The organism is Pantoea sp. Cr_R13 (genome assembly GCF_029222565.1).
In the GTDB taxonomy this organism is placed as follows: Bacteria; Pseudomonadota; Gammaproteobacteria; order Enterobacterales; family Enterobacteriaceae; genus Pantoea; species Pantoea eucalypti.
Genome location: NZ_JARHXL010000003.1, coordinates 229,295 through 286,223 on the forward strand (window position 1 = coordinate 229,295; position 56,929 = coordinate 286,223).

At 55.2% G+C, this 56,929-nt stretch carries 56 protein-coding genes (1 of these 56 only partly in view); 33 read left to right on the forward strand and 23 right to left on the reverse strand.

The features are described from left to right. A protein-coding gene (gene hutH, locus P2R09_RS02190; protein ID WP_275767262.1) for a histidine ammonia-lyase crosses the window boundary here: on the forward strand, nt 1–1,014 show its 3' portion. 492 nt of this gene lie to the left of the window's left edge; 1,014 of the gene's 1,506 nt are visible here — the last part of the coding sequence; its start codon lies beyond the left edge, outside the window; the stop codon is at nt 1,012–1,014. Nucleotides 1,015–1,017: 3 nt separating this feature from the next. Here hutH and P2R09_RS02195 read toward each other — a convergent pair whose 3' ends face one another. Further along, a complete protein-coding gene (locus P2R09_RS02195) occupies nt 1,018–1,650 on the reverse strand; it encodes a flavin reductase family protein (protein ID WP_275766717.1) in 633 nt (210 codons plus the stop codon). A 141-nt stretch (nt 1,651–1,791) separates the two neighbouring features. Here P2R09_RS02195 and rlmF point away from each other — a divergent pair, with 141 nt between their 5' ends. Beyond that, nucleotides 1,792–2,724, forward strand: coding sequence for a 23S rRNA (adenine(1618)-N(6))-methyltransferase RlmF (rlmF, locus tag P2R09_RS02200; protein WP_275766720.1), 933 nt, complete (start codon nt 1,792–1,794; stop codon nt 2,722–2,724). A gap of 75 nt (nt 2,725–2,799) precedes the next feature. On the opposite strand, the gene glnQ is transcribed toward rlmF, so the two are convergent. From glnQ to rhtA, 5 genes are all read right to left on the reverse strand, one after another. Further along, the gene (gene glnQ, locus P2R09_RS02205; RefSeq protein WP_003851741.1) at nt 2,800–3,522 is read right to left on the reverse strand and encodes a glutamine ABC transporter ATP-binding protein GlnQ; all 723 of its coding nucleotides are present in this window, start codon (nt 3,520–3,522) and stop codon (nt 2,800–2,802) included. Continuing rightward, entirely contained in the window at nt 3,519–4,178 is a 660-nt protein-coding gene (gene glnP / locus P2R09_RS02210) for a glutamine ABC transporter permease GlnP (RefSeq protein ID WP_003851740.1), read from the reverse strand. Before glnP ends, glnQ begins: the two co-directional genes overlap by 4 nt. A gap of 78 nt (nt 4,179–4,256) precedes the next feature. Then, a complete protein-coding gene (glnH, locus tag P2R09_RS02215) occupies nt 4,257–5,003 on the reverse strand; it encodes a glutamine ABC transporter substrate-binding protein GlnH (protein WP_275767264.1) in 747 nt (248 codons plus the stop codon). Nucleotides 5,004–5,323: 320 nt separating this feature from the next. Further along, complete coding sequence (gene dps, locus P2R09_RS02220) at nt 5,324–5,827, reverse strand: DNA starvation/stationary phase protection protein Dps (RefSeq protein WP_003851735.1); 504 nt, start codon at nt 5,825–5,827, stop codon at nt 5,324–5,326. 324 nt (nt 5,828–6,151) lie between these two features. After that, complete coding sequence (gene rhtA / locus P2R09_RS02225) at nt 6,152–7,066, reverse strand: threonine/homoserine exporter RhtA (protein WP_003851733.1); 915 nt, start codon at nt 7,064–7,066, stop codon at nt 6,152–6,154. Nucleotides 7,067–7,434: 368 nt separating this feature from the next. On the opposite strand from rhtA, the gene ompX reads away from it, so the two are divergent. After that, complete coding sequence (gene ompX / locus P2R09_RS02230; protein WP_008925816.1) at nt 7,435–7,947, forward strand: outer membrane protein OmpX; 513 nt, start codon at nt 7,435–7,437, stop codon at nt 7,945–7,947. A gap of 236 nt (nt 7,948–8,183) precedes the next feature. On the opposite strand, the gene P2R09_RS02235 is transcribed toward ompX, so the two are convergent. Then, nucleotides 8,184–8,375, reverse strand: coding sequence for a hypothetical protein (locus P2R09_RS02235; RefSeq protein WP_275766729.1), 192 nt, complete (start codon nt 8,373–8,375; stop codon nt 8,184–8,186). A 252-nt stretch (nt 8,376–8,627) separates the two neighbouring features. Between P2R09_RS02235 and mntR the strand changes: the two genes are divergently transcribed. The 7 genes from mntR to P2R09_RS02270 all read left to right on the forward strand — a co-directional run bounded on the left by mntR (nt 8,628) and on the right by P2R09_RS02270 (nt 17,638). Further along, nucleotides 8,628–9,086, forward strand: a complete 459-nt coding sequence (gene mntR, locus P2R09_RS02240; RefSeq protein WP_003850512.1) for a manganese-binding transcriptional regulator MntR — start codon at nt 8,628–8,630, stop codon at nt 9,084–9,086. Nucleotides 9,087–9,106: 20 nt separating this feature from the next. Beyond that, entirely contained in the window at nt 9,107–10,216 is a 1,110-nt protein-coding gene (locus P2R09_RS02245; protein WP_275766732.1) for an SLC13 family permease, read from the forward strand. Nucleotides 10,217–10,365: 149 nt separating this feature from the next. Further along, nucleotides 10,366–11,511: an HlyD family secretion protein gene (locus P2R09_RS02250; protein WP_003850510.1), complete on the forward strand. Its 1,146-nt coding sequence runs from the start codon at nt 10,366–10,368 to the stop codon at nt 11,509–11,511. Next, nucleotides 11,508–13,076 (forward strand): DHA2 family efflux MFS transporter permease subunit, encoded by a 1,569-nt coding sequence (locus P2R09_RS02255; protein ID WP_003850509.1) that lies wholly within the window; start codon nt 11,508–11,510, stop codon nt 13,074–13,076. Before P2R09_RS02250 ends, P2R09_RS02255 begins: the two co-directional genes overlap by 4 nt. Before the next feature lies 1 nt (nt 13,077). After that, nucleotides 13,078–14,607, forward strand: coding sequence for an efflux transporter outer membrane subunit (locus tag P2R09_RS02260; protein ID WP_275766737.1), 1,530 nt, complete (start codon nt 13,078–13,080; stop codon nt 14,605–14,607). A gap of 858 nt (nt 14,608–15,465) precedes the next feature. Then, a complete protein-coding gene (locus tag P2R09_RS02265; protein ID WP_003850507.1) occupies nt 15,466–15,867 on the forward strand; it encodes an H-NS family nucleoid-associated regulatory protein in 402 nt (133 codons plus the stop codon). Between the two features lie 178 nt (nt 15,868–16,045). Then, nucleotides 16,046–17,638 carry an ABC-F family ATPase gene (locus tag P2R09_RS02270; RefSeq protein ID WP_275766740.1) on the forward strand — a complete coding sequence of 531 codons (1,593 nt, stop codon included), beginning with the start codon at nt 16,046–16,048 and terminating at the stop codon, nt 17,636–17,638. Between the two features lie 953 nt (nt 17,639–18,591). Here the strand turns inward: P2R09_RS02270 and moeB are convergent. After that, complete coding sequence (gene moeB / locus P2R09_RS02275) at nt 18,592–19,344, reverse strand: molybdopterin-synthase adenylyltransferase MoeB (protein ID WP_275766742.1); 753 nt, start codon at nt 19,342–19,344, stop codon at nt 18,592–18,594. Continuing rightward, nucleotides 19,345–20,580, reverse strand: coding sequence for a molybdopterin molybdotransferase MoeA (gene moeA / locus P2R09_RS02280; RefSeq protein ID WP_275766745.1), 1,236 nt, complete (start codon nt 20,578–20,580; stop codon nt 19,345–19,347). Nucleotides 20,581–20,836: 256 nt separating this feature from the next. Here moeA and P2R09_RS02285 point away from each other — a divergent pair, with 256 nt between their 5' ends. The 8 genes from P2R09_RS02285 to P2R09_RS02320 all read left to right on the forward strand — a co-directional run bounded on the left by P2R09_RS02285 (nt 20,837) and on the right by P2R09_RS02320 (nt 29,865). Continuing rightward, nucleotides 20,837–21,796, forward strand: a complete 960-nt coding sequence (locus P2R09_RS02285; RefSeq protein WP_275766747.1) for an isoaspartyl peptidase/L-asparaginase — start codon at nt 20,837–20,839, stop codon at nt 21,794–21,796. A 9-nt stretch (nt 21,797–21,805) separates the two neighbouring features. Next, nucleotides 21,806–23,662 carry a dipeptide ABC transporter ATP-binding protein gene (locus P2R09_RS02290; RefSeq protein WP_275766749.1) on the forward strand — a complete coding sequence of 619 codons (1,857 nt, stop codon included), beginning with the start codon at nt 21,806–21,808 and terminating at the stop codon, nt 23,660–23,662. A 54-nt stretch (nt 23,663–23,716) separates the two neighbouring features. Beyond that, nucleotides 23,717–25,252 (forward strand): glutathione ABC transporter substrate-binding protein GsiB, encoded by a 1,536-nt coding sequence (gsiB, locus tag P2R09_RS02295; RefSeq protein WP_275766751.1) that lies wholly within the window; start codon nt 23,717–23,719, stop codon nt 25,250–25,252. 46 nt (nt 25,253–25,298) lie between these two features. Further along, nucleotides 25,299–26,228 (forward strand): glutathione ABC transporter permease GsiC, encoded by a 930-nt coding sequence (gene gsiC, locus P2R09_RS02300; RefSeq protein ID WP_140033575.1) that lies wholly within the window; start codon nt 25,299–25,301, stop codon nt 26,226–26,228. Then, complete coding sequence (gene gsiD, locus P2R09_RS02305; RefSeq protein ID WP_275766754.1) at nt 26,225–27,130, forward strand: glutathione ABC transporter permease GsiD; 906 nt, start codon at nt 26,225–26,227, stop codon at nt 27,128–27,130. Before gsiC ends, gsiD begins: the two co-directional genes overlap by 4 nt. Further along, entirely contained in the window at nt 27,127–27,576 is a 450-nt protein-coding gene (locus P2R09_RS02310) for a DUF4385 domain-containing protein (protein ID WP_003852318.1), read from the forward strand. The genes gsiD and P2R09_RS02310 overlap by 4 nt, the downstream gene beginning before the upstream one ends. A 398-nt stretch (nt 27,577–27,974) precedes the next feature. After that, nucleotides 27,975–28,610: a carbonic anhydrase gene (locus P2R09_RS02315; RefSeq protein ID WP_003852320.1), complete on the forward strand. Its 636-nt coding sequence runs from the start codon at nt 27,975–27,977 to the stop codon at nt 28,608–28,610. Between the two features lie 118 nt (nt 28,611–28,728). Next, the gene (locus tag P2R09_RS02320; protein ID WP_275766759.1) at nt 28,729–29,865 is read left to right on the forward strand and encodes a PQQ-dependent sugar dehydrogenase; all 1,137 of its coding nucleotides are present in this window, start codon (nt 28,729–28,731) and stop codon (nt 29,863–29,865) included. A gap of 147 nt (nt 29,866–30,012) precedes the next feature. Here the strand turns inward: P2R09_RS02320 and P2R09_RS02325 are convergent, their stop codons facing one another. After that, nucleotides 30,013–30,669 carry an HAD family hydrolase gene (locus P2R09_RS02325; protein ID WP_275766762.1) on the reverse strand — a complete coding sequence of 219 codons (657 nt, stop codon included), beginning with the start codon at nt 30,667–30,669 and terminating at the stop codon, nt 30,013–30,015. A 272-nt stretch (nt 30,670–30,941) separates the two neighbouring features. Between P2R09_RS02325 and P2R09_RS02330 the strand changes: the two genes are divergently transcribed. Beyond that, nucleotides 30,942–32,144, forward strand: coding sequence for a serine hydrolase (locus tag P2R09_RS02330; protein WP_039659304.1), 1,203 nt, complete (start codon nt 30,942–30,944; stop codon nt 32,142–32,144). A gap of 416 nt (nt 32,145–32,560) precedes the next feature. On the opposite strand, the gene ybjG is transcribed toward P2R09_RS02330, so the two are convergent. After that, entirely contained in the window at nt 32,561–33,166 is a 606-nt protein-coding gene (ybjG, locus tag P2R09_RS02335; RefSeq protein ID WP_039661079.1) for an undecaprenyl-diphosphate phosphatase, read from the reverse strand. A gap of 303 nt (nt 33,167–33,469) precedes the next feature. Continuing rightward, entirely contained in the window at nt 33,470–35,158 is a 1,689-nt protein-coding gene (locus P2R09_RS02340) for an aspartate:alanine antiporter (protein ID WP_090962679.1), read from the reverse strand. 258 nt (nt 35,159–35,416) lie between these two features. Between P2R09_RS02340 and ybjM the strand changes: the two genes are divergently transcribed. Then, entirely contained in the window at nt 35,417–35,782 is a 366-nt protein-coding gene (gene ybjM / locus P2R09_RS02345) for an inner membrane protein YbjM (RefSeq protein ID WP_275766767.1), read from the forward strand. 88 nt (nt 35,783–35,870) lie between these two features. Here ybjM and P2R09_RS02350 read toward each other — a convergent pair whose 3' ends face one another. Then, nucleotides 35,871–36,134 (reverse strand): GrxA family glutaredoxin, encoded by a 264-nt coding sequence (locus P2R09_RS02350; RefSeq protein ID WP_003849263.1) that lies wholly within the window; start codon nt 36,132–36,134, stop codon nt 35,871–35,873. A 255-nt stretch (nt 36,135–36,389) separates the two neighbouring features. Here P2R09_RS02350 and P2R09_RS02355 point away from each other — a divergent pair, with 255 nt between their 5' ends. The 10 genes from P2R09_RS02355 to rlmC all read left to right on the forward strand — a co-directional run bounded on the left by P2R09_RS02355 (nt 36,390) and on the right by rlmC (nt 45,150). After that, nucleotides 36,390–36,641 (forward strand): DUF1418 family protein, encoded by a 252-nt coding sequence (locus P2R09_RS02355; protein WP_275766770.1) that lies wholly within the window; start codon nt 36,390–36,392, stop codon nt 36,639–36,641. Between the two features lie 16 nt (nt 36,642–36,657). Then, nucleotides 36,658–37,380 carry an oxygen-insensitive NADPH nitroreductase gene (nfsA, locus tag P2R09_RS02360; RefSeq protein WP_275766772.1) on the forward strand — a complete coding sequence of 241 codons (723 nt, stop codon included), beginning with the start codon at nt 36,658–36,660 and terminating at the stop codon, nt 37,378–37,380. Between the two features lie 20 nt (nt 37,381–37,400). Continuing rightward, nucleotides 37,401–38,303, forward strand: coding sequence for a 30S ribosomal protein S6--L-glutamate ligase (gene rimK / locus P2R09_RS02365; protein WP_275766774.1), 903 nt, complete (start codon nt 37,401–37,403; stop codon nt 38,301–38,303). An 87-nt stretch (nt 38,304–38,390) separates the two neighbouring features. Then, a complete protein-coding gene (locus tag P2R09_RS02370) occupies nt 38,391–38,870 on the forward strand; it encodes a YbjN domain-containing protein (protein WP_003849273.1) in 480 nt (159 codons plus the stop codon). A gap of 384 nt (nt 38,871–39,254) precedes the next feature. Further along, on the forward strand, nt 39,255–40,364 hold the full coding sequence (potF, locus tag P2R09_RS02375; RefSeq protein ID WP_003849278.1) for a spermidine/putrescine ABC transporter substrate-binding protein PotF: 1,110 nt from the start codon (nt 39,255–39,257) through the stop codon (nt 40,362–40,364). Nucleotides 40,365–40,487: 123 nt separating this feature from the next. Continuing rightward, the gene (gene potG / locus P2R09_RS02380; RefSeq protein WP_275766778.1) at nt 40,488–41,621 is read left to right on the forward strand and encodes a putrescine ABC transporter ATP-binding subunit PotG; all 1,134 of its coding nucleotides are present in this window, start codon (nt 40,488–40,490) and stop codon (nt 41,619–41,621) included. Nucleotides 41,622–41,630: 9 nt separating this feature from the next. Then, nucleotides 41,631–42,593, forward strand: a complete 963-nt coding sequence (gene potH / locus P2R09_RS02385) for a putrescine ABC transporter permease PotH (RefSeq protein ID WP_003849283.1) — start codon at nt 41,631–41,633, stop codon at nt 42,591–42,593. Continuing rightward, entirely contained in the window at nt 42,590–43,435 is an 846-nt protein-coding gene (gene potI, locus P2R09_RS02390; RefSeq protein WP_275766781.1) for a putrescine ABC transporter permease PotI, read from the forward strand. The genes potH and potI overlap by 4 nt, the downstream gene beginning before the upstream one ends. A gap of 75 nt (nt 43,436–43,510) precedes the next feature. Beyond that, complete coding sequence (locus P2R09_RS02395) at nt 43,511–43,978, forward strand: YbjO family protein (RefSeq protein ID WP_275766784.1); 468 nt, start codon at nt 43,511–43,513, stop codon at nt 43,976–43,978. A gap of 41 nt (nt 43,979–44,019) precedes the next feature. Then, entirely contained in the window at nt 44,020–45,150 is a 1,131-nt protein-coding gene (rlmC, locus tag P2R09_RS02400; protein ID WP_275766786.1) for a 23S rRNA (uracil(747)-C(5))-methyltransferase RlmC, read from the forward strand. Between the two features lie 20 nt (nt 45,151–45,170). Here rlmC and artJ (P2R09_RS02405) read toward each other — a convergent pair whose 3' ends face one another. The 6 genes from artJ (P2R09_RS02405) to P2R09_RS02430 form a co-directional block, all read right to left on the reverse strand. Further along, nucleotides 45,171–45,902, reverse strand: coding sequence for an arginine ABC transporter substrate-binding protein (gene artJ, locus P2R09_RS02405; protein WP_275766789.1), 732 nt, complete (start codon nt 45,900–45,902; stop codon nt 45,171–45,173). 115 nt (nt 45,903–46,017) lie between these two features. Continuing rightward, complete coding sequence (gene artM / locus P2R09_RS02410) at nt 46,018–46,686, reverse strand: arginine ABC transporter permease ArtM (RefSeq protein ID WP_275766792.1); 669 nt, start codon at nt 46,684–46,686, stop codon at nt 46,018–46,020. After that, complete coding sequence (artQ, locus tag P2R09_RS02415) at nt 46,686–47,402, reverse strand: arginine ABC transporter permease ArtQ (RefSeq protein ID WP_003849293.1); 717 nt, start codon at nt 47,400–47,402, stop codon at nt 46,686–46,688. Before artQ ends, artM begins: the two co-directional genes overlap by 1 nt. 6 nt (nt 47,403–47,408) lie before the next feature. Then, a complete protein-coding gene (gene artJ, locus P2R09_RS02420; protein ID WP_275766795.1) occupies nt 47,409–48,140 on the reverse strand; it encodes an arginine ABC transporter substrate-binding protein in 732 nt (243 codons plus the stop codon). A gap of 15 nt (nt 48,141–48,155) precedes the next feature. Further along, nucleotides 48,156–48,884 (reverse strand): arginine ABC transporter ATP-binding protein ArtP, encoded by a 729-nt coding sequence (gene artP / locus P2R09_RS02425; RefSeq protein ID WP_275766798.1) that lies wholly within the window; start codon nt 48,882–48,884, stop codon nt 48,156–48,158. Nucleotides 48,885–49,094: 210 nt separating this feature from the next. After that, nucleotides 49,095–49,649 (reverse strand): lipoprotein, encoded by a 555-nt coding sequence (locus P2R09_RS02430; protein ID WP_275766800.1) that lies wholly within the window; start codon nt 49,647–49,649, stop codon nt 49,095–49,097. A gap of 105 nt (nt 49,650–49,754) precedes the next feature. Here P2R09_RS02430 and P2R09_RS02435 point away from each other — a divergent pair, with 105 nt between their 5' ends. Together P2R09_RS02435 and P2R09_RS02440 are read left to right on the forward strand one after the other, a co-directional pair. Further along, nucleotides 49,755–50,075 (forward strand): heavy metal-binding domain-containing protein, encoded by a 321-nt coding sequence (locus tag P2R09_RS02435; RefSeq protein ID WP_003849304.1) that lies wholly within the window; start codon nt 49,755–49,757, stop codon nt 50,073–50,075. Further along, nucleotides 50,072–50,896, forward strand: a complete 825-nt coding sequence (locus tag P2R09_RS02440; protein WP_275766804.1) for an N-acetylmuramoyl-L-alanine amidase — start codon at nt 50,072–50,074, stop codon at nt 50,894–50,896. Before P2R09_RS02435 ends, P2R09_RS02440 begins: the two co-directional genes overlap by 4 nt. A gap of 4 nt (nt 50,897–50,900) precedes the next feature. Here the strand turns inward: P2R09_RS02440 and ltaE are convergent, their stop codons facing one another. From ltaE to P2R09_RS02455, 3 genes are all read right to left on the reverse strand, one after another. Continuing rightward, entirely contained in the window at nt 50,901–51,902 is a 1,002-nt protein-coding gene (gene ltaE / locus P2R09_RS02445) for a low-specificity L-threonine aldolase (protein WP_275766806.1), read from the reverse strand. A gap of 71 nt (nt 51,903–51,973) precedes the next feature. Continuing rightward, nucleotides 51,974–53,695 (reverse strand): ubiquinone-dependent pyruvate dehydrogenase, encoded by a 1,722-nt coding sequence (gene poxB / locus P2R09_RS02450; protein ID WP_140033571.1) that lies wholly within the window; start codon nt 53,693–53,695, stop codon nt 51,974–51,976. Nucleotides 53,696–53,825: 130 nt separating this feature from the next. Beyond that, a complete protein-coding gene (locus P2R09_RS02455; RefSeq protein ID WP_275766810.1) occupies nt 53,826–54,725 on the reverse strand; it encodes a lysine exporter LysO family protein in 900 nt (299 codons plus the stop codon). A 128-nt stretch (nt 54,726–54,853) separates the two neighbouring features. Between P2R09_RS02455 and P2R09_RS02460 the strand changes: the two genes are divergently transcribed. Next, entirely contained in the window at nt 54,854–56,491 is a 1,638-nt protein-coding gene (locus P2R09_RS02460; protein WP_275766812.1) for an ATP-dependent endonuclease, read from the forward strand. A gap of 86 nt (nt 56,492–56,577) precedes the next feature. Here P2R09_RS02460 and cspD read toward each other — a convergent pair whose 3' ends face one another. Beyond that, a complete protein-coding gene (gene cspD, locus P2R09_RS02465) occupies nt 56,578–56,802 on the reverse strand; it encodes a cold shock-like protein CspD (protein WP_003849316.1) in 225 nt (74 codons plus the stop codon). Nucleotides 56,803–56,929 lie beyond the last annotated feature (127 nt).

Consider the following 56,929-nt stretch of genomic DNA (forward strand, 5'->3'; position numbering starts at 1 on the left):
GGTGAAATCATGCCCGCGCAGCAGGCGCTGGCCCAGGCGGGCTTAGCGCCTTACCGGCCAGGTGCCAAAGAGGGACTGAGCCTGGTCAACGGCACGCCTTGCATGACCGGCTTAGCCTGCCTGGCGCTGGACGATGCTGAGCGTCTGCTGGACTGGGCGGATGTGACAGGCGCAATGAGTTTTGAAGCGCTGCGCGGTCAGCTGGCGGCGTTTGATCCAGAGGTGCTGGCACTCAAGGCCAGCCCGGGAATACAGCGCAGTGGTGAACGTCTGCGCCAGTTGCTGAGTGACAGCCCGCTGCTGAACGCGAGCGTCGGCATCCGCACTCAGGATGCGATGAGTCTGCGGTCGATGCCGCAGGTGCACGGCGCCTGCCGCGATCAGTTTGATCACGCCGCACGTCAGGTAGAGACTGAACTCAACGCCTGTACCGACAATCCGCTGATTCTGGGCACGCCGCAGGAGTGGCGCGTGGTGTCACAGTCACATCCGCACGGTGAATCGGTGGCGATGGCCTGTGACCTGCTGGCGATTGCGCTGGCGGAACTGGGGAGTATTGCCGAACGACGGCTGGATCGGCTGGTAAACCCGCTGGTCAGTGGCCTGCCGCCGTTTCTGGTGGCTGAGCCTGGCGTCAATTCCGGCATGATGATTGCGCAGTACGTCGCGGCCTCGCTCTGCGCGGAAAACCGTCAGCTGGCGCAGCCTGCGGTACTCGACAACTATGTCACCTCAGGATTACAGGAGGATCACATCAGTCTTGGCACCGGTTCGGCGTTAAAGCTGCTGAAGCTGGTCAGCAACGTCGATCACATCATCGCGATTGAATATCTGCTGGCGGCGCAGGCGCTGGAGTTTCACGGTGAATCACAGCTGGCAGCCGGTACGCGGCGCGCCTGGCAGCATCTGCGGCAGGAGGTTGAGCGCTGGCAGCAGGATCGCTGGCTGGCGCCCGACATCGCCCGTGCGGTGGCGCAGATAAGGGCGCACCGGACCGATGCGCTTGTGGAGTGAGGATTATTTGCGGCGTGCGTCCGGACGGACCAGGTCAAAGCGTTGTGTTTCGCTGATGCCGTAATAGGCGCTGGGACCACCTGCGCGCAGAATCGGCTCGGCTTTCGCGGTCTGATAAATGCCCGCTTCCAGCAGCGATTCATCGATGTGGATCGCGACCGCTTCACCCAGCACCAGCCAGCTGTCGACCAGATTGCCACTGGCATCCTGCAACTGAATCAGCTGGGTCAGACGACACTCAAAGTTGACCGGGCTTTCCGCCACCAGACTTGCACCAACCTGTGATGCCGCCAGCGGGGTTAATCCGGCAAAAGCGAACTCATCCTGATCGGCAGGCAGTGAAGCGGAACTTTCGTTCATCGCTTCGGCCAGCGGGCGGGTAGCCAGGTTCCAGACAAACTCTTTGGTGTCCGCAATGTTCTGCACGCTGTCTTTCCAGCCGCTACTGGCGAAACCGATAATTGGCGGATGATAGTTGAAGCAGTTAAAGAAGCTGTAAGGGGCCAGATTGCGCTGGCCGCTGGCGCTGACAGAGCTAATCCAGCCGATTGGTCGTGGTCCGATAATGGCGTTGAGCGGATCGTGGGGCAGACCGTGACCAGCACGGGGTTCATAGGAATAGCGTTTCCGGGTCATAACGTCTCCAGCAGGTGATTTTATTTATCTTAGCCCGACAGCATCACCCGACGGAATCGGAAAGCGGTAAGCGGATGGTGCGGGTTTATTTTCCGCCGCCTACAGCGTATTGTACGCGCGCCTGAATAATTGAGAGAACGTATGAAAAAGTCAGCCAGCACGTCGCCCTTCCACGCCCGCAATCGCCATCAGGGCGAATACGATTTTGCCGCGTTAACCGCTGCTCATCCGCCGCTGAAGGCTAAAGTCCGGCCTAATGGTTATGGCGTGAAGTCCGTGGATTTTGCGGACCCGGAGGCGGTGATGCTGCTGAACCAGGCGCTGATCAAACTCTTTTACGACATCGACTGGCAGCTTTCTCCCGGCTCACTCTGCCCGCCAGTACCGGGACGCGCCGATTATCTGCACTACCTGGCCGACCTGCTGGCGCTGGATAACAACGGCGTTATCCCGATGGCGGACATTCTTGATGTTGGCTGCGGCGCAAACTGCATCTATCCACTGATTGGTGCGGCAGAATATGGCTGGCGCTTTACCGGCACCGAAATTGATGAAGCCGCCATCAAAGCCGCTAACCGCATCGTTGCGGCCAACCCACGCCTGACGCGCCAGATCCGTCTGCGTCGTCAGAAAAACAACGATGCGGTGCTGGCGGGTGTGGTCAGCAAAACGGAATTCTTCAGCGCGGTGATGTGTAATCCGCCGTTCCACGCGTCGCCAGATGAGGCAGTGGCCGGTTCGCAGCGCAAGGTCCGCAATCTCGGACTGGACAAGAGTGCGCCACTTAACTTTGGCGGTCAGCACAATGAGCTGTGGTATCCCGGTGGCGAAAAGGCGTTTATCGGCAAGATGATCGCCGAGAGCGTGGCGCTGGGGCGTCAGATCGGCTGGTTTACCTCGCTGGTGTCGCGCAAAGAGAACTTGCCGGCACTGGAAAAACAGCTGCAGGCGCTCGACGTTGCTGAAGTGCGGGTGGTGAACATGGCCCAGGGTCAGAAACAGAGCCGCTTTCTGGCGTGGAGTTTTATGCATGCGGCCCAGCGCAGCAAACTGCTGAGTCGTCTGGGAAGTTAGGGTTTTCCCGGTGCAGGCACGCTATTACTGCGGCCCGGGGCATAAAAAAACGGGCCGCTAAGCGGCCCGTTTTGATCAGGAGACGTGCTGCAGGAATTCGCGCAGACGGTCACTGGGTGGATTGCTGATCAGGCTGTCAGGATCGCCATCTTCTGCAATCCGGCCTTTATCAATAAAGATCAGGCGCGATGCGACCTTCTGTGCAAAGCCCACTTCATGCGTCACAATCACCATCGTCATGCCTTCTTCCGCCAGATCCTGCATCACTTTAAGGACTTCATGACGCAGTTCCGGGTCCAGCGCTGAGGTTGGCTCATCGAACAGCATCATCTTTGGCTTAACCGCCAGCGCACGGGCAATCGCCACGCGCTGCTGCTGGCCGCCGGACAGCTCAGACGGAAAATGATGTGCACGCTCTGCCAGGCCCACTTTGCCCAGCAACTCACGCGCCAGCTGGCGTGCCGCTTCTTTACTGGCGCCACGCACCCGGATAGGACCAAAGGCAACGTTGTCCAGCGCACTCATCTGTGGGAACAGATGAAACTGCTGGAATACCATGCCCGCTTCCTGACGAATCAGGCGGTCATCAACTTTCGGGTCATTCACGCGCAGGCCATCAACAATCAGCTCGCCGCTGGTGATCTCTTCCAGCTTGTTAATGCAGCGTAAGAGGGTGGATTTACCGGAACCGGATGGGCCGATAATCACCACCACTTCGCCCTGGTTAATCTTCAGATCAATATTGTGCAGCACCTGGGTCTGGCCAAAATGCTTGGAGACATCTTTAAATTCAATCACAGGATTTTCACCCTTTTCTCAATGCGGCGCAGCACAAAGCTCAGCACCAGCGTAATCACCAGATAGATGATCGCGACGGCGCTCCAGATTTCCAGAGCGCGGAAGTTACCGGCAATAATCTCCTGACCCTGACGCGTCAGTTCAGCCACACCAATAACGATAAACAGCGAGGTATCTTTGATGCTGACAATCCACTGGTTGCCCAGCGGTGGCAGCATACGGCGCAGCGCCAGCGGCATAATCACGTAGCGCAGCGTCTCACGGCTCGACAGGCCAAGCGCCAGTCCGGCTTCGCGGAAGCCCTTATTAATCGACAGCACGGCACCACGCGTAATCTCCGCGATATAAGCGCCAGAGTTAATCATGATGGTCACTACCGCTGCGCTGAAGGGATCAATGCGCAGGTCGGGGAACGCCATCGGCAGAGCAAAGTAGATGAACATCACCTGCACCACGATAGGGGTGCCGCGGATAATTTCGATAAACACCAGTGCGATGTTATTAGTGATCCAGCCGCCATAAGCGCGGGCAAAACCGGCAATCAGCCCGATAAAAAGGCCGCCAACCAGTCCAATAACAGAGATTATTAAAGTCAGTTTAGCGCCTTCAAGCAGCGCTGGCATGGCGGGCCAGATGACGCTCCAGTCAAACTCCATGGTGTCACTCCAGATATGTTGCGATGGAAAAAAGCAGGGAAAAAGTTTCCCTGCTGAAATCAGATAACGGGCAAATTATTATTTAGGTTCGGTGCCGAACCATTTTTTATAGAGCGTGTTATAGGTGCCGTTCTCTTTCAGGGTTTTCAGTGCGCCGTTTACTTTTTCACGTAAATCGTCGCTGCCTTTCGGGAAGGCGATACCATACTGCTGCGCTTCGATCGAATCGCCTACCGCTTTAAAGCGGCCTTTACCGGCGGTGTGGATGAAGTAAAGAATGTTTGGCGTGTCATGCAGCACGGCGTCCGCACGGTTGGTGCCCAGCTCCATGTAGGCGCTGTCGATGTTCGGGAACTGACGCAGGTCTTTAGATTTGATGTGGGCTTTTGCGTATTCAACAGAGCCGGTGCCGCTTTTCACAGCAACCACTTTACCGTTCAGATCGCTGATGCCTTTGATGTCGTTTTCATTGTTACGCACCATTACCTGCAAACCGCTTTTGTAATAGCCATCAGAAAACTCGATCGCTTTTTTACGTTCTTCGGTAATGGTGATGCCTGCGAGGGCCAGATCGACATTGCGCGTTTGCAGTGCAGGGATGATGCCGCTGAAGTCCATTGGCTTCAGGGTGTAATCCAGCTTCAGCTCTTTCGCAATGGCATCCCACAGATCCACATCAAAGCCGACATATTTGTCACCCTGTTTGAATTCGAACGGAACAAAGGCGGTATCGGTAGCGACAACCAGCTTCTTATCTGCTGCAGTGGAAGAGAGGGAGAGGGCCAGCGCCAGCGCGGCCACAGAAACTTTTAACAGTGACTTCATCATTTTTCCTTTTTTTTACTACCAGGCGGCAGGGCCTGCGTTTGCGGCTTGTCATATGAAATAATTATGCCAACTTTGCAAATTTCGCGAAATCAGAGAGTTAAATAACATAGCTGACACGATTTTGCAGTTAATTCTGCCTTTGCACCATTTTAGTGCTCAGTTTTGGTGCAGGTGGCTGTTTTGGTGCAAGCGGTAGTGTGCCTCAGATGTTAAGGCTGTGAAGCGAAGGAAGGAAGAACTGTTAACAGGGTCATAAAAATGCGGTAACGCAGACGTAAAAAAGGCGGGTTTCCCCGCCTGATTGACTGCATTGAGTTTTATTCAATGTTGGCTTCGATGAACCACAGGAATTTGTCCAGGTCACGTGATGCCGCAGTAAAGATGTCAGCGGTATCTTCATCTTTCACTTCAGTAATGGCTTTACGGGTATCATTAGCCACGACGCTGTAACGGTCTGCCAGCGCTTTCAGGTGATCCTGAACGCTGTGAATATTCAGCGGATAGCTTTTTAGCGGCGTCGTATCGTTAACAACCTGCGTGGTGCCAAGTGCAACGCCGCCCAGCTGTACCACACGCTCAGCAATGGTGTCCTGATGCTCGGTGATTGCAGTACGGAAGCCGTCCAGCATTTCATGTACACCGATGAAGTTAGCACCGCGCATGTTCCAGTGCGCCTGCTTAGTAATCAATGACAGGTCAATAAACTCGACTACCAGACGGTTCAACACCGCGATGGTGGCTTTCTTCTCATCTTCGGCCACGTCATTACGGGTATAAATCAGGTCAGCAGATTTAGTTTTAACCAGTTTAGCGGTACTCATCGTTTCAGTCCTCTCTTTGATGGTTGTCCTAATCAAGTACCGGATAAGTATAGCAGCGCTTTTCAGCTTTGCAGAAACGACTTTATCGATAGATGAGATAGTGCAGGTCTTTATTAAAAGCGGGAAGGCACAGACGAAGTTAATGCAATGTTAAAATAAAAAAAACTGGATTTAATCAATTAAATCAATGCGTTAATTTTACATGTAAATAACAGGTAAGCGTCTGTTTCAAAATAGTCAGAGCATGGACAGGGGATGGTTAAGAATAATTCTCATGATGAGCATGATTGTTATTTAGCCCACCACAAAGGCAGGCTAAGGCGTTTATTTCTGACCAGAATCTGATAATTCCACGCTGCTTAACTGGCTCTTTTTCGGTCGCATGGTTAGCGTTGACCCTGCCGAAGCGATGATGATCGCCAGTAGCGCCAGCCACTGTAGCCCGGTCAGCGTTTCACCCAAAAACAGCATGCCGGAAAAAGCGGCCATGGCGGGTTCCAGACTCATCAGCGTGCCGAAAATGCGCGCCGGTAAGCGGGTAAGGGCGATCATCTCCAGTGAGTAGGGTATCGCGCTGGAGAGCAGGGCAACCAGCAATGCGATCGGCATTACGGCCCATGTCCAGATGCCACTTTCTGCAAACGTCAGCCCCAGCGGCACAAAAATCACCGAAGCAATCAGCGAACCAATAGCCACTGTCGCAGGACCATGTTCTGCGCCTGCCCGCTGCCCCGCCAGGATATAGATTGCCCAGCAGGCACCCGCACTCACGGCCAGTGCTGCGCCCAATGGATCAATCGCGGTCATCCCTGTCCCAAACGGCAGCAGGAACCACAAACCAATTACCGCCAGCAGCACCCAGACAAAATCCAGTGGTCTGCGCGATCCAAACAGCGCCAGCGCCAGTGGGCCGGTAAACTCCAGTCCCACCGCCACGCCCAGCGGCACAGTTCGAATCGCCAGATAGAATGTGAAGTTCATGGTGCCCAACGCCAGACCATACATCAGCAAAGGCAGACGTTGTTCCCGGCTAAAGCGTAAACGCCAGGGTTTAAAAATGACACAGAGTATCAGGGTGCCAAAGCCCAGACGCAGCGCGGTGATTCCCGTTGCACCAACAGAAGGGAACAGGCTTTTTGCCAGAGAAGCACCGCCCTGCAGCGACAGCATCGCAATCAGCAGTACGGCAATTGGCAACACGATTGGCGCAAGATTTTTAGAAGCGGGAGAGGCAGACATCCTGTGTACTTTTCCTGGTCATCAACGTAACGAGTGGGCCAGTGTAAAGGAAATGTCAGGCAAAAAATCATGAGTCAGCGTTTTTAATTTGCCTTAACTGCGCAAATTTTGGCCAAAATCAGTGCCATTTTGGTAAAGAAATGTCAGGTTTTTTTAGGAATTAACTTAAAGGGCAAATTGAGCACAAAAAGATTATTGCAGGAAGATGACGGATTTTATAAGAAAAATGAATGACATAGTATGTCGCATTAACGTCCTGTTACACCAAACTTTCTGTTAGACAACAAAATCCGGGCAGAGTTTCTCGCTATTTTTTGTTATATTTTCAGCGTTGTCAGGAGAGAAGTATTTTCACATTTGAGGTGGTTATGAAAAAAATTGCATGTCTTTCAGCATTAGCCTGTGTACTGGCAGTATCTGCAGGTTCAGCAATGGCACAGAGCACCGTAACTGGTGGTTATGCTCAGAGCGATTATCAGGGCGTAGCGAACAAAGCTAACGGCTTCAACCTGAAATACCGCTACGAAGACGGTTCTAACCCACTGGGTTGGATCGGTTCATTCACCTACACTGAAAAAGATCGTACCGAAGATGGCGTTTACAACAAAGGCCAGTACTACGGTGTGACCGGTGGTCCAGCTTTCCGTCTGAACGACTGGGCAAGCATCTATGGTGTTGTAGGTATCGGCTATGGTAAATACCAGGGCAACGAAACTGCATCACGTGATAAAACTGACACCAGCGACGTAGGCTTCTCTTACGGCGCAGGCATGCAGTTTAACCCAATGCAGGACATCGCACTTGACGTTGGTTACGAGCAGAGCCGTATCCGTAGCGTTGACGTCGGTACCTGGATTGCTGGCGTAGGTTACAGCTTCTAAGTTTAGCTTAGCTGACCTGCAAAAAAACGGCCTCTTGTGGGCCGTTTTTTATTGTGCTGATTTTACCTGCTACCCCGACTTACCTGTCGGTATCCCGTCTCATTCTCTGGCAGACGCTGATTTGCAGGCATGCCCCTTCCAGCCTCAGGGCAGTTTCTTATGAGGGGAAATAACAAAGAGAACAAACAGAGGGACGTTAGCCTTTCAACCGCAGGCAAAAAGGCTCTGAATCGGTATTAGCCGCGCCAGATAAGATTCGGACAGCGAGGTTCGGCAGGCTTATGGCCCAGCAGTTTTTCAATCAGCATCAGACGCAGTGTGAAAGGGGAACGCGTCAGCAGGCACAGCCAGGATTTAAACTCCGTGGTTGTTTTCTTCTCTGTCTGGAAGCATTTGCTGCAATCAAAGCAACATTTCAGAGTGCTCATAGAATTACCTCCCAATCCTGGTCGACGCGGTAATCAGCAGCGTGGGGTGAGAGCGTCATCATCACCAGAGCAACAGAAGATCATCAGGGATCATGCGTTGGCTGCTTACATTATCAACAAATATAGCACTGGCTATATCGTTTAGCCAAGGCTAATGACGAAAAATTTGAGCTTCTTTGTGGCTGGTTTACAATGAGCGCAGCTAAATCCGTACAGCAGCGTCAGTACGGGAATTAATAATGAGGAAGCTGAATGAGTCGTCGTGCTAAAAGCGTGGTTTCTGCGCCGAAAGGACCACTGAAAGATATTGAAGAGCATGTCGAAGGTTTTCGGCAGGTGCGTGAAGCGCATCGTCGGGAGTTAATTGATGACTACGTTGAGTTAATCTCTGATTTAATTGGTGAATTTGGCGAAGCTCGTCAGGTCGATATGGCGGCCCGTCTGGGCGTTTCGCAACCGACAGTGGCTAAAATGCTGAAACGACTTGGCAGTGCCGGGCTGGTGGAGCAGGTCCCTTATCGCGGTGTCTTCCTGACCAGCGAAGGGGAGAAGCTGGCAGAGGAGAGCCGCGCCCGTCATCATATTGTTGAAAGTTTTCTGCTGGCGTTAGGGATCAGTCCCGAAACGGCCCGACGCGATTCAGAAGGTATTGAACATCACGTCAGTGATGAAACTCTGGCTGTATTTAAGAAGTTCTCCGAAACCCGTTAACGCTAAGGCGTACCCTCACCATGCCACAACTGCTTCGATCTTTTTTGCATGACTCAATTTTGCATTTATTAATCGTGATTGGTGTAGTTCTGGCATTCCTGGCGGATTTCCGCTGGGCCGATCTGCCCGGAGCCGTAGACTGGCATACCATTATCACACTCACCGGGTTATTGATTCTGACCAAAGGGCTGGAAACCAGCGGCTACTTTGACGTGCTGGGAGGACGCCTGATTGCGCGTTTCCGGCACGAACGTGCGCTGGCGCTATTTATGGTGCTGGCTGCCGCGTTGCTCTCCACGTTTTTAACCAACGATGTCGCGCTGTTTATTCTGGTGCCGCTGACATTAACGCTGCGGAAGTTCTCTCATTTACCTATCTCGCGACTGATCATTTTCGAGGCGCTGGCAGTGAATGCCGGGTCGCTGCTGACGCCGGTCGGCAATCCGCAAAACATTCTGCTGTGGAGTCACGGCAAGCTCAGCGTTATTGCATTCATTGTGCAGATGCTGCCGCTGGCCGCCTGGCTGCTGCTGAGCCTGGTCGTGCTGACCTGGTTTAGCTTTTCAAAGCGGACGATTGATAAACATGACAACCCGGAGCAGCCGGAGTGGCAGAAGCCGCTGTTTATTGTCAGCGTGGTGTTATACCTGCTGTTTATCGCCGGTCTGGAGCTGGAAATCACCGGCTGGATACTGCTGGTTATCCTCGCCACCTTTATGATAATGGCGCGTCCGGTGCTGCAACGTATCGACTGGAGCCTGCTGGCGGTGTTTATCGCCATGTTTATTGACGTCTTCCTGCTGACACGTCTGCCGGTGATGCAGGCTCACTTTGATGCGGTGGCGCATTTCGGCCAGGGGCAGCTCTATCTGCTGGCGATTGGTCTGTCACAGGTGATCAGCAATGTCCCGGCGACGATTCTGCTGCTGCAAAAAGTCCCGCCAACCGATGTGCTCGCCTGGGCGGTTAACATCGGTGGATTTGGTCTGCTGCCAGGTTCACTGGCTAACCTGATTGCTCTGCGTATGGCGAAAGATCGTGCCGTATGGTGGCAATTTCATCTATTTTCCCTTCCTTTGCTGGCCTGGTCAATGGCCAGCGGCTGGCTACTGCTGCGGTTGCTCAATTAGGCCCGATACATCCTGCTATCGCTGTCAGGTGGCAGGATGTGCGGCATTCCTCAAGTTTCGTAAAGTTGCACTGGATTTTGTCAATTTCCGATATAAGGTTAACAGGACCTTTATGCCCGGAATCAGGGCCTTAGCCAGTGATGGGAACTATGAGCGAGAACAATCAACGCGATCCACATCAGCAGGACGCAGAAAACACGACGGATCAAAACCGTCAGTCAGAGGAAAATCAGGACAACGACCAGCAGCCTGAGCGTAAACGCCCCGGTAAAAAGCCGCTGATTATTCTGGCGGTGGTGGTGGTGATTATGCTGATTGTCGGTCTCTGGTTCTGGTTATCTACCCGCAATATCGAAACCACCGACGACGCCTTTACCGAAGGCGATGCCGTTACTATTGCGCCTAAAGCGTCCGGCTATGTCGTGAAGTTGCTGGTTAAAGATAACCAGCGGGTGAAGAAGGGCGATCTGCTGGTGGAGATTGATCCCAGCGACAACCGTGCCCAGCGTGAACAGGCTAACGCGCAGCTCGGGTTAGCCGTTGCACAACTGCATCAGGCGCAGGCCCAGCTGGCGCTGTCAAAAGTACAGTATCCGGCTCAGCGCGATCAGGCTCTGGCCGATCAGGCGAAAGCAGAAGCCAATATGCTGAATGCGCAGGCGGATTATCGTCGCCAGCGTGGCGTCGATCCACGTGCGACCAGCCAGCGTAATATCGACAGCGCGTCTGCGCAGCTACGTTCGGCGCAGGCACAGTTACAGAGTGCGAAAGCCCAGGTTGAAGTCGCTTCACAGGTTGCCCTGCAGATTCGTCAGCAGGAGACCAATGTTGAAGCGCGCCAGCAACAGGTTGAGCAGGCGAAAGCACAGTTAAGCACGGCCGATCTTAATCTCTCCTATACCCAGGTTCGCGCGCCTTATGACGGGTTTATCACCAAGCGTAACGTTCAGCTGGGCACGCTGGTGCAGGCCGGTTCCTCTCTGTTCTCGCTGGTTTCGCCTGACATCTGGGTTACTGCGAACTTCAAAGAGTCTCAGCTGGAACGCATGAATCCTGGCGATAAAGTGAAAATCAGCGTTGATGCCTGGCCGGACATGAAGCTGGAAGGACACGTCGACAGCATTCAGATGGGCTCCGGCTCACGCTTCTCGACCTTCCCGTCAGAAAACGCCACCGGTAACTACGTGAAAATCGTTCAGCGTGTGCCAGTGAAAATCGTTATCGACAAGGGCCTGGATCCGAACCATCCGCTGCCGCTGGGTCTCTCCGTTGAACCCGAGGTAACAGTGGAATGAGTACGGCGCAGAGCTGGAAACCGGCCAGTAATCCGTGGTTAGTGGCAATCACGGTGACGCTGGCGGTGTTTATGGAGATCCTCGACACCACTATCGTTAACGTGGCGCTGCCGCACATCGCCGGTTCGCTCTCCTCCAGTTATGATGAGTCAACCTGGGTGCTGACCTCCTATCTGGTGGCGAACGGCATTGTGCTGCCTATCTCTGCGTTCTTCAGCCGGCTGTTTGGCCGTAAACAGTTTTTCCTGATCTGCATTGTGATGTTCACCATTTGCTCGTTCCTGTGCGGCATCGCCACTGAACTCTGGCAAATCATTCTGTTCCGCGTGCTGCAGGGCTTTTTTGGTGGCGGATTGCAGCCCGTTCAGCAGTCCGTGCTGCTGGACTACTTCAAGGCAGAAGATCGCGGCAAGGCATTTGGTCTCTCCTCCATCGCTATTATCGTCGCGCCGGTTATCGGCCCGACATTGGGTGGCTGGATCACTGACAACTACAGCTGGCGCTGGGTGTTCTTTATTAACATTCCGGTGGGCGTGCTGACTGTGCTGGCAATCTATCAGCTGCTGGAAGATCCACCGTGGGAGCGTAAGTGGGCCAAAGGTAAGCTGAAGATCGATTACATCGGGATCAGCCTCATTACCTTAGGCCTGGGGTGTCTGCAGGTGATGCTGGATCGCGGAGAAGATGAGGACTGGTTTGCTTCGCACTTTATCGTACTGTTCGCTGTTCTGGCGCTGGTTGGCATCGTTGGCGCCATTTACTGGCTGATGTATGCGCGTAAGCCGGTGGTCGATATTCTGGTAATGAAAGACCGCAACTTCTGGGTGGCCGGGCTGTTGATGGCGGGAATGGCGATGATTCTGTATGGCAGTTCTGTGGTGTTGCCACAGTTGGCGCAGCAGGATCTCGGTTATACCGCCACCTGGTCAGGGCTGGTGTTGTCGCCCGGCGCGGTGCTTATTGTGCTGACCATTCCACTGGTGCTGAAACTGATGCCGATTGTGCAGACGCGATACATCATCGCCTTTGGTTTCAGCTGTCTGGCCATGGCGTTTTTCTATTCTGCTACCCTGACGCCGAATGTCGATTTCAAAACGCTGGTGATGATGCGTAGCGCACAGTCGATCGGGCTGGGTTTCCTGTTTGTTCCGCTGACTACGATTGCCTTTGTCACCATTCCTCAGCGACTTAACGCGGACGCCTCCGCGCTCTTTACCATGTTCCGTAACGTGGCCGGATCAATTGGGATCTCGCTCTCGACCGCGGCCATTACCGAGCGCGCACAGGCGCGGTCGGCGCATATGGTGCACAACATGACGCCGCTTAACGAGCCGTTCAATATTACGCTTGAGCACTGGGCGCAGGCGATACGCGACTTCACTTCGGCGGTGGGCGATCCCATTACGCTGGCAACCGGTCAGCTCTATCAGGAGATGATTGCGCAGTCGCGTATTCTCGCTTACATCGATGTCTTCTCAGGCCTGAGTATTGTCGCCCTGATTTTGATTCCATTTTGTTGGCTGCTGTCGCCTATCAAGAGCGAAGGCAGTGCAGGAGCACACTAACATGAAGGTTTTTTATACTCATCGCCTGAAACCCCTGAGCTTACTGCTGGCCCTGGGGCTGGCGGGCTGCGCTGTCGGGCCTGACTATCAGGCACCGAAACCTGCCGTGCCGGGTAGCTACAACACGCTGGATTCGCAGGAGGCGTCAAAGCCACAAAACGCCGCAATTAATTCCCGCTGGTGGCGGAGCTTTAACGATCCGCAGCTCGACAGCCTGATTGAGCGGGCGATAGCGGGGAACCTGAGCCTGCAGCAGACAGTGCTGCGGATTGCGGGTGCGCGTGAACAGCTGACGCAGGCCCAGGGCAGCCTGTTCCCCAGTCTGAGCGGTTCGGCCAAAGTCACCCGTCAGCAGCTCGGCCTGAAAGGCTTGCTTGAGTCCAATGGCGCCACCGATCAACTCGACAGCAGCGTGGCCAGCCAGCTCAATGGCCTGACCCAGCCGGTTAACCTCTATCAGGGCAGCTTCGATGCCAGCTGGGAGCTTGACCTGTGGGGCAAAGTTCGCCGTCAGGTTGAGGCAGCCAATGCCCAGCAGCAGGCAGCGATAGAGCAGCGTAACGATGCGCTGGTCTCACTGGAGGCTGAAGTTGCGCGAGCCTGGCTGCAGCTGCGAGGCGCGCAGAGCACCGTTGAGACTCTGCAGGAGCAGATTAATGTGGCGCAGCAGACGACCGAGCTGACGCAAAGTCAGCAGCGTAATGGTCTGGCTCCGTTAACTGATGTAGAAAATGCCCGTGCCCAGCTCAGCACGCTTCAGGCCCAGCTTCCGCAGTATCAATCGCAGGCACGGCAGGCGATGAACGGATTAGCGGTGCTGCTTGGCAAAACACCGGGCGCACTGGATGCTGAACTCAGTACACCTAAAGCCTTACCGCCGTTGCCGCAGTTTGTACCGGTTGGTATTCCCTCTACGCTGGCACGTCGTCGTCCTGATATTCGCCAGGCTGAAGCGACGCTGCATGCACAAACCGCGGAGATTGGCGTGTCTGTTGCGCAGCTCTTCCCAAGCCTGTCGCTGACCGGACAGCTGGGCGTCCGCAACACTGACGCCAGTTATCTGGATAACTGGAGCAGCCATTTCTACAGTTATGGCCCCTCGCTTTCGATCCCGATTTTCCAGGGTGGACAACTGGTATCGAGCGTGAAGTTAGCGCGGGCGCAGCAGGCCAGCGCCGCGCTGGATTACCGTCAAACTGTGCTGACGGCGTTGCAGGATGTCGAGAATGCGCTGGTCAGCTATCGCGCCGACCAGCAGCGCGTGACTGCGCTGGATGAGACGACCGGCGCCCTGCAGCGGGCCTTTAACCTCGCCAGCGACAGTTACCGCCAGGGGCTTTCGACCTTCCTTGACGTGCTGGATGCGCAGCGCCAACTGGCACAGGCTCAGGAGCAGGCGACTCAGGCAAGGATGCAGAGCGCTCTGGATTTAGTGGCGCTTTATAAAGCGCTGGGCGGCGGATGGGAAACGTATCAGAACGTTGAGATGCCGCAATATCCGGTATTTGGTCCGGCCACACAGGCGAATTAATCCTTTCGCGGTCGCTGCCTGTGCGCAGTGACCGCTTTATCTCTCCCTTTTAATCGCGTTAAGTAAAGGGTTCTCACCCACTCAATGTGAATCTTAATGGTCTAAGCCGTTGAATTAGCATACATCGCAGCCCCAACGCGTCCGGTCCGGACTGCAGGAAATAAACGGCTAGTCTTAGCAGGAATATTATCAGCGCTTTTGACCGGCAATTATTTTTACGTTACCGGCCATCCTGGATTCTGAGCCGTGTCACCTTTCTGAATTTATTTCTTTGACGATTCTTTAATGCAACTTACGGCTGTTAAGGTGAGAGCACGTGATCATTCACCAGGCGGAGCCAGACTCTGCAGTTATTGCACAGCCGGTTGGGCTACGAATAATCTGACGCTGCTGGAAATCTCACCGTTAAAAAAGGGCTGGCTGCACGCTCCCGGATAATTAAAAAAAAACACGCGAGCGGTAATAATTTTGCACTATTTAAGGTAGGGCAGGCGGTTTTTCAGGCATGATCTGTAAGCTGGTGTGACAGAGATCTCAATCAGGGCACGCGTTTAATCAGCTATCAACGAACCTTCAATCGCAATTAATGACGCGCTGTAGTGCGCGTTTAGCGAAAAACGTTAACGCCTGTTGCCGGTATAATGAGGCTGAAATCGTTTTCATCGGTTGAGTAAAAGGGCGATTTGTTGTTAATTCAGCGTTAATAAATCACCAGCCACTGCCAATTTAATAGTAAGATTTTAACTGAAATTAAAACTTAGGAATTATCTGTAGCGTAAAAATAATTTATTTTTTTATTTGAATTAGGTAGTCTTGGCGCTACAGTTTTATTAACCCCCCTTAATCAAGGACATTGTGATGAGTGACGCATTTAAGGTACTGAACAATATTCGCACATTACGTGCCCAGGCTCGTGAACTGCCACTGACCGATCTTGAAGAGATCCTGGAAAAATTAACGGTAGTCGTTACTGAACGCCGCGAAGAAGCAGAAGCGGAAGAGACGCAGAATCGCGAAAAAGAAGAAAAACTGTCTAAATATCGCGAAATGCTGCTGGCTGACGGCATCGATCCTAATGAATTACTAGGCGCGCTGGAGAGCGGAAAAAAACGCACTAAGCGTGCGCCGCGTCCGGCTAAATATTCTTACACCGACGAAAATGGTGAGCAGAAATCCTGGACTGGCCAGGGCCGTACCCCGGCAGCGATTAAAAAAGCGCTGGATTCCGGTAAAAGCCTGGACAGTTTCCTGATCGATTGATCAACACAATCCTTGTAAGTGGGAGCCGGGGGGCCAATATGGCCCTCCGGCTTTTTTATTTCTGCCGGGATATCAATCACCCCGCCAGTAATCCACGCCTGACGCTGGCGTGCGCTGCGTCACATCTGGCATAATAGCCGCCGTTTTTTCATCCATTCTCTTCACAAAGGTCAATGCCGTGTTAGTTAGCAGCAATATCACCATGCAGTTTGGCAGCAAGCCACTGTTCGAAAATATCTCCGTTAAATTTGGCGGCGGTAATCGTTACGGTTTAATCGGTGCGAACGGCAGCGGAAAATCCACCTTCATGAAGATTTTGGGTGGCGATCTGGTGCCTTCAGGCGGCAACGTCTCTTACGATCCTAATGAGCGTATCGGTAAGCTGCGTCAGGATCAGTTTGCCTTTGAAGAATTCAGCGTACTGGACACCGTAATCATGGGTCACCATGAATTATGGGAAGTGAAGCAGGAGCGCGACCATATTTATTCTTTGCCCGAGATGAGCGAAGAAGAGGGGTATAAAGTCGGCGATCTTGAAGCGCTCTACGGTGAGATGGACGGCTATAGCGCCGAGTCTCGTGCCGGTGAGTTATTGCTCGGCGTGGGTATTCCGGTTGAGCAACATTACGGCCCGATGAGCGAAATTGCGCCGGGCTTTAAATTGCGTGTGTTGCTGGCGCAGGCGCTGTTTTCAAATCCCGATATTTTGTTACTCGACGAACCGACGAACAACCTGGACATCGATACTATTCGCTGGCTGGAGCAGGTGCTGAACGAGCGTGACAGCACCATGATTATCATTTCGCATGACCGTCATTTCCTTAATATGGTCTGCACTCACATGGCCGATTTGGATTATGGCGAGCTGCGGGTTTATTCCGGTAATTATGACGAATATATGACCGCTGCAACGCAGGCACGTGAACGTCTGTTATCAGATAACGCGAAGAAGAAAGCGCAGATTGCTGACTTACAATCGTTCGTCAGTCGTTTTAGTGCTAACGCCTCTAAATCTCGTCAGGCGACATCACGCGCAAAGCAGATGGATAAAATTAAACTGGATGAAGTGAAAGCTTCCAGTCGTCAGAACCCATTTATCCGCTTTGAGCAGGACAAGAAGTTGTTCCGTAATGCGCTGGAAGTGGAAGGTTTAACGAAAGGCTTTGATAACGGTCCGCTGTTTAAGAATTTAAATCTGCTGCTGGAAGTCGGTGAGAAGCTGGCGGTCATCGGTGCCAACGGTATTGGTAAGTCGACGCTGTTGAAATCGCTGGTGGGTCAGCTTACGCCAGATAATGGCACGGTTAAATGGTCAGAGAACGCACGTATTGGTTATTACGCTCAGGATCACGCCGATGATTTTGCCAATGACCTGACAGTATTTGACTGGATGAGTCAGTGGAAACAGCCTGGCGATGATGAGCAGACCATTCGCGGTATTCTGGGTCGTCTGCTGTTTTCGCAGGATGATATTAAGAAGCCGGCGAAAGTGCTTTCGGGTGGTGAGAAGGGGCGTATGCTGTTCGGTAAGCTGATGATGGAAAAACCGAACATTCTGATTATGGATGAGCCGACCAACCACCTGGATATGGAGTCGATTGAATCACTCAATATGGCGCTGGAGATGTATGAAGGCACGCTGGTGTTTGTTTCACACGACCGCGAATTTGTCAGCTCGCTGGCAACCCGCGTGATTGAGCTGAAAGCAGACAAGGTGGTGGACTTCACCGGTAATTACGAAGATTACCTGCGCAGTCAGGGTATCGTCTGATAAAAACGGGGTGGCGCAGGCCACCCCGTTTTTTTGGTGCTGATGAGAGAGCTGTATGCTTATTGATTGTCAGAGGGTGTGGGTTGGGCTGAATGCCACGCTCATAGGTTATCTGACAGCAGCGCAAATGCTCAAGGCGGAGGGAACACGGGCAGAGGAGGAAAGCGTCCCACGCCATGGACGGCGTGGGCCGAGCGTCCAGGGATGGTTTAAGCGACTTTCCGATCTGACCGTGTTTCCTGAGCAGGTAAAACGTCACAACAGCGCAGACTCCAGGGAGCATACGCGTTTCGCAAAGACACAAAAGACCCCATCCCTGTCATGCTCAGCGCGGGCGATTACGCACCTCATCCCTGAGGTGCGCCCGTCACCGGGCCAACGCGTTGCGTTGTTCAAAAAATGCACCCGGCGTTTTTGTCCCTTGCCCGCGATGCTTTGCTACAGGCGTATGCTCCTTTCGCTTCACGTCTGGCAAACGCATCAGGTACTTACATGGGCGCTTCAGACGACTGACAGGTTCAAAGCCAGGTGCATCTGACAGCAGCGCATAAACTCAAGGCGGAGGGAACACGGGCAGAGGAGGAAAGCGTCCCACGCCATGGACGGCGTGGGCCGAGCATCCATGGATGGTTTAAGCGACTTTCCGATCTGCCCGTGTTCCTGAAGCAGATCTTAATCTGATCGCTAAGCATTCACACTCTTATCAGCTGAGCGGGCTTCAGGAGCATACGCCTTTCGCAAAGACACAAAAGACCCCATCCCTGGCATGCTCAGCGCGGGCGATTACGCACCTCATCCCTGAGGTGCGCCCGAAACCGGGCCAACGCGTTGCGTTGTTCAAAAAACGCTCCCGGCGTTTTTGTCTCTTGCCCGCTAAGCTTTGCTACAGGTGTGTGCTCCCTTCGCTTTAAGTTTTAAGCGGTCTGCGAACGGATATCTGCAGAAGGTTAATCTCAACCGCCACACACTTCACAGTGCGCGTCCTGCGCGACTTTCATGCTGCGGAACTCCGCGCTCATCGCATCGTACATCAGCAACCGGCTGGTGGCGGGTGTGCCAAAGGCGGTCAGTACTTTAATCCCTTCCATCGCCTGCATTGCACCAATGACGCCAACCAGCGGGGCCATGACGCCCGCTTCCACGCAACTCAGGGTCTGTTCGCCAAACAGGCGGCTGATGCAGCGATAGCAGGGCGTGCCGGGCTGCCAGTTAAATACGCTGATCTGACCTTCCATCCGAATTGCGGCGCCTGAGACCAGTGGCACCCGCTGCTGCCGACAGAGCCGGTTAAGCTGCTCACGCACCGCAACATTGTCGGTGCAATCCAGCACCACCTGCTGCCGGCCAATCAACGCCAGCAGCGCTGCGTCGTCCAGCTGTCCATTGACCGGATGCAGCTGGCAGTGCGGATTGATAGCGGCCAGGCTTTGCGCGGCGGAGTCCACTTTGGCGCGGCCAGTATCCACGTCATGGTGCAGAATCTGCCGTTGCAGATTAGAGTGCGACACGGTATCGAAGTCGAGCAGTGTCAGGTTGCCGACGCCCGCAGACGCCAGATAGGGCGCGGCGGCGCAGCCGAGTCCGCCCATCCCGACGACCAGCGCATGACTCGCTTTAAGCCGCTCCTGACCGTCGAAATCAAAGCCGCGCAGGACAATCTGCCGGTTGTAGCGCAGTATCTCCTCATCGCTTAATTCAGGCAGCATTTATGCCTCCAGCAGGGTGTTGAACGGTTCAACCTCAACCCATTCGCCCGGCTCAACGTTTCCGCGTTCACGTTCCAGCACGATGAAACAGTTCGCCTGGGCAAAAGAGCTGAAGACGTGTGAACCCTGCATTCCGGTCGTCTCCACCTCCAGATCACCCTGTGCGTTCTGGCGCAGGATGCCGCGCTGGAAGTCGAGGCGGCCCGGCGACTTTTTCAGTCGCGAGGCACTGCGCACTTTCTGACGGGGCGGCAAGGCGGATTTTTGCTGGCCGGTAAGGGTGGCAAGCAGCGGCTGTACCAGCTGATAGAAGGTGACGGCGGCGGAGACCGGATTGCCGGGCAGACCGCAGAACCAGCTGCTGTTAAGACGACCAAAGGCAAATGGCTTGCCAGGCTTAATCGCCAGTTTCCAGAAACTAATCGCGCCCAGCTCTTCCAGCATATTTTTAGTGAAGTCCGCTTCGCCGACCGAGACGCCGCCGGTGCTGATCACCACATCCGCCTGCCGATCGGCTTCCTCAAATGCGGCGCGAAGGGCAGCAGGATCATCTTTGATGATGCCAAGGTCGATGACTTCACAGTTGAGCTTATGCAGCATCAGCGAGACCGCAAAACGGTTAGTGTCGTAAATCTGGCCCTCTGCCAGCGGCTCACCGACCGGCTGAAGCTCATCACCGGTGGAGAAGATAGCGACCCGCAGTTTACGTAGCACGCTCACCTGCACGATACCCAGTGAAGCCAGCAGCGGCAGCTCGGCGGCACCCAGACGTGTTCCCGCTTCCAGCACCACATGACCCGGCTGAATATCGTCGCCGGTCAGGCGGATGTTTTGTCCTGGACGCACGGACGCGGTAATCACAATCGCATCGCCCTGAGATTCGGTCTGTTCCTGCATCACCACCGCTTCACAGCCTGCGGGCACTGGGGCACCTGTCATGATACGAATCACGCTGCCTTGCGGCCACTCACCGCTGAACGGCGCGCCCGCAAAGGCTTTGCCCGCTACGGGTAACGGCTGGCCGCTGCTGACATCGGCCAGCCTGACGGCGTAGCCATCCATCGCAGAGTTATCAAAGGGCGGCACGGCGATCGGGGAGGTGACGGCTTTTGCCGTGATGCGGCCGACCGCGTCGGCCAGCGACACGCTCAGTGAGTCGGTAACGGGCGTCAGCTGTGACAGCATTTTTTGTTGCGCCTCCTCAAGGGAGATCAAACCTGCAGTAAAACTTTCCATAAACAGTCCAGCCTGGTTAACTCAGATGCTGCCTATTATGAGTCGGATTAGCCGTTGAGTCACATCGGTGTCGGTCAGACGCGCTGGTTGTTATGACAAAAATGAATCAGGGTGGTAAGAAAAGGTTATAACCACAGGAACAGTTTCCGCTTTACAACACTTAGCAGGCTTTCTATAGTCAAAAATCACCCAAAATGGGTGAAAACCATTTTAAATCAGTGTTTTTCGTCCTGATGCAACCACAGGGTAAAGCGTTATGGTCAATGCAGTGATCGCCATTCACGGCGGCGCGGGTGCGATTTCGCGCGCAGCAATGAGCGCTGAAAAAGAACAACGCTATCGTCAGGCGCTACACGATATTGTTACTCAGGGTCAGCAGATACTGGCTCAGGGTGGCAGCGCACTGGATGCGGTGACCGAGGCCGTGCGACTGCTGGAGGAGTGTCCGCTGTTCAACGCTGGTAAAGGCGCGGTGTTCACCCATCAGGGCACTCATGAACTTGATGCCTGCATCATGGATGGGCGTACGCTGGATGTGGGCGCGGTCGCGGGCGTGACGCGGGTGCGTAATCCGGTGCTGGCGGCACGTGCCGTGCTGGAAAAAAGCGAGCATGTGCTGTTTATCGGCGAGGGTGCAGAGCAGTTTGCCGTAGCGAACGGGCTGGAAATGGTTGCACAAGATTACTTCTCAACGCCGGAACGCTGGGAGCAGTTGCAGCGCGCGCTCAACAGCGATACCACGGTACTGGACCACGATGGTGCTGCGCACAGCGACGACCCGCTCGATCCAGACCGTAAGTTCGGCACGGTAGGTGCCGTCGCGCTGGATCTGGCTGGCAACCTGGCTGCAGCCACCTCAACGGGCGGTATGACCAATAAACAGGCCGGGCGGGTCGGCGACTCACCGCTACCGGGTGCGGGCTGCTACGCCAGCAACGACAGCGTGGCCGTCTCCTGTACCGGCACCGGTGAAGTCTTTATGCGTACGGTGGCGGCCTACGATGTGGCTGCGCAGATGCGCTACGCCGGACGTTCGCTGCAGCAGGCTACGGTTAACGTCATTCATGACAGCGTGCTGGAACTGGGCGGCAGCGGCGGGCTGATTGCGGTGGATCGTGCAGGCAACGTGGCGCTGCCGTTTAATAGCGAAGGCATGTATCGGGGTGTTGGGCGGGTCGGCGAAGCGGCGGACGTCGCGATATATCGCGAAAGTTAAGGAGCAGTGATGAGCGACAGGCAAACGTTACCGCCGCTGGCCCCTGAACAGGTACTCGCGGTGCGCGATCTCAATGTGCGTTTTCAGCACGAAGACACCGTCACGCATGCAGTGCGTCATTTGTCACTCGATCTGTTTCGGGGCGAAACGCTGGCGCTGGTGGGGGAGTCAGGTTCGGGGAAATCGGTCACCTCGCTGGCGCTGATGAGACTGATTGAGCAGGCGGGCGGAATCGTTAGCGGAGAAGTGCAATTGCGCCGTCGCAACGGCGACGTGCTGGATCTGATGCACGCCTCAAAAGGTCAGATGCGCCGGGTGCGCGGCGCGGATATGGCGATGATCTTTCAGGAGCCGATGACCTCACTGAATCCGGTCTTCTCAGTAGGCGAGCAGATTGCCGAATCCATTCGTCTGCACCAGGGCCTGAGCCACGCCGGGGCGCTGGCAGAGGCGCGCCGGATGCTGGATCTGGTGCGCATTCCCGATGCGCAGAATGTCTTATCCCGCTTTCCGCATCAGTTGTCGGGTGGGATGCGCCAGCGCGTGATGATTGCGATGGCGCTCTGCTGCAAGCCGGCGTTACTGATTGCCGATGAACCGACCACCGCGCTTGACGTCACCATTCAGGCGCAGATTCTGCAGCTCATCCGCGTGCTGCAAAAAGAGATGCAGATGGGGGTGATTTTTATCACTCACGATATGGGCGTGGTCGCCGAAATGGCCGACCGGGTTCAGGTGATGTATCGCGGCGAAGTGGTGGAAAATGCTCCGGTCGCCGAGCTGTTCAGCGCACCACAGCAGCCCTATACCCAGGCGCTGCTGGCGGCGGTGCCAAAGCTCGGCTCGATGCAGGGACAGCCTTTGCCCGCCAAATTCCCCTTGCTGCACAGTGATGCCGTTGATGATGTGCCGCAGGATACGGTACGCCGCCTGCAGCCGCCGATCTTGCAGGTGCGCGACCTGGTCACCCGCTTTGATATTCGCGGTGGTTTGCTGAATCGGGTTAAAAGCCGGGTTCATGCCGTCGAAAAAGTCAGTTTTGATCTCTATGCCGGTGAGACGCTGGCACTGGTGGGGGAGTCTGGCTGTGGTAAATCGACCACCGGCCGCTCGCTGCTGAAGCTGGTGGCCAGTCAGGGCGGCACGCTGACGTTTGACGGCCAGCGAATAGATCATCTCTCCGGTGCCGCGCTGGCCCATCTGCGGCGTGATATTCAGTTTATCTTCCAGGATCCCTACGCCTCGCTGGATCCCCGGCTGACGGTCGGCTTCTCCATTATGGAGCCGCTGCTGGTCCACAAGGCGATGCCGCGTCGCGAGGCGGAGCAGCGCGTTGCCTGGTTGCTGGATAAAGTGGGACTGCTGCCGGAACATGCTCAGCGTTATCCGCATGAGTTTTCTGGCGGGCAGCGTCAGCGCATCTGTATAGCCCGCGCGCTGGCGCTGAACCCCAAAGTGGTGATTGCCGACGAGTCCGTCTCGGCGCTGGATGTGTCGATTCAGGCGCAGATTATTAATCTGATGCTCGACCTTCAGCGCGAGTTTGGCATCGCCTTCCTGTTTATTTCCCACGATATGGCGGTGGTGGAGCGTATCAGCCACCGCGTGGCGGTGATGTATCTCGGTCAGATTGTCGAGATGGGGCCGCGTCAGGCGGTGTTTGAACAGCCTCAGCATCCCTACACCCGAAAACTCATGGCAGCGGTGCCGGTCGCCGATCCGGCTCACCGGCGTCGTGAACGCGCCTTACTGGTCGATGAGATCCCCAGCCCGATCCATGCGTTAGGGGATGAGCCTGAAGTGGCGCCGCTGATGGAGGTGGCTCCTGGCCATTTCGTCGCCCGCCATGTTATCAGCGCGACCTGAACAGTGACAATGTCGCCCCGGCGACCAACCCGACAGGGATTACAGGAGAACAAGATGCAGATGACGATGCGTAAAGGGTTACTGGCAGCTGGCGTGTTAAGCAGCGCAATGACATTGCCCGCCTGGGCAGCACAGGATGCGGTGATTGCCGTCGCGTCTAACTTCACCACACTCGATCCCTATGACGCCAACGACACGCTATCGCAGGCGGTCGCGAAATCCTTCTATCAGGGTCTGTTTGGCTTCGATAAGGATATGAAACTGACTAACGTGCTGGCAGAGAGCTATCAGGCCAGCGCCAACGGCCTGACGTATACCATCAAGCTGCGTCCTGGCGTGAAGTTCCAGGATGGCACGGATTTCAATGCGGAAGCGGTCAAGGTCAACCTCGATCGTGCCAGCAACCCGGATAACCATCTCAAGCGCTACAATCTGTTTAAACGCATCGCCAGTACGGAAGTCGTGGATCCGACCACGGTAAAAGTGACGCTGAAAGAGCCGTTCTCTGCCTTTATCAACAACCTGGCCCATCCGGCGGCGGCGATGATTTCGCCTGCCGCACTGAAAAAATATGGCAAAGAGATCGGTTTCCATCCGGTAGGAACCGGCCCGTTTGTGTTTGAAACCTGGAACCAGACCGATTTTGTGAAAGTGAAGAAGTGGGACGGTTACTGGAAGCCGGGCTATCCGAAGCTGGACAGCATCACCTGGCGTCCGGTGGTGGACAACAACACCCGTGCGGCGATGCTGCAGACTGGCGAAGCAAACTTTGCCTTCCCGGTGCCTTATGAGCAGGTGAAACTGCTGGAAAAAAACAGCAAGCTGAATGTGGTGACTTCACCTTCCATTATGCAGCGTTACATCAGCCTCAACGTCACTCAGAAGCCGTTCGACAACCCGAAGGTACGTGAGGCGCTGGAATATGCGATCAACCGTCAGGCGCTGGCGAAAGTGGCTTTCTCCGGTTACGCCACGCCCGCTACCGGCATCGTGCCGCCTGCCGTCGACTTTGCGCAGACCTATCCGCCCATCAGCTACGATCCAGCCAAAGCCCGTGCGTTGCTGAAAGAGGCGGGTTATCCGAACGGGTTTGAAACTACGCTCTGGTCGTCACATAACCACAGCACCGCGCAGAAAGTGTTGCAGTTCACTCAGCAGCAACTGGCGCAGGTTGGCGTGAAGGTAAAAGTCACGGCGATGGATGCGGGCCAGCGTGCCGCAGAAGTGGAAGGCAAGGGCCAGAAAGAGAGCGGCGTGCGGATGTTCTACACCGGCTGGTCCGCTTCAACGGGCGAAGCAGATTGGGCGCTGACGCCACTGTTTGCTACCGCAGCCAGGCCACCGGCGATCTTTAACACGGCGTTTTACAGCAATCCTAAGGTGGATAAAGATCTGGCCGATGCGCTGAAAACCACTGACCGTGCAGAGAAAGCGCGCTTGTATAAAGATGCGCAGGACACCATCTGGCAGGACCATCCGTGGATCCCGCTGGTGGTGGAGCAGCTGGTTTCTGCCAACAGCAAAAACCTCAGCGGTTTTTATGTGATGCCCGATACCTCATTCAATTTTGATGAGGCCACTCTGAAGTAACGGAGCCGGCCAGCCTGTATGGCTGGCCGCAGCTGCAGGATGTTGCATGTTTAACTATTTTCTTAAACGACTGTTGGGGCTGATTCCAACGCTGCTGATAGTGGCGGTGCTGGTGTTCCTGTTTGTTCATATGCTGCCGGGCGATCCCGCACGCCTGATTGCCGGGCCGGAAGCTGATGCCTCCGTGGTGGCGCTGGTGCGTCAGGAACTGGGGTTGGATCAGCCGCTGCCGCAACAGTTCTGGCACTTTATACTGAATGCGCTGCAGGGCGATTTCGGCCAGTCGATGGTCTCGAAGCGGCCGGTTGCGGATGAGATCGCCTCGCGCTTTATGCCGACCCTGTGGCTGACGCTGGCCAGCATGATCTGGGCGGTGATTTTTGGCATGACCATCGGCATCGTTTCGGCTGTCTGGCGCAACCGCTGGCCTGACAGGCTAGGGATGACGCTGGCGGTATCGGGCATCTCGTTTCCCGCCTTTGCGCTGGGCATGCTGCTGATGCAGGTCTTCTCGGTGGAGCTGGGCTGGCTGCCAACCGTCGGTGCTGACAGCTGGAAACATTACATTCTGCCCTCAATCACCTTAGGTGCGGCGGTGGCGGCGGTAATGGCACGCTTTACCCGCGCGTCGTTCGTGGAGGTGATGCAGGAAGATTACATGCGCACCGCCAGGGCTAAAGGGGTACGCGAGTCACTGGTGGTGGTGAAACATGGCCTGCGCAACGCGATGATTCCAGTGGTCACCATGATGGGGCTGCAGTTTGGTTTCCTGCTGGGGGGATCGATCGTGGTCGAAGTGGTGTTTAACTGGCCGGGACTGGGCCGTCTGCTGGTCGACTCGGTGGCGATGCGCGACTATCCGGTTATTCAGGCTGAGGTGCTGCTGTTTTCACTGGAGTTTATTCTGATCAATCTGTTTGTCGACATGCTCTATGCGGTGATCAATCCCGCTATTCGCTTTAAGGAGTCGCGATGAAAAACTGGCGACGTGAGGCGGCCCTGAAAACGATGCCGCTGATTGCGGAGAACCGGGTTCGTACGCCATGGCGTGAGTTCTGGCGACGTTTCCGGCAGCAGCCGGTGGCGCTGCTGGCCGGCGCGTTTGTACTGGTGCTGATTGTGCTGGCGGTTATCGCTCCGTGGATTGCGCCGTTCGACGCAGAGAACTACTTCGATTATGACCGGCTCAATGAGGGCCCCTCGCTGTTGCACCTGTTCGGCGTCGATTCGCTGGGTCGTGATATTTTCAGCCGGGTGCTGGTCGGGACGCGTATTTCCCTGATTGCCGGTTTCTTCTCGGTGGTGATCGGCGCATTGATTGGCACGCTGTTTGGGCTGCTTGCCGGGTATTACGAAGGCTGGTGGGACCGCATTACCATGCGCATCTGTGACGTGCTGTTCGCGTTTCCCGGCATCCTGCTGGCGATTGCGGTGGTGGCGATCATGGGCAGCGGCATGAGCAATGTGATTGTGGCGGTAGCTATCTTCAGTATTCCGGCCTTTGCCCGCCTGGTGCGCGGGAATACGCTGGTGCTGAAGCATCAGACCTATATTGAGTCTGCACGCAGTATTGGCGCGTCTGACTGGACCATTCTGATGCGGCATATCCTGCCCGGTACGGTATCGCCGATTGTGGTCTATTTCACCATGCGGGTCGGCACCTCCATCATCACCGCTGCCAGCCTGTCGTTTCTGGGGCTGGGCGCACAACCGCCCACACCGGAGTGGGGCGCGATGCTGAATGAGGCGCGGGCCGACATGGTGATTGCGCCTCATGTAGCGATTTTCCCCAGTCTGGCCATTTTCTTCACGGTTCTGGCATTTAATTTACTGGGAGACGGGCTGCGTGACGCACTTGATCCTAAACTAAAGAGATGAAACCTTTCGATTATGATCAGGACTTCAGCACGATTGATTTCCGCCAGCATCCCGAGCGTTATCAGGTCGGGCGAGGCGAACAGGGTGTGCTGATGGTCGAGCCTTATAAGAGCGAAATTTTGCCGCACTGGCGTTTTCGTACCGTCCCCATTGCTGAAGAGTCGGCTGAGAAAATCATGGCGCTGTTTGAGGATTACCGGCGTCAGGATGATTTTGTCGGCATGGATATGGCGCGCAAATTTATCCAGATGGGGTATACCCGTGCGCGTCGCTACAGCAACCATAAAGGCGGACGCAAATATGACGCAGATGGCAAAGAGCTGCCGCGCGGCGTCAACGAAGAGAAAGCCGCTGCTGCGGCCATTTTCAAAGCGTACTGGGATAAACTTCGGGAAGATGAGGACTATCTGAAACGTAAAAAAGCGCATCAGCAACAGTATGGCTGAGTGCTGATTCCCCCCCCCGGCGGCCTGTCGCGCAGCATTGCGGTGCAGGCGGCCCTCCAGCGTGTGCCACATCCGCTGACGTAAAAGTGAGAGTACGTCCACCTGCTATATCGTGCGTAAAGTAGTGAAAAAACGCGTAAAAGCGGAGCGCGATCTCAGGCAAAAAAAGCAGCCAGATCAAACGTTACCTTTTCCAGTAACTTCCCGTGCTATAAAAAGAAATCAACCAGGATGCCTCTGGCTGGCCGATAAGCGAAACGCTGACAGTGGCGATGGTCCAGGGCTGACTGCAAAACTCGGGTTGATATTCACTTGTTTTAATTAATAATAAACCAGCAAACCCCACTGAGGAGGCTATGCTCCTCAGGTAATGAAATGGATAATGTGAGAGCTAAATAATGAAAGAGATCATCAACGGATTTCTGAATTTCCAGCAGAATGTGTTTCCTGAAAGGAAGGATCTTTTCAAAAGCCTGGCGTCAAATCAAAATCCGAAAGCGCTGTTCATCTCCTGTTCAGACAGCCGTCTGGTGCCTGAACTGGTAACACAGCAGGAGCCAGGAGAGCTGTTCGTTATCCGCAATGCGGGCAACATCGTTCCCTCATTCGGCCCGGAGCCAGGCGGTGTCTCTGCCACTATCGAATATGCGGTTGTCGCGCTGGGTGTCTCCGACATCATCATCTGTGGTCACTCTAACTGTGGTGCCATGAATGCCATCGCCTCCTGCGCCTGCATGGATACCATGCCAGCGGTTGAGCACTGGCTGCGTTACGCCGATGCGGCAAAAGCGGTGGTTGAGCAGCGTCAGTATGACTCGCCTGAGAAGAAGCTGAACGAAATGGTCAAAGAGAACGTTATCGCCCAGCTCAACAACATGAAAACCCATCCGTCGGTCTCGGTTGCCCTGCGTAATGGCAAGCTGCGTCTGCACGGCTGGGTCTACGATATCGAAAGCGGCACCATTATGGCGCTGACCCAGGGTGGCAAGCAGTTCATCACCCTGTCGGATAATCCGGATACCTGTTTCGAGTAATGCCTTTCACCCGCTGCGTCCTGCAGCGGGTTTCCTGTTTAATCTTTTGTAAATCCTCAGGTTCACCCCGCGACGGATGACTACGCTTAAGGTCACGCCATCCCGTCAGGAGATCCCTATGTCCCGTTTTTCGACCGCTCTGCTGCTGAGTAGCGCGCTATTCTGCGCTTCGCCGCTGTTTGCCGCTGACGTGAAAGTTGAGGTATTACAGGATAAGTTACAACATCCATGGTCCGTTGCCTTTCTCCCCGACAACAAAACCCTGCTGATTACTGAACGTAGCGGACAGTTGCGCAGCTGGAGTCCGGAGAGCGGTCTGTCGCAGCCAATCAAAGGGGTACCGACAGTCTGGGCAGCACGGCAGAGTGGTTTACTGGACGTGGTGCTGGCACCCGATTTTGCGACCAGCCGTCGCGTGTGGTTCAGCTACACCGAAGCGAACAGCAGCGGCAAAGCGGGCACGGTAGTGGGCGTCGGGACGCTGAGCCAGGATAACCGGCAGCTCAGCGATTTTCGTGAGGTGATTCGGCAGACGCCGATGCTCTCCAGCGGCAACAATATCGGCACCCGGCTGGCCTTTGATACCCAGGGTTATCTCTGGATTGCCTTCGGCGATAATTTTGTCAGCAGCGCGGCGCAGGACCTCGATAAGCTTCAGGGCAAACTGCTGCGGCTCAACGCTGATGGCAGCGTGCCGGACGATAACCCGTTTGTGAAAAAGCCCGGCGCCCGGCCAGAAATCTGGGCCTATGGTCTGCGTAATCCGCAGGGACTGGCGCTTAATCCCTGGACCGGCATGATATGGGAAAATGAGCATGGCCCGCGAGGCGGCGATGAAGTGAATATCATGGCCCGGGGCAAGAACTTCGGCTGGCCGCTGGCGACGTACGGCATTGACTACAGCGGCGATAACGTGCCGGAGTCAAAGGGCACCCATGTCGCAGGCACCGAACAGCCGCTGTACCACTGGAAGGTTTCTCCGGCCATCAGCGGCATGGCGTTTTATAACAGCGCCCGTTTTCCGCAGTGGAAAAACTCGCTGTTCATTGGCGCTCTGAAAGAGAAAAACCTGATTCGTCTGAGTCTTAATGGCGAGAAAGTGGTGGAAGAGCAGCGTCTGCTGGGTGAGCAGGGTGCGCGGATTCGTGATGTGCGACAGGGGCCGGATGGCTATCTCTATGTGCTGACCGATGAGGCCAATGGCAAGCTGTTGAGAGTGGGATTAGCGCAGGACGCTGGCGCATCCCGCGGCTAAAAGCCTTGTCCATCAGGTGAGTTAATTTTTCAGTCTGCACCTGGCTCTGCTCACAACCCTCGCGTACTTCGTGTGCGTTCCGGTTGTTCAGCGCTGTCCGTGCCCAGGCTGTCTGCAAAAATTACGCCCGATGGACCCGGCGCTGAATCAGCGAGCCCAGTGATAAACCTGCCACCCACGGTTTAACGCTTCCTGGTGTAGCTGCTCATCCGGGTTGATGACATGGGCATGATCGGCCTGCTCCAGGAGCGGCAGGTCGTTCATTGAGTCACTGTAGGCCCAGGTGCGTTCAAAGTGCTCCTGCTGCTGCAGCGCTTTCCAGTCACCCAGTCGGGTCACTTTACCCTCTTTGTAGGTCATGGTGCCGTAGGTGTTGCCGCTGTAACGCTCGTCCACGATTTCAACACCAATCGCCAGCGCGCCGCAGGCTCCGAGTTTCTCAGCAATCGGCACCACCAGATGCTCGCCGCTGGCAGAGATGATCATTACCCGGTCGCCGCGCGCCCGATGCCATTCGATCCGCTCGCGGGCGGCCGGATAGACACGAGGCAGGATGTCGCGCTGAATGAAGCGACGCACCCAGCCTTCAACGGTCAGCGTCGCCATGCCCGCCAGCGGTGAGAGCGTCTTATTCATGTACTCTTCAATCGACAGCGTACCGGCATAGTACTGATTCATTAATGCCTGTTCCTGATCAATCAGTTCGCTGGGAGCAAATCCCTGTGATACCAGCCAGCGCAGCCACAGGCTGGTGCTGTCTTCACAAATGAGTGTTTCATCAAGATCAAAAAGGGCTAAGTCCATGGTCGGTCTCCTCGGCTGACTGGCGTTCAGGTTAGCTGATATTTGTGACGGGCTTAACTCTTCTGCGAAAAATCGGAATTTCACGCAGTTTTGGTGGCGACAGAATCGGAAAAAAGGGGCACGCGCGCGGCGTTTATGCCAGGGTTACTCTACTAAACTCTAAAAAACTTTACGATTCGGCGGTTTTTTTCACTGCCGTCAGGGGGTAGCGTTTGAGTGAGAATTTTCTGCCCCTGGAATTTCGATTTAACAAGGACAATCCGGCCAAGCTCATGACAAACACTCGCTTCTCATCTCGCCTGCGGCACTTTGCTGCCACCTCATTACTGATTCTTGCCCCCATCAGCGTTTTTGCTGAGCAGGCTCCCGCCGCGCCCGGCATTGATGCTAAAGCGTGGATTCTGATCGACTACGCCAGCGGTAAAGTGCTGACTGAATCCAGTGCCGATCAGCGTCTCGATCCTGCCAGTCTGACTAAGATGATGACGAGCTACGTAGTGGGTCAGGCAATTAAAGCAGGCAAAATTAAACCGGATGATCTGGTCACCGTCGGACAGGATGCCTGGGCGACTGGCAATCCTAAGCTGCGCGGCTCTTCGCTGATGTTTCTCAAGCCTGGCGACCGCATTCCGGTGCATGAGCTGAATAAAGGGATTGTGATTCAGTCCGGTAATGATGCCTGTATCGCGCTGGCGGATTATGTGGCAGGCAGTCAGGATTCGTTCATCGGCCTGATGAACAACTACGTGAAGGCGCTGGGACTGCAGAACACCCACTTTATGACGGTGCATGGTCTGGATGCAGAAGGGCAGTACAGCACTGCGCGGGATATGGCGCTGATTGCGCAGGCGCTGATCCGCGATGTGCCTGAAGAGTACGCCCTGAATAAAGAGAAAGAGTTTACCTTTAACAATATTCGCCAGATCAACCGCAACCGTCTGTTGTGGAGCACTAACCTCAAGGTAGATGGCGTTAAAACCGGCCACACCTCTGGTGCCGGTAATAACCTGGTGGCTTCGGCGACCGAGGGCGATATGCGTCTGATCTCTGTAGTGCTCGGCACCGCCAGCGATGCGATTCGTTTTCGTGAAAGTGAAAAGCTGCTGACGTGGGGGTTCCGTTTCTTTGAAACAGTAACGCCGATAAAAGCGGATGCGCCGTTTGCGCAGCAGCGGGTCTGGTTTGGTGACAAGAGTCAGGTGAATCTGGGTGTGGCGAAAGATGCCGCACTGACCATTCCAAAAGGGCAGATGAAGAACCTGAAGGCGAGTTTCAAACTCAATGCGCCGCAGCTTGAAGCGCCGCTGAAGAAGAATCAGGTGGTCGGCACCATCGACTTCCAGCTGGATGGCAAAACGATTGAGCAGCGTCCGCTGGTGGTGCTGCAGGATGTGCCGGAAGGCGGCTTCTTCAGCCGGATGATTGATTTCGTGATGATGAAATTCAACGGCTGGTTCGGGAAGTGGTTTTCATAAGTCTGAGGGACGCTGAGGCGTCCCTCAGACTGCTGGCAAACCCAAATCAGGATGCATCTGGCAGCAATGAATTAGCTTAACGTGCAGGGAACACGGTCAAAGGAGGAAAGCGTCCCGCGCCATGGACAAAAACGCCGGGAGCGTTTTTGAACAACGCAACGCGTTGGCCCGTTTACGGGCGCCCCTCAGGGATGAGGGGCGTACTAAAAACGCCGGGAGCGTTTTGAACAACGCAACGCGTTGGCCCGTTTACGGGCGCCCCTCAGGGATGAGGGGCGTAATCGCGCGGGCCGAGCGAGCCATGGATGGCAGTTTTTGCGTCTTTGCGATCTGACCGTGTTTCCTGTGCAGGCTCAGTCTTACAGCAACCAGTCCAGACTTTGTCAGCAATCTCAGGGACGCTAACAAGCCCCTTTTTAATCCTGCGTCCAGCCCTTACGAATCGGCACGGCAAACAGCGCCCGATAGAGCGGGTTGATCACCGCCAGCATCCGCTCGCCATAGAACTGCCACGCCAGATGAGACGCCAGGCAACTCAGCAGACCCACCAGGAACCCACCCAGCATATCCATTGGCCAGTGAACGCCCAGGTAGACCCGCGACCAGGCGATAGCGCAACCCGCTATCATCAGCACTACGCCCGACCAGAGGCGATGCCAGAAGATAAAGGCCAGCGCAAAGGTGAAAATCGTGGTGCCGTGATCGCTGGGATAGGAGTCATCGGCGGCGTGGTGCAGGAACTGATAGCCGTAACCAATGGCAAAAGGGCGGGGATGCGGCAGCAGATGGCCGACACACCAGGAGATTGCCAGCGCATAAATCAGCGCCATACCGGTTTTCAGAACCAGCGCCCGTTGTGAAGAAACCTGATCGCGCGGTCCCCAGAGCCACATCGCCACAATTAACAGCGGCACAATGGCAATCAGGTCTTTGGCAATAAAGGTCGCGAGGTGTATTAACCAGGCGGGTGACGCCGGAGTGGCATTGATGGCAGTAAACAGTGAGTGGTTCAGCTCTTCCATTTCGGGATACATTCCTCAGCACAAATAGCTAATTTAACAGCGCACCATCCTGCTTTTTAAGACGCAATTCGTCTACGGAAAGGCTCTGAATCTGATAATGAGTTGCACAACTGTTTAAGTTTTATGACCGTTTCGGGTCTGTTTGTGGTGCTGGTGAGTGGCGCATGGAGGAAAAAAGGGCATAAAAAAACCCGCCGGGAAAAAGACCAGCGGGCTCCACAATTTGGGGATTTCAAAGAAAAGCAGTGGCACTTATTATGACTATCGCTTAACTATAAAGTTCTGGACGCAGGCAAAAAAATTTTATAAAGGCAAAATTGGCCAGATGATCACAATCAGCGTCCCCGCCAGCGTGAGCAAAACGTTGGCAATGGCATAGGTTCCGGCATACCCCAGCGCCGGAATATTGCTGCGTGCGGTATCACTGATAATTTCCATGGCCGGTGCACAGGTTCGCGCGCCCATGATGGCACCAAACAGCAAGGCGCGGTTCATCCGCAACACATAGGCACCAAACAGATAGCAGATGATCACCGGAATCAGGCTCACCAGAAGGCCGCAAAGGAGCATCAGGGCACCGTCACTGCTCAGGCCGTGATTAATGCCGCTGCCAGCGCTTAATCCCACTCCCGCCATAAACACCATCAGCCCGAACTCTTTCACCATCGTCAGCGCGCCCTGCGGAATATAACCAAAGGTCGGATGGTTGGCACGGAGGAAGCCGAGCATGATACCGGCGAACAGCAGACCCGCTGCGTTACCAATACCAAAACTGAAATTGCTGAACTGGAAAGTAATCAGGCCAATCATCAGACCCACGATAAAGAAGGCGCAGAAAGCTAAAAGATCGGTCATCTGACTGTGAATCGCGATGAAACCAATGCGATCTGCCACACTTTTGACCCGTCGTGCCTCACCGCTGACCTGCAGCACATCACCTTTGTTCAGCATAATGCTGTCATCAATCGGCATCTCAATCTGACTGCGTATTACCCGATTAAGGAAACAGCCGTGGTCGGTGAGGTTTAACTTACTGAGGCGCTTGTTTACCGCATTATGGTTCTTCACCACGATCTCTTCGGTAACGATGCGCATATCCAGCAGATCGCGGTCAAACACCTCTTTACCATTACGAAAGCTGGGGTCGAGCCGGGCATGGGCATCGGGATAGCCCACCAGTGAGATATCATCACCCAGTTGCAGCACCGCATCACCATCGGGACTGGCGAGGATACCGTTGCGGCGAATGCGCTCAATGTAACAACCGGTCTGACGATAGATGCCCAGTTCACGCAGGTTTTTGCCCCCGCTCCACGCCACCAGTTCCGCACCCACGCGATAGGCGCGAATGACGGGAAGAAAGACTTTGCGCTGGCTGTCCGCATCCAGACCGCGTTCGCGGGCAATTTGCTGGGCGCAGGTGGGCAGATCCTGATGTTGCAGACGGGGCAGGTAGCGTGCGCCAAAAATCAGACTCACCAGGCCAATCAGATAAGTCACGGCATAGCCGAGGCTCAGCTGATCCTGCATGAGAGCGAGCTGCTTTGGATCGGTGATGCTTTGCCGCAGGGTATCACCCGCGCCGACCAGTACCGGCGTTGAGGTCATCGAACCGGCCAGCATGCCAGCGGTGAGACCAATATCCCAGCCAAAGAGTTTGCCCAGCCCCAGCGCCAGCAGCAGTGCGCTGACCACCATGACGATGGCGAGCATGAAATAATTTTTGCCGTCGCGGAAGAAAATGGAAAAAAAGTTGGGGCCGGCTTCGACGCCGACACAAAAAATAAACAGCATAAAGCCCAGGCTCAATGCATCGGTATTGATCGTGAAGTGTTGCTGGCCTAATAAGAGCGAAACGACTAATACGCCAATCGAATTTCCCAGCTGAACTGAGCCAAGACGCAACTTACCCAGACAAAGGCCAAGCGCTAAAACGACAAATAATAACAAAATGTCATTTCCGCTTAACAATCCTGCGACGTTAATATTCACTGTTTAACTTCTTGTTTACATGTAAGCTATTGAAGAGTAGCCTGTTTTTCGTTATCGTGAGCAGGCCGTTGAGGTTCTGTTGTATCAACGCTGTAAATGGAACTTTTACCGCGGCGCTATTCTAATCACAATTATCTTTCTCAGCCATTGGCTGTTTTCATTCGTTGCCACAACGAACTGTTTCTTTTTATTTCCATCTGAACGCATCAGGGATATCAGCAGGTTATTGTCGGGGTTATTTTTAATCAGTGGGGTAGTATGCCGCAGCGCTCTTATCTCTGGACAACCCGCCTGTGCGGCGTGGTGTTGTATAGTCTGGTGTTTGTTTTTACCTGTCGTTTCTGGCAAGTCGGTCCCGGCCCGCTTCGTGGTCAGCCCGAATTACTGCTCTTTATGTTGCCCGGTATTGTGATGGCGTTGATGCAGGTGGAAAGCCCGCTAAAAAGCACGCTGCTGATGGGACTCTGGGGAACGTTACTGGCAGCACTGCTGTTAAACAACAGCCTGTTTATCTACAGCAGCGGATTCTTTTTAGTGGCCTGGAGCCTGAGCGCACTGTTCTGGGCAGGTTGCGGGGCATTGCTGGTGCGATTGATGCAGATTGTCATGGCGTCACTCAACTGAAGGGTGCCGTTTGATTTCCGACAGCCAGAGAGCAAAAAAGGCGAGGCAGAATTTTCTGCCTCGCCTTTTTCATTCCGGCCCTCTGCGCTTACGCGACAAATCCCAGATTCTCTTTAGTCCATGCAGCGAACTCGGTGTAGCCACCGATGTGTTTTTCGTCCACGAAAATCTGTGGGACGGTGCTGACCGGTTTACCGGCGCTGGCTTCCAGATCGGCTTTTGTAATGCCTTCTGCATTAATATCAACGTACTGGTAGCTAAAATCATCGCGCTCAGCGGTCAGTTTGTCGGCCAGTTCGTGGGCACGTACACAGTAAGGACAGCCCGGACGACCAAAAATAACAGCAATCATAAAGAACTCCTTGCAGCGACTATTATGTGATGTACATCACACAACGAAACAGAGAATGGGCACCATCATGCCCGCTCGTATCGCTTAAGGAAAGCAGGATTTGCCTGTTAGTCTGATGCCCGCACGCTATTGCCGCCCGTTCAGGAAGCATCTGAAACAGGGGCTTTTTCGCAGCTGCGGCCTGTATATCCCGCGCAATTTTTGGGTTGTTGACCATAATTGACGCTCAGTAAGCCGCTAAGGCAGGAGGATGTGATGCAGAGTGTAGCCAGATTACCCCGCTTTGTGGTGGTGATGGAGGCGGCAGGTGGCCTGTTGATTTTAGGCGCGCTGCTGCTGATCAACCACTGGCTTCCGCTACCCGACCTGGCTGACGTGAAAACGCTGGCCACTGTGCTGTTCATCGCCGGCGTGGTTCTGATGCTGCCTGCTGCCTGGCTGTTAATGTGGCGCACCGCGAAAGCGATAGCACCACAGCTGTTTAATCAGATTGATAAAAAAAGATAATTTTGCTGGAGACTTTATGACACCGACCATTGATTTACTGTGCAGCCACCGTTCGATCCGCGCCTTTACTGACCAGCCGGTCAGCGAAGAGCAGCGTGAAGCGATTATTAATTCGGCGCAATCGGCGTCCACATCCAGCTTTTTACAGTGCTCTTCTATTATCCGTATCACCGAAAAAGCGCTGCGTGACAAGCTGGTAACGCTGACCGGCGGGCAGACGTGGGTCGCAGATGCGCCTGAGTTCTGGATTTTCTGCGCGGACTTTAATCGTCACCTGCAGATTTGCCCGGATGCACAACTGGGCCGTGCCGAGCAGTTGCTGCTGGGCTGTGTCGACACCGCGCTGATGGGGCAGAATGCCATGGTCGCAGCGGAATCCCTGGATCTGGGCGGCGTCTTTATCGGCGGGATTCGTAACAGCATTGCAGAAGTAACTGAACTGCTGGGCCTGCCGAAGTTTGTGCTGCCGCTGTTTGGTTTCTGCCTGGGTCATCCGGAATCGAAGCCGGACGTTAAACCGCGTATGCCACATGCGATGCTGGTACATGAGAATCGCTATCAGCCTCTGGATCCGGCGGTGCTGGCAGAATACGATAGCCGTACAGAACTCTATTATCAGCAGCGCGACAGTAACCAGCGTAGTGAAACCTGGAGCGAGCTAATCCAGCGGCTGATCATTAAAGAGACGCGTCCGTTTATGCTCGATTATCTGCATCAACAGGGCTGGGCCACGCGTTAATTCAGAAAGGGAGAGCAGCGATGAAGATAGCCATCCTGTCACGTGACGAAACGCTCTATTCCAGCCGACGATTGCGTGATGAGGCCGCTGCGCGCGACCACGAAGTACAGGTCATCGATCCGCTCTCCTGCTATATGAATATCAATCCTGCCTCGCCAGCGGTTCACTATTGTGGTGAACCGCTGGGTCATTTCGATGCCGTTATCCCGCGCATTGGTAACGCCATCACTTTTTATGGCGCGGCGGTACTGCGGCAGTTTGAAATGTGTGGCAGCTATCCGCTGAATGAGTCCGCCGCCATTACCCGCACCCGTGACAAATTGCGCTCGCTGCAGCTGCTGGCACGAGAAGGCATCGATATGCCGGTGACCGGCTTTGCTTCTTCGCCCGATGATACCGATGATTTGATTGCCATGGTGGGCGGCGCACCGCTGGTGGTCAAGCTGGTAGAAGGAACCCAGGGCATTGGTGTCGTGCTGGCCGAAACACGTCAGGCGGCAGAGAGTGTTATTGATGCCTTTCGCGGCCTGAATGCTCATATTCTGGTGCAGGAGTTTATTAAAGAAGCGCAGGGACGTGACATTCGCTGTCTGGTGATCGGCAATCAGGTCGTGGCCGCGATTGAGCGTGTCGCGAAAGAGGGCGATTTCCGCTCCAACCTGCATCGTGGTGGCAAAGCGTATCCCGTCGAGATCACCTCACAGGAGCGGCAGATGGCCGTGAAAGCGGCAGCCACGCTGGGACTGGAAGTGGCGGGTGTCGATATTCTGCGCGCTCATCGTGGCCCACTGGTGATGGAAGTTAACGCCTCGCCAGGTCTGGAGGGCATCGAAACCAGCAACGACCTTAACATCGCCGCGTTAATGATCCAGCGGATCGAGCAGCAGGCTATCCCCGGGCTCCGTCCTAAAACCGCTGGCTGACGCGCGCTTTTCAGCAGTTTTCGTGGCATCGCCGCGCATTTTTCCGTAAGCTAAGTCGCCTGTTTATCACCCCACTGGGATTTTACGATGGATTCTCTTGTCGTTCCGGATATCGACCTGCTGCGTCGCTGGCTGGATCAGCAAAATATCACCTGGTTCGAATGCGATGCCTGTCAGGCACTTCATCTGCCGCACATGCAAAACTTTGATGGGGTGTTTGACGCCAAAATCGATCTGGTCGACAACGTCATTCTGTTTTCGGCGCTGGCTGAAGTGAAGCCAACGGCGCTGATTCCGCTGGTCGGCGATTTGTCGCAAATCAATGCCAGTTCACTGACGGTGAAAGCATTTATCGACATTCAGGATGATAATCTGCCGAAGCTCATTGTCTGTCAGTCAATGACCACCACGGCAGGATTAACGTTTGGTCAGTTCTCACACTTTATGAAGCAGAGTGAAGAGCAGATCTCCATGGTCATTCTGGAAGCCTTTGCCAACAATTTGCTGATTGTGGGCGAAGAAGAAGAGCACGTTCCGGTGACCAGCGTCCATTCTGTGCTGCACTAAGCCCGACAGGGTCGCCCACTAAGCCGTCCCTGAGACGGCTTTTTTATGCCCGCTATCCGCCGCCGCCTTTTTTTATTCTGCACTTTGCCCTTTAACGCCAGATATTTGTCGTGGTTTATGCCATCAAAGCCGAACCTCATAGCTTAAACATGCATAAAATATCGGTTTCAGGCGTTTTTTACGCTGAGGTCTGGTACAGCATGACGGGTGGGGCTATGCTTGCGGGGCTGTAACAGGCGCGTAACTGCGTCTCAGCTATAGGTTTTTGCTATTAAACTCCCGCTGAATAATGATTCATTGTGTCACTGACGTTTTGTCCGGAACGCAATGCAGGGATCTCTGATTTGCAGCGTTGTAATGACCCGCTCAGGAGGATGGAAAAATATGTTCAACTCACGTCAGAAATGGCTGTCAGCTGTGGTAGCTGCTGCGCTGATGGCCGCGTCGGCCAGCAGCATGGCGGAAGATAAAACGCTGCACGTCTACAACTGGTCCGATTATATTTCGCCAGATACCGTGCCGAACTTTGAAAAGCAGTCCGGCATCAAAGTGGTCTACGATGTGTTTGACTCCAACGAAGTGCTGGAAGGCAAACTGATGGCGGGCAGTACCGGCTACGATGTTGTGGTGCCATCTTCCAGTTTCCTGGCGCGTCAGCTGCAGTCCGGGGTATTCCAGCCGCTGGATAAGAGCAAACTGCCTAACTACAAAAACCTCGATCCGGCACTGATGGAAAAAGTGGCGCAACACGATCCGGGTAACAAATATGCCATTCCTTATCTGTGGGGCACCACGGGTATTGGCTATAACATCGATAAAGTTAAAGCCGCACTGGGCGCCGATGCGCCAGTCAACAGCTGGGATCTGGTGCTGAAGCCAGAAAACCTGGAGAAACTGAAAAGCTGTGGCGTTTCCTTCCTGGATGCACCAGAAGAGATTTTTGCCACGGTACTGAACTATCTGGGCAAAGATCCGAATTCCTCTGATGCTAAAGAGTATTCCGGCGCGGCCACTGACCTGCTGCTGAAACTGCGTCCGAATATCCGCTACTTCCATTCGTCGCAGTACATCAACGATCTGGCTAACGGTAACATCTGTGTCGCCATCGGCTGGTCGGGCGATATTCTGCAGGCGAAAAACCGTGCTGATGCCGCGAAAAACGGCGTGCACCTGGGCTACAGCGTACCGAAAGAGGGCGCACTGGCCTTCTTCGATATGATGGCGATCCCGAAAGATGCGAAAAATCTCGACGGTGCTTACGCCTGGCTGAACTACATCATGGATCCGAAAGTGATCGCCGATGTCTCTAACAAAATGAACTACGCCAACGGCAACAAAGCGTCGCTGCCGCTGATCAATGCTGATGTCCGTAACAATCCAGGTATCTTCCCGACACCTGAAGCGATGTCGAAATTGTTCGTGCTGAAAGTCCAGGATCCGAAACTGGATCGTGTGCGTACGCGTGCATGGACTAAAGTAAAAAGTGGTAAGTAGTTCGTCCTTAACGGATTGACCTGTCACGCATCAGCAACAGAGGCGCAATCCCGGCCTCTGTTGTGCCATTTTTAGCGGCAAATTTTGCCGCAATGTTCCGCCTGGCTCCGGAGAGAACCCTTTGTGAACGATGCCATTCCCCGTCCTCAAAATAAAACCGCAAAAGCGTTAACGCCGCTGCTGGAAATTCGCAATCTGACCAAATCCTTTGACGGCCAGCATGCCGTTGATGATGTCAGCCTGACTATCTATAAAGGTGAGATCTTTGCCCTGCTGGGCGCATCGGGCTGTGGCAAATCCACGCTGCTGCGCATGCTGGCCGGTTTTGAGCCGCCTACCAGCGGCCAGATTGTGCTGGATGGACAGGATCTGTCGCACGTTGCTCCCTATCAGCGCCCGATTAACATGATGTTCCAGTCCTACGCGCTGTTTCCACACATGACGGTGGAGCAGAATATCGCCTTTGGCCTGAAGCAGGACCGGCTGCCGAAAGGGGAGATAACCAGTCGGGTGGCCGAAATGCTGGCGCTGGTGCACATGCAGGAGTTTGCGAAACGCAAACCGCATCAGCTCTCTGGTGGTCAGCGTCAGCGCGTGGCACTGGCCCGCAGCCTGGCGAAACGCCCAAAACTGCTGCTGCTGGATGAGCCAATGGGCGCTCTGGACAAGAAACTGCGCGACAGAATGCAGCTGGAAGTGGTCGATATTCTGGAGCGCGTTGGCGCGACCTGCGTGATGGTGACGCACGACCAGGAAGAGGCGATGACCATGGCGGGGCGCATTGCGATTATGAATCGCGGTAAATTTGTGCAGATCGGCGAGCCGGAAGAGATCTATGAGCATCCGACCAGCCGTTACAGCGCGGAGTTTATCGGTTCGGTTAACGTCTTCGAAGGGTTACTGCGTGAACGTCAGGCGGATGGCCTGGTGATCGACAGTCCCGGCCTGATGCATCCGCTGAAAGTCGATTCCGATGTCTCGGTGGTCGATAACGTGCCGGTGCATGTTGCGCTGCGTCCTGAAAAAGTCATGCTGTGCGATGAAGTACCCGCCGATGGCTATAACTTTGCGGTGGGAGAAGTGGTTCACATCGCTTATCTCGGCGACCTCTCTATTTTCCATGTCCGTCTGCACAGTGGACAGATGATTAGCGCACAGTTGCAAAACGCGCATCGCTACCGCAAAGGGTTGCCAACCTGGGGTGATGAAGTCCGCCTCTGCTGGGAAAGCGACAGCTGCGTGGTGTTGACGGTTTAAGGAGCGGCTATGAGCCAGATTTTCCAACGCGCCAAAGCGCCTGCCCGACTGGTGGGCACGCCGCTGCAACGCTGGGCCACGCGGGTAAAAATGCAGCATGGCCGCAAGCTGGTGATCGCACTGCCTTATGTCTGGCTGGTGCTGTTATTCCTGCTGCCGTTTCTGACGGTGCTGAAGATCAGCTTCGCAGACATAGCGCGAGCGATTCCCCCTTACACCGAGCTGGTGAGCTGGGCAGATGACCAGTTCAGCATTGTGCTCAATTTCGGCAACTACCTGACGCTGACTGACGATCCGCTCTACATCGACGCCTATCTGCAGTCATTGAAAGTAGCGGCGATCTCCACGGTCATCTGTCTGCTGATTGGCTATCCACTCGCCTGGGCCGTGGCGCACAGCAAGCCGTCGATGCGCACCATTCTGTTGCTGCTGGTCATTCTGCCGTCGTGGACCTCGTTTCTGGTTCGCGTCTACGCCTGGATGGGCTTGCTGAACAACAACGGCATTCTGAACCGCTTCCTGCTGTGGCTGGGCGTAATCGATCATCCGCTGGTGATCCTCTACACCAATACCGCGGTCTATATCGGTATCGTCTACTGCTATCTGCCGTTTATGGTGCTGCCGATCTACACCGCGCTGACCCGTATCGACTACTCGCTGGTGGAAGCCTCACTGGACCTGGGTGCGCGTCCGCTGAAGACCTTTTTCAGCGTGATTGTGCCGCTGACTAAAGGCGGCATCATCGCCGGATCGATGCTGGTCTTTATCCCGGCGGTAGGGGAGTACGTGATTCCTGAACTGCTGGGCGGCCCGGACAGCATCATGATTGGCCGTATCCTGTGGCAGGAGTTCTTTAACAACCGCGACTGGCCGGTGGCTTCCGCGCTGGCGGTGATCATTCTGCTGATCCTGATTCTGCCGATCATCTGGTTCCATAAGCATCAAAACCGTGAAATGGGAGAGAAGGCATGAATAATTTGCCAACTATTCGCTCGCCATGGCGTACCGCTATTCTGGCCTGCTGCTTCCTGTTCCTTTATGCCCCGATGCTGCTGCTGGTGGTTTACTCCTTCAACAGCTCACCGCTGGTGACGGTGTGGGACAGCTTCTCATTCCACTGGTACAGGGTGTTGTTCCAGGACAGCGCGATGATCGACGCGGTGGTGCTGAGTCTGAGCATCGCCGGACTTTCTGCCACGATGGCTGTGGTGTTGGGCACGCTGGCAGCAGTGATTATCGTTCGCTTTGGTCGCTTCCGTGGACACAACGGTTTTGCGTTTATGCTGACCGCGCCGTTGGTGATGCCCGATGTGATCACCGGGTTGTCACTGCTGCTGCTGTTCGTCGCAATGGGTAACGCGTTTGGCTGGCCGAGCGAACGCGGCATGCTGACCATCTGGCTGGCACACGTCACCTTCTGTACCGCTTATGTGGCGGTGGTGATTAACTCGCGTCTGCGTGAGCTGGACCGCTCAATTGAAGAGGCGGCGATGGATTTAGGTGCCACGCCACTGAAGGTCTTTTTCGTGATTACCGTGCCAATGATTGCGCCGGCGATTGTCACCGGCTGGCTGCTGGCGTTTACCCTGTCGCTCGACGATCTGGTGATTGCCAGCTTCGTGACCGGACCGGGCGCGACGACATTGCCGATGGCGATTTTCGCCACCGTACGACGCGGCGTTAACCCGGAAATCAATGCGCTGGCTTCATTGATCCTGTTTGTGGTCGGTTTAGTCGGTTTTATCGCCTGGCGATTGATGGCGCACGAAGAAAAACAGCGTTTAAGCGATATTCAGAAAGCTAAACGTGGCTGAAATCCCTGAGTTTTGCCACTATATAAACGGGCCGGTTTAACCGGCCCGTTTTTCGATCAGGTGGAGTCACGGACTATGTCAGAAATCTTCAAAAGCAGCGCTACGCTCTCAGGCGCACCGGTTCCGGTGACGGTTGCGGGCATTGCTATTATCGCGACCCGCTGCCTGAGCGTTCTGATGCTGGCAAACGAGCTGGGTTACAGCGAACTCGCCAACTTTGTGCACCGCAGCGCCCAGTCCTGGGACTCTACACTCATCTTTATCGCCAGCCAGCTGATCTTCCTGTTCGAACTGCGCTGCGCCTTTATTCTAATGCGCGGCAGTAACCGTGGACGCTGGGGCTATGTGGCGACACAGGTGATTGTGCTGATCTACATGCTGTTCGCCTCGCTGGGGGGGATCTACCCGGAAATTTTCAGCATTGATGGCGACAATAATGTCCAGATTATCCACCACACGCTGTCGCAGAAAATCCCCGACCTGCTGGTGCTGATGCTGCTGTTTCTGCCTGCCAGCAGCCGCGCTTTTTTCAGGAAGCGATGATACAATCGCGCTCCGCCCGACCTCATCGTTAAGGCTTTACCATGCACTGCGCGCTTTATGACGCTAATCGTTGCCGCTCCTGTCAGTGGCTGGAAAAACCCTATCCCATTCAGCTGAGCGACAAGCAGTCGATGCTGGAGCAGTTACTGGCTGAGCAGCCGGTTACAGCCTGGCTGCCGCCGGTAACCTCACCACAACAGGCATTCCGTAACAAAGCCAAAATGGTGGTCAGCGGCAATGTTGAGCGTCCGGTGCTGGGTATTATCCATCGTGATGGCGAGGCTGTCGATCTGTGCGACTGTCCGCTCTATCCCGCCAGCTTCCAGCCGGTGTTTACGGCACTGAAGCCCTTTATTGCCCGTGCCGGGCTGACGCCTTATAACGTGGCACGTAAACGCGGCGAACTGAAATTCCTGCTGATCACTGAGAGCCAGCAGGGCGGCATCATGCTCCGTTTTGTCCTGCGTTCAACCGCTAAACTGGAACAGCTGCGCGCGGCATTGCCCTGGCTGCAACAGCAGTTACCGCAACTGGCGGTGATCTCTGCCAATATTCAGCCGGTGCATATGGCGATTCTGGAAGGGGATGAGGAGATTGCGCTGACGCCCGCACAGTCGCTGGCAGAGAACTTCAACGGCGTGCCGCTGTGGATCCGCCCGCAGAGCTTCTTTCAGACCAACCCGCAGGTTGCCAGTGCACTCTATGCTACCGCACGCGACTGGGTGCGTGCGCTGCCGGTTAACAGTATGTGGGATCTCTTCTGTGGCGTAGGCGGTTTTGGCCTGCACTGCGCGACACCAGAGATGGAACTGACCGGCATTGAGATTAGCGCTGAGGCGATTAAATGCGCCCAACGTTCCGCTGAGATGCTGGGGCTGGAGAAAGTGCAGTTTGCGGCGCTGGACTCTACGTCGTTTGCGACCGGACGCGATGCAGTACCGCAACTGGTGCTGGTGAATCCGCCGCGTCGTGGGATTGGAGAGGCGTTGTGTGATTATCTCAGCCAGATGGCCCCGGATTATCTGCTCTATTCAAGCTGTAATCCGCAGACCATGGCGCAGGACATTGCCCGGCTGAGCGCGTATGAGGTCACGAAGGTTCAGCTGTTTGATATGTTCCCTCACACCGCCCATTTTGAAGTGCTGACGCTGTTAACCCGCCGTCACCACTGAGTCCGGTGAAATTCCCGGCATTACTCCGGGAACCACTTCTGATTAAGCTGCTGCCAGCTGCCGTTGGCTTTCAGTTCGGTCAGCGCCTGATTGAACTTATCGCGCAGCGCGGTATTGCCTTTCCGCACCGCAATGCCGAGGCCGGTGCCAAAGTAGTCTGCATCCGTCACATGTTCACCGACCGTAGCGAGATCGGGATTGGTTTTCAGCCACTGATTCACCACCGCGCTGTCGCCAAACACGCCATCCAGTCGGCCATTCTTCATATCCAGAATCGCATTCTGATAGCTGTCATACGCCACAACTTTCACTTCCGGATGCTTATCCTGCAGGAACTTCTGGTGAGTGGTGCCGTTTTCAACGCCGATGCGTTTGTCTTTCAGATCGCTGAAGCTGCTGAACTTGCCCTTCTGCGCGATCACAATGGCGGAGTTAGCGTAATAAGGCTGGGTAAAATCGACCTGCTTGCTACGTTCAGCGGTGATATCCATGCCGGAAATGACCGCGTCATAGCGGCGAAACTTCAGTGACGGAATCAGGCTGTCGAAGGCGTTGTTGGTAAAAGTGCACTCTGCTTTCATCTGCTGACACAGCGCTTTGGCCAGATCGATATCAAACCCCACCAGATTATTTTCCCGATCCAGCGTTTCAAACGGTGGATAGGTTGCTGAGGCGGCGAAGCGGATCTTTTCCGCGGCCTGCGCGTTGATCGTAAGCGTTGCCAGCGCAGCGGCAATAATCCATTTTTTCATTTTATGATTCCTGTGATGTGGTCAGCCAGAGAGGGCAATACCCTGCCATAAAATGAATTTTTATGCAATTAGGGTGATTTTTCAGGCGGAAGGGGCGAGAGGCCTCGCCCGGAATTCAGTTACGCCGCTCAAATGCCAGCGCGCGTCTTTCGATCAGTCGCATCATCAGCGTCAGTAAACCGTTAACGCAGAGATAAATCAGACCTGCCGCGGCATAGACTGTGATGTCGTAGGTACGGCCATAGAGCAACTGGCCGTGGCCCATGACTTCCATCAGAGTGATGGTGTAGGCCAGCGAGGTGCCTTTAAACACCAGCACCACTTCATTGGAGTAAGAGGAGAGGGCGCGTTTAAATGCATAGGGCAGCAGGATACGCAGGGTGTCTTTGCGACCCATGCCAAGTGCCGCGCACGATTGCCACTGTCCGGAAGGAATCGCCCGTACCGCACCGTAAAACAGTTGCGTAGTGTAAGCCGCGCTGTTCAGGGACAGCGCCAGCATCGCGCACAGCCACGGCTGCGACAGGAGATGCCACAGCCAGGGGATCTGCTGGATCGACGGAAACTGTCCCGGACCGTAGTAGATCAGGAAGATCTGTACCAGCAGCGGCGTGCCGGTAAACAGTGTGATAAAGCCCTTCACCAGCGGATTAACCACCGGCGTTTTCAGCGACAGCACCACGGTGAAGATCAGAGCAAGCAGCAGCGCCACCACCAGCGAGGCCGCCGTCAGCGTCAGGCTGGTGTGCAGCCCTTTCAGAAGTTCAGGCAGATAGGCCAGCATCAGCTGTTCCCCCGTTCAAAGCGGGTCGTGCGCAGTTCAATGCGGCGTAACACCGCCTGGCTGAACAGCGTAATCACCAGGTAGATCGCGGCCGCCACCAGGAACCAGGTAAAGGGCTCCTGCGTTCGGGTGGCAATACTTTTAGTTTGCAGCATCAGATCGTTGACGCTGATCAGCGAGACCAGTGCGGTATCTTTTAGCAGCACCAGCCACTGATTGCCCAGACCGGGCAGGGCGTGACGCCACATCTGGGGCATAATCAGCCGCAGAAATATGGCCGATTTTTTCATGCCCAGCGCCTGTCCCGATTCCCACTGACCGACAGGCACCGCTTTGAGTGCGCCACGCAGCGTCTGTGAGGCGTAGGCGGCATAGAGCATCGCCAGCGCAATCACACCACACAGGAAAGGACTGACATCAAAGTTCTCAATCTGCATCTGAACCGGCAGCGTAAACAGTCCGAAGTTCAGCGTGAAACCATCAGAGAGAGTGAGCAGCAGCTGTGATGCGCCAAAATAGATAAACAGCACCACCAGAATTTCCGGCAGGCCACGGATCAGCGTCACCAGGCCGGTGCCAATCCACGCCAGTGGTCTCAGGCGCAGTGACTCCCAGCCAGCGAAAATCATCGCCAGCACCAGGCCAGCGATGAGAGCACAAACAGCAAGGCCGACGGTCATCCCGGCGGCGCTTGCGAGGGTCATCATTTCATTCATCGGAGATTACTGCTGGAACCATTTGCTGTAGATGGTCTTGTAGGTACCATCCGCTTTGATTTTATCCAGCGCGCCATTGAATTTGGTCTGCAGCTCGGTGTTACCGGTGCGTACCGCAATGCCCAGGCCAGTACCAAAGTAGGCTTTATCTGTAACTTTATCGCCGACGGCAGCCAGCGCAGCATTCTGCTTCAGCCACTCGTTAACCACAGCGGTGTCACCAAATACGGCATCAATGCGGCCATTTTTCAGATCCAGTACCGCGTTCTGATAGCTGTCGTAAGGAACGATGGTGATGTCGCTGTGTTTATCCGTCAGGTATTTCTGATGTGTGGTGCCATTCTGGACGCCAACGCGCTTGCCTTTCAGCGCTTCAACACTGGCGACTTTACCTTTCTGGGCCACAAACAGCGCCGAGTTGTCGTAGTAAGGCTTGGTGAACAGGACCTGCTTTTCACGATCCGGTGTGATATCCATGCCCGCCATCACCGCATCAAAGCGACGGAATTTCAGGCTTGGGATCAGGCTGTCGAACGCCTGGTTGGTGAAAGTGCAGGTCGCATCGATCTCTTTACACAGCGCGTTAGCCAGATCGACGTCAAAGCCCTGAATCTTGTTGTCCGCATCCACAAACTCAAAAGGAGGATAAGAGGCTTCGGTCGCAAAACGAATTGTCTGTGCCGCGGTAGCGCTCAGGCTAAAACCGGCAAGCAGTGCAGCAAGTACCATTTTTTTCATTTTTAGCATCCTGACTTAGTGCGAAAGATAGTGAGCAAACGCCTCGGTTTGCGGCTGTGTAAAGCGGCTGGCGTCGCCCTGTTCCACAATGCGACCATTCTCCATGTAAACAACGCGGCTGGCCGTTTTACGTGCCACTTCCACTTCATGGGTCACAATCACCTGGGTAATGCGGGTCTGCGCCAGTTCGCGAATGATACTGACAATCTGTGCGGTAATTTCAGGGTCCAGCGCGGCCGTCGGCTCATCGAACAGCAGCACCTGCGGCTCCATCATCAGCGCGCGGGCAATCGCCACACGCTGCTGCTGACCACCAGAGAGGTGCAGCGGGAAGCGATCGCTGTAAGGCGTGAGGCGCAGACGATCAAGCAGCTTGTCGGCGCGGGCACGAGCATCGCTTTTGCTGAGGCCCAGCACCCGGCAGGGCGCTTCAATCAGATTCTGCAGCACGGTGAGGTGCGGCCAGAGATTATATTGCTGGAACACCATACCGACGTTCTGACGCAGTTCGCGAATCGCGGCGTCAGAGGGTTTCTGAGTGAAGTCGAACTGATTGCCGGCAATCTGCAACTGACCTGAACGAGGCTGCTCCAGCAGGTTAAGTACCCGCAGCAGCGAACTCTTACCCGCACCGCTTGGGCCAAGCAGTACCAGGGTTTCGCCTTGCGGACACTCAAGGTTGATGTCGAACAGCGCCTGATGAGCACCGTAGAAGCAGTTTATTGCGTTTATTTGAATACTCATGCGCCAGATTTGAATAGCTATTAGTGTCGCGGATTTTAACGTCACCAGAATAGTTATGCAAATAAGGTGGGTTAAAATTTGTAAAACAACAGGTAAACAGCAAAAGCTTAGCACAATATCATGCGGTGTCTGGCGTCAGTCCGATGCGGTGGGGCAGGCTGCGGCAATAAAAAAGCGCAGTCACCTGAGGTGGCTGCGCTTTTCATACCGCTAAAGTATCAGGTTATTTTTTTTTGACTTTTCAAGCATCTGGCTCAGGCTTCCACCCTCGGCATGCACAGGGTTCGCCATGTAGCGCACGTCGTCAACGACCCAGCAAGTACCCTGATGAATCATCAGCACTTCATCCTGCCACTCCTTTCCGTCGCGGCTCAGTTTTACCCGCAGCGGGATGTTGCGTGCATCACGGTTTGGAATAGTAGATGCATCAGCAACGCTGGCGGCTGTCGGGCCCTGTGACAGGCTGGAGAAGAGATCACCGTTTCGCCACTGTGCGCCGGCATTGCTGCCGCTGGCCGCCTGCAGGGAGTGGTAAAGCGCATCACTCAGGTAAGGGCGATATTTTGCCAGTGTGTTGCTGTCAGGCAGACCCTGCGTGGGCTGTTCAACACGCAGGTCATAAAACTGTTGGGCAACCTGGTCAGGACCGCCTTCAATGCAGGGGGCGGTTCGCGGGCCATTATCCTTAATGACTGGCTCAACGGTGGTACAGGCGCTAAGCAGCAGGGCCGCCGGGATCATTAGCGCAAACGCGTTGTTTCTCATCTCGATTTCCTTATGGTTCTCTGGCAAGGTGCCTTTTTTAGCATAGAGTATAGCTGTGCTTTTTAGTCGAAAGAGCCTTAGCCTGATTTCAACAAGGAGAATGCGATGAAATTTTCAACAACCCCGACGCTGGAAGGCCACAGCATCAGTGAATATTGTGGTGTGGTCACTGGCGAAGCGATTCTTGGTGCGAATATTTTCCGTGATTTTTTTGCGGGCATCCGTGATGTGGTCGGCGGCCGTTCCGGCGCGTATGAGAAAGAGCTGCGTAAAGCTCGCGAGATTGCGTTTGAAGAGCTGGAAGAACAGGCAAAAGCGCTGGGTGCCAACGCGGTGGTCGGTATTGATATCGATTACGAAACGGTCGGCAAAGATGGCAGTATGCTGATGGTCAGCGTCAGCGGCACGGCAGTGATCATTCGTTGAAACGCGGGTTGTTGCTGATACTGGCACTGCTGCTGGCGGGCTGCCACTCCGGGATAGAGTCCCGTGACGGCTACTGGGCCGATCTGCGGCATCCGGCGCAGGGCGCGCGACCGCGGGTTAAGGTGATTGTCATCCACTATACCGCCGAAGATTTTTCTTCGTCGCTGGCGACCCTCACCGATCGGGAGGTCAGCGTCCATTATCTGATCCCCCGTCAGCCGCCTCAGCGCGCCGGCAAAGGCATTGTCTGGCAGCTGGTGCCGGAGCAGCAACTTGCCTGGCATGCCGGGCCCAGTTTCTGGCGCGGAGCCAGTCGCATCAACGACACCTCGATTGGCATTGAGCTGGTGAACCGGGGATATCGCCGGACGCTGACCGGTCTTGAATGGCAGCCCTTTACCGCCACGCAGATCATCACGCTGGAGGCACTGGTGCGTGATATTGCACAGCGCTACGGCATCCTACCGGAAAATATTGTCGGTCACAGCGATATCGCGCCGCAGCGCAAGCAGGATCCGGGTCCACTTTTTCCGTGGCAACAGCTGGCGCAGCGCGGACTTGGCGCATGGCCTGATGCAGGACGGGTGCAGTTTTATTTAGCGGGTCAGGATCCACACGCACAGGTGCCGGTGCAGCCACTCATGGAAAACCTGCAGCGCTTCGGTTATGCGGCGACGGCGGAGATGAGTGCGCGTGAGCAGCAGAAAGTGATTGCCGCGTTTCAGATGCACTTCCGGCCTGCGGATTATCGCGGTCAGCCCGATGCCGAAACCGCCGCGATAGCTGCCGCACTACTGGAGAAGTATGGCGCGGCGGAATAGCGGATTACTGATGCAGAAACGCTTTCCAGTGGGCGACAACCTGCTCCAGTGCCGCACGATCAGCATCCAGATGGGTGACCAGCCGGGTACGTGTCCCCACGCTGATTAACACGTCGCGCGCTTTCATCCACTCGCCTAATGGTTTGACCTGAGCTTCCGGCACTGCCACAAACAGCATGTTGGTCTGTTGATCGATAACGCTGACGCCCAGCTCATGCAGCTGCTGTCCCAGCCAGGCCGCATTGTCATGATCCTCCTGGAGTCGCGTCACGTTGTGTTCCAATGCGTAGAGACCTGCCGCCGCCAGAATACCGGCCTGACGCATGCCGCCACCCGTCATTTTACGCCAGCGACGGGCGCGCTCAATCAGCGCTGTATCGCCACACAGTAGGGAACCGACCGGCGTGCCCAGGCCTTTTGAGAGACAGATGGTCAGGGTGTCGCAATAGCGGGCCATCGCGGCCAGCGTAGTTTTTTGCGCCACCACCGCATTGAAAATACGTGCGCCATCAATGTGCAGCGCCAGCTTATGCTCACGGGTAAAAGTCCACGCCTGTTCCAGATACGCCAGCGGCAGGACTTTACCATGATGGGTGTTTTCCAGACTCAGCAGGCGGGTGCGGGCAAAGTGAATATCATCCGGCTTGATGGCAGCCGCCACCACGTCGAGCGGCAGCGTTCCATCGTCGGCGGCCAGCACCGGTTGCGGCTGAATGCTCCCCAGCACCGCCGCGCCACCTGCTTCATACTTGTAGTTGTGCGCCTGCTGACCGACGATATATTCATCGCCGCGTTCGCAGTGGCTGAGCAATGCCACCAGATTTGCCTGAGTGCCGGTAGGGAAAAACAGCGCTGCTGCTTTGCCGCTTAATCGTGCGGCTTCTGCTTCCAGCGCATTGACGGTGGGATCGTCACGGTAGACATCATCGCCGGTTTCGGCAGACATCATCGCGTTTAGCATGGCGGCGCTGGGCCGGGTCACGGTATCACTGCGTAAATCGATCACCTTATGCTCCTGGATGTGGCGGAAGAGAAAAAAAAGGCGGGCATCGAGCCCGCCTGGATGGAACCTCTGTTTTACCGTAGCCAGTTGGTTTTTGCCAGTTCTACCACCTCGTCACCACGACCATTCATGATGGCGCGCAGCATGTAGAGACTGAAGCCTTTGGCCTGCTCCATTTTGATCTGCGGCGGCATTGCCAGCTCCTCTTTGGCGGTAATCACATCCACCAATACCGGGCCATCGTGGGCAAATGCCTGCTCCAGCGCACCATTGAGTTCTGAGGCTTTTTCCACCCGTATACCCCGGATGCCACAGGCCTGGGCGATAGCGGCAAAGTCAGGATTTTCCAGCTCGGTGCCGTCGGTAAGATAGCCGCCCGCTTTCATCTCCATCGCCACAAAGCCCAGCACGCTGTTGTTGAAAATCACCAGTTTCACCGGCATTTTCAGCTGCGCCAGCGAGATAAAATCACCCATCAGCATGCTGAAGCCGCCGTCGCCGCACAGCGCGACAACCTGACGATTGCGATCGATCGACTGCGCACCCAGCGCCTGTGGCATCGCGTTCGCCATTGAGCCGTGGTTAAACGAACCCAGCAGGCGACGTCGGCCGTTCATCTTCAGATAACGCGCCGCCCACACGGTTGGGGTGCCGACATCGCAGGTAAAAATAGCGTCATCGCTGGCGTAGTGACTGATCTGCTGTGCCAGATATTGCGGATGAATTGGCTGTTTGTCGTTGGGCTGTGCCAGTTCGTCGAGACTTTTGCGCGCCTCGCCATAGTGTTTAACCGCACTGTCGAGATGTTTGCGATCGCTTTTGGTCGTCAGTTGCGGTAGCAGCGCCTGCAGCGTGCTTTTCACATCGCCGACATACGCTTCATCGACATGGCAATGCGATCCCAGGCTGCCCGGGTTGATGTCAATCTGAATGATCTTCGCGTTTTCCGGATAGAATGCGCGATAGGGGAACTGGGTACCCAGCAATACCAGCGTCCCGGCATTCATCATGGCGTGGAAGCCGGATGAGAAACCGATCAGACCGGTCATGCCAACATCATAAGGGTTGTCATATTCGATGTGTTCTTTGCCACGCAGCGCATGAACAATTGGCGCTTTGAGTGCTTCTGCCAGCGCCACCACCTCCTGATGCGCACCAGCACAGCCACTGCCACACAGCAGCGTAATGTCAGTGGCATCGTTCAGCGTCTGTGCCAGCCGGGTCAGTTCGGCTGGCTGAGGCAGGACCTGCGGCAACTGCGGTGGATACCACTCAGTGCGGGCGCTTTCTGGCGCCAGTTTCAGGGCGATATCACCCGGCAGCACCACGACTGAGACACCGCGATTGAGAATGGCTTTGCGCATCGCGATGCCCAGCACCTGCGGTAACTGCTCAGGATTCGAGACCAGCTCGCAGTAGTGGCTGCATTCGCGGAACAGCTCCTGGGGATGAGTTTCCTGGAAATAACCGCTTCCGATTTCGCTGGAGGGAATATGTGCCGCAATCGCCAGCACCGGGACGCGGTTACGATGGCAGTCGAACAAGCCGTTGATGAGGTGTAAGTTGCCTGGTCCGCAGGAGCCGGCGCAGACCGCCAGTTCGCCGCTGATGTGCGCTTCCGCACCCGCCGCAAAGGCGGCGACCTCTTCATGGCGTGTCGGCATCCATTCAATAGTGCCCATGCGATTCAGGCTATCGCTCAGGCCGTTAAGGGAATCTCCGGTGACGCCCCAGATGCGTTTTACGCCCGCGCTTTCCAGCGTTTTGGCGACCAGCGCCGCCACGGTTTGTTTCATGCTCTTCTCCTTTGTCGGCCCGCCATGAAGAGTGACGTGACCAGAATCGAAAAAAGAAGCGTAGACGACACGGCAGAAAAGCAGGCGTGAAAAAATGCGCTGGCAGAGCTCAGCGCATCTCAGACCGAATTCAGGCAGAGAAGAGGGCGATCAGAATCGGGGCCAGCAGGCTCATCACAAAGCCGTGCACAATGGCGGCCGGGACAATCTCGTTGCCGCCCGCCCGCTGCAGTACCGGCAGGGTAAAGTCCATTGAGGTGGCACCGCACAGCCCCAGCGCGCTGGAACGATGACGGCCAATCAGCGCGGGGATCAGCATGATTGCGACCAGTTCACGCACCAGATCGTTGAAGAAGGCAGCGCTGCCAATGACCGGGCCAAAAGCTTCGGTCATCAATATGCCAGAAAGAGAGTACCAGCCAAAGCCGCTGGCTAGCGCCAGACCGGTTTTTAGCGGAACACCCAGCAGTAATGCCGCGATCATGCCACCTGCCAGCGCGCTGACCAGCACTACACTGGCGACCAGCAGACCGCGACGGTTCAGGATAATCTGACGCAGAGTCATCCCACTGCCGCGCAGCTGAATCCCCACGAGGAACAGCAGGAAGATCAGCGCATATTCACTGGCCGTCGAGGCGTGGTGCAGCAGTGACCACTGTGTCAGACCTAGCAGAAAACCGATGACGACCACGCCACATAGCTTCAGCGAATCCAGTGCCATATGCAGCCGCGAGGGAAGCTTCTCCTGCCGGTGCGCATGCTGCCACGGTGCATATTTCTCCAGCCCGCGCAGCGCCAGTAGATTGCACAGCAGAATGCAGAACGCCGCCACCAGAGCCGTATGAAAAACGGCCAGCAGATTGCTGCTCAGGTTGTCGAGAAAGGCCAGGCTGATGCCCATAAAGAACAGAATGACGTAAACCATCCAGCCCAGCAGTTGATTTACCCGACGCAGGGTGGCGGTTTTACGGAAGGGTAACAGCCAGCCTGCGATAAGCGGCAGCAGAATAATCAGAAGTCCGGAGTACATATCATTGCCATCCCTGGGAGAAGAGGTCACACGCTAGCGAAAAAGCGTAACGGAGTAAACCCTGATAAAGCGGCTTGACCGGCGCGCGGGCGGCAACCATGCTGTCTATAAACTGAGGATGGACGCCTATGATTCTGGAACATATCGACATTCGCGGCTTCCGCGGTATCAATAAGCTCTCACTGCCTTTAACGCACACCACTCTGCTGATTGGTGAGAATGCCTGGGGTAAATCCAGCCTGCTGGATGTCATGAGCCTGCTGCTCTCTCCTCATGAACCGGCCTATGTTTTTACTGAGGCGGATTTCCATTTTACACCGGGTGACGTGACCGATCCGATGCGCCGTATTTCAGTGGTGTTCCACTTTCGGGATGACGGAAGCGATCCGGACGCGGTGCTCTCGACTTTCTGGCAGCGTGATGCGCAGGGCCAGCGTCGGCTTTATTACAGCGTCAGCGCCACCTGGCGTGACGGCGGCATCGACACCCGTCGCCGTTTCGTTGACGTGAATGCCCAGCTGTTGCCTGAGCAGAACTGTGCGGACGCAATCGACCTGTTGCTGAAGCGTTATCCGGTATTGCGGTTGCGCGACGCGCGTTTCAGCAAGCGGACGCGGAACCGTGCGCCCGTGACCGGTCCCCATCCTGAGCTGCTGGCGGGCATGGAGACGCTGGCGCGCGACCTGGAGCAACATCCTCAGCAACTCAGTGATGAGGTGCTGAGACAGGGCCTGAAGACGATGCAGCAATTGATGCAGCACTATTTTCTGGTGCAACCGCCTGGTGCAGGCAGTGAGGCCCGGTCACGGGATCCGCAGATGCGCGACGGAGTGCAGGGATGGCGGGCGCTGGATCATCTGAATCAGCTGATTGCCGGAACTGACTCCCGCAGCCGTCAGCTGATTTTGCTGCAAATGTTTACCCTGCTTATTGAGGCGCGAGGCGACGTCCCGCTTGCCGCCGGTGCGCGGCCGCTGCTGCTGATTGAAGATCCGGAAACCCGCCTGCATCCGATTATGCTGTCCGTGGCCTGGAACCTGCTGAAGCTGCTGCCGCTACAGAAAATCGTCACGACCAATTCAGCTGAACTGCTGTCGCAGGTGTCGGTAGAAAACGTCTGCCGCCTGGTGCGTCAGTCCTCACGCGTAGCAGCCTGGCGCATCGGTCCGGAAGGTCTGAGTGCCGAAGAGAGTCGGCGTATCGGCTTTCATATTCGCGTCAATCGACCGGCTGCCCTGTTTGCCCGTTGCTGGCTGCTGGTCGAAGGTGAAACCGAGGTCTGGATTATGAATGAGCTGGCGCAGCAGTGTGGTTACAACTTCGCAGCGGAAGGGGTGAAAGTGATTGAGTTTGCGCAATCGGGCCTGAAGCCGCTGCTGAAATTTGCCCGACGCATGGGGATCGCATGGCACGTGCTGACGGATGGCGATCAGGCGGGCAATAAATATGCCAGCACGGCGCGCACGCAGTTACAGCCGGGTGATCCTGAGCCGCGTTTTCTGACGCAGTTACCCGCGCTGGATATGGAAAACTTTCTCTATCACCAGGGGTTTCAGGATGTTTATCATCAAATGGCGCACCTGCCGTTAAACGCGCCGATGAGTTCCAGGCGTATTATTACTAAAGCGATTCACCAGAGCTCCAAGCCGGAACTGGCGATCGCAGTGGCGACATCGGCGGCGGAACGTGGGCCGGAGGCCATCCCGCCGTTAATGCGGCAGATGTTTGCCCGGGTGATTGGGCTGGCGCAGGGGCAGGCGGACTAAACCTGTCAAACATGGCCAGTCAAAAATGAAAAATGCCAGCGGCACTGGCTGGCATTTTAGGGCTCTGTTCAGAGGTGGGTTCAGTATCAGGCCACGGCCTGTACCTCAACAACCGGCACGATGAGGCTGGCGTGATTGCCTTTCGGACCTTCATGCACATCGAACTGAACCTGCTGGCCTGCCTTTAGCGTTCGGTAGCCTTCCATCTGAATGGTGGAGTAGTGCGCAAAAATATCTTCGCCACCACCAACCGGACAGATAAAGCCAAAGCCTTTGGAATTATTGAACCATTTAACGGTGCCCGTCTCCATGCTTTTACTTCCCTCGCAAGACATTTTATAAGTAGGTGAGGTCTTTGAAGCTGTGAGTCGGATTTGATTAAAACTCAATCAGCCTGTGCAGGTAGAATGTAGAGAAAGCGCCGCTGGCGTCAAGCAA

Coding starts and splice junctions, on each gene's coding strand:
- P2R09_RS02195 (WP_275766717.1), bottom strand. CDS start 1,650: ATGACCCGGAAACGCTATTCCTATGAACCCCGTGCTGGTCACGGTCTG.
- rlmF (WP_275766720.1), top strand. CDS start 1,792: ATGAAAAAGTCAGCCAGCACGTCGCCCTTCCACGCCCGCAATCGCCAT.
- glnP (WP_003851740.1), bottom strand. CDS start 4,178: ATGGAGTTTGACTGGAGCGTCATCTGGCCCGCCATGCCAGCGCTGCTT.
- glnH (WP_275767264.1), bottom strand. CDS start 5,003: ATGAAGTCACTGTTAAAAGTTTCTGTGGCCGCGCTGGCGCTGGCCCTC.
- dps (WP_003851735.1), bottom strand. CDS start 5,827: ATGAGTACCGCTAAACTGGTTAAAACTAAATCTGCTGACCTGATTTAT.
- rhtA (WP_003851733.1), bottom strand. CDS start 7,066: ATGTCTGCCTCTCCCGCTTCTAAAAATCTTGCGCCAATCGTGTTGCCA.
- ompX (WP_008925816.1), top strand. CDS start 7,435: ATGAAAAAAATTGCATGTCTTTCAGCATTAGCCTGTGTACTGGCAGTA.
- P2R09_RS02235 (WP_275766729.1), bottom strand. CDS start 8,375: ATGAGCACTCTGAAATGTTGCTTTGATTGCAGCAAATGCTTCCAGACA.
- mntR (WP_003850512.1), top strand. CDS start 8,628: ATGAGTCGTCGTGCTAAAAGCGTGGTTTCTGCGCCGAAAGGACCACTG.
- P2R09_RS02245 (WP_275766732.1), top strand. CDS start 9,107: ATGCCACAACTGCTTCGATCTTTTTTGCATGACTCAATTTTGCATTTA.
- P2R09_RS02250 (WP_003850510.1), top strand. CDS start 10,366: ATGAGCGAGAACAATCAACGCGATCCACATCAGCAGGACGCAGAAAAC.
- P2R09_RS02255 (WP_003850509.1), top strand. CDS start 11,508: ATGAGTACGGCGCAGAGCTGGAAACCGGCCAGTAATCCGTGGTTAGTG.
- P2R09_RS02260 (WP_275766737.1), top strand. CDS start 13,078: ATGAAGGTTTTTTATACTCATCGCCTGAAACCCCTGAGCTTACTGCTG.
- P2R09_RS02265 (WP_003850507.1), top strand. CDS start 15,466: ATGAGTGACGCATTTAAGGTACTGAACAATATTCGCACATTACGTGCC.
- moeB (WP_275766742.1), bottom strand. CDS start 19,344: ATGCTGCCTGAATTAAGCGATGAGGAGATACTGCGCTACAACCGGCAG.
- moeA (WP_275766745.1), bottom strand. CDS start 20,580: ATGGAAAGTTTTACTGCAGGTTTGATCTCCCTTGAGGAGGCGCAACAA.
- P2R09_RS02285 (WP_275766747.1), top strand. CDS start 20,837: ATGGTCAATGCAGTGATCGCCATTCACGGCGGCGCGGGTGCGATTTCG.
- P2R09_RS02290 (WP_275766749.1), top strand. CDS start 21,806: ATGAGCGACAGGCAAACGTTACCGCCGCTGGCCCCTGAACAGGTACTC.
- gsiB (WP_275766751.1), top strand. CDS start 23,717: ATGCAGATGACGATGCGTAAAGGGTTACTGGCAGCTGGCGTGTTAAGC.
- gsiC (WP_140033575.1), top strand. CDS start 25,299: ATGTTTAACTATTTTCTTAAACGACTGTTGGGGCTGATTCCAACGCTG.
- gsiD (WP_275766754.1), top strand. CDS start 26,225: ATGAAAAACTGGCGACGTGAGGCGGCCCTGAAAACGATGCCGCTGATT.
- P2R09_RS02310 (WP_003852318.1), top strand. CDS start 27,127: ATGAAACCTTTCGATTATGATCAGGACTTCAGCACGATTGATTTCCGC.
- P2R09_RS02315 (WP_003852320.1), top strand. CDS start 27,975: ATGAAAGAGATCATCAACGGATTTCTGAATTTCCAGCAGAATGTGTTT.
- P2R09_RS02320 (WP_275766759.1), top strand. CDS start 28,729: ATGTCCCGTTTTTCGACCGCTCTGCTGCTGAGTAGCGCGCTATTCTGC.
- P2R09_RS02325 (WP_275766762.1), bottom strand. CDS start 30,669: ATGGACTTAGCCCTTTTTGATCTTGATGAAACACTCATTTGTGAAGAC.
- P2R09_RS02330 (WP_039659304.1), top strand. CDS start 30,942: ATGACAAACACTCGCTTCTCATCTCGCCTGCGGCACTTTGCTGCCACC.
- ybjG (WP_039661079.1), bottom strand. CDS start 33,166: ATGGAAGAGCTGAACCACTCACTGTTTACTGCCATCAATGCCACTCCG.
- ybjM (WP_275766767.1), top strand. CDS start 35,417: ATGCCGCAGCGCTCTTATCTCTGGACAACCCGCCTGTGCGGCGTGGTG.
- P2R09_RS02350 (WP_003849263.1), bottom strand. CDS start 36,134: ATGATTGCTGTTATTTTTGGTCGTCCGGGCTGTCCTTACTGTGTACGT.
- P2R09_RS02355 (WP_275766770.1), top strand. CDS start 36,390: ATGCAGAGTGTAGCCAGATTACCCCGCTTTGTGGTGGTGATGGAGGCG.
- nfsA (WP_275766772.1), top strand. CDS start 36,658: ATGACACCGACCATTGATTTACTGTGCAGCCACCGTTCGATCCGCGCC.
- rimK (WP_275766774.1), top strand. CDS start 37,401: ATGAAGATAGCCATCCTGTCACGTGACGAAACGCTCTATTCCAGCCGA.
- P2R09_RS02370 (WP_003849273.1), top strand. CDS start 38,391: ATGGATTCTCTTGTCGTTCCGGATATCGACCTGCTGCGTCGCTGGCTG.
- potF (WP_003849278.1), top strand. CDS start 39,255: ATGTTCAACTCACGTCAGAAATGGCTGTCAGCTGTGGTAGCTGCTGCG.
- potH (WP_003849283.1), top strand. CDS start 41,631: ATGAGCCAGATTTTCCAACGCGCCAAAGCGCCTGCCCGACTGGTGGGC.
- potI (WP_275766781.1), top strand. CDS start 42,590: ATGAATAATTTGCCAACTATTCGCTCGCCATGGCGTACCGCTATTCTG.
- P2R09_RS02395 (WP_275766784.1), top strand. CDS start 43,511: ATGTCAGAAATCTTCAAAAGCAGCGCTACGCTCTCAGGCGCACCGGTT.
- rlmC (WP_275766786.1), top strand. CDS start 44,020: ATGCACTGCGCGCTTTATGACGCTAATCGTTGCCGCTCCTGTCAGTGG.
- artJ (WP_275766789.1), bottom strand. CDS start 45,902: ATGAAAAAATGGATTATTGCCGCTGCGCTGGCAACGCTTACGATCAAC.
- artM (WP_275766792.1), bottom strand. CDS start 46,686: ATGCTGGCCTATCTGCCTGAACTTCTGAAAGGGCTGCACACCAGCCTG.
- artQ (WP_003849293.1), bottom strand. CDS start 47,402: ATGAATGAAATGATGACCCTCGCAAGCGCCGCCGGGATGACCGTCGGC.
- artJ (WP_275766795.1), bottom strand. CDS start 48,140: ATGAAAAAAATGGTACTTGCTGCACTGCTTGCCGGTTTTAGCCTGAGC.
- artP (WP_275766798.1), bottom strand. CDS start 48,884: ATGAGTATTCAAATAAACGCAATAAACTGCTTCTACGGTGCTCATCAG.
- P2R09_RS02430 (WP_275766800.1), bottom strand. CDS start 49,649: ATGAGAAACAACGCGTTTGCGCTAATGATCCCGGCGGCCCTGCTGCTT.
- P2R09_RS02435 (WP_003849304.1), top strand. CDS start 49,755: ATGAAATTTTCAACAACCCCGACGCTGGAAGGCCACAGCATCAGTGAA.
- poxB (WP_140033571.1), bottom strand. CDS start 53,695: ATGAAACAAACCGTGGCGGCGCTGGTCGCCAAAACGCTGGAAAGCGCG.
- P2R09_RS02455 (WP_275766810.1), bottom strand. CDS start 54,725: ATGTACTCCGGACTTCTGATTATTCTGCTGCCGCTTATCGCAGGCTGG.
- P2R09_RS02460 (WP_275766812.1), top strand. CDS start 54,854: ATGATTCTGGAACATATCGACATTCGCGGCTTCCGCGGTATCAATAAG.
- cspD (WP_003849316.1), bottom strand. CDS start 56,802: ATGGAGACGGGCACCGTTAAATGGTTCAATAATTCCAAAGGCTTTGGC.